At 60.1% G+C, this 57,671-nt stretch carries 41 protein-coding genes and 3 pseudogenes (1 of these 44 running past the window's edge); 21 read left to right on the forward strand and 23 right to left on the reverse strand.

Annotation, left to right across the window (positions count from 1 at the left end; translation table 11 throughout):
* Window positions 1-121 precede the first annotated feature (121 nt).
* Window positions 122-1,477 carry an NADP-specific glutamate dehydrogenase gene (gene gdhA, locus FV139_RS18910; protein WP_148070058.1) on the reverse strand — a complete coding sequence of 452 codons (1,356 nt, stop codon included), beginning with the start codon at window positions 1,475-1,477 and terminating at the stop codon, window positions 122-124.
* Window positions 1,478-1,618: 141 nt separating this feature from the next.
* Here gdhA and FV139_RS18915 point away from each other — a divergent pair, with 141 nt between their 5' ends.
* Window positions 1,619-2,614 (forward strand): calcium/sodium antiporter, encoded by a 996-nt coding sequence (locus FV139_RS18915; RefSeq protein WP_148070059.1) that lies wholly within the window; start codon window positions 1,619-1,621, stop codon window positions 2,612-2,614.
* 20 nt (window positions 2,615-2,634) lie between these two features.
* On the opposite strand, the gene FV139_RS18920 is transcribed toward FV139_RS18915, so the two are convergent.
* Together FV139_RS18920 and FV139_RS18925 are read right to left on the reverse strand one after the other, a co-directional pair.
* Window positions 2,635-3,306, reverse strand: a complete 672-nt coding sequence (locus tag FV139_RS18920) for a 2OG-Fe(II) oxygenase (protein WP_148070060.1) — start codon at window positions 3,304-3,306, stop codon at window positions 2,635-2,637.
* Between the two features lie 81 nt (window positions 3,307-3,387).
* Window positions 3,388-4,497 carry an NADH:flavin oxidoreductase gene (locus FV139_RS18925; protein WP_148070061.1) on the reverse strand — a complete coding sequence of 370 codons (1,110 nt, stop codon included), beginning with the start codon at window positions 4,495-4,497 and terminating at the stop codon, window positions 3,388-3,390.
* A 202-nt stretch (window positions 4,498-4,699) separates the two neighbouring features.
* Here FV139_RS18925 and FV139_RS18930 point away from each other — a divergent pair, with 202 nt between their 5' ends.
* The 3 genes from FV139_RS18930 to nagB are packed head-to-tail and all read left to right on the forward strand — an operon-like array spanning window position 4,700 to window position 7,720.
* Window positions 4,700-5,758 carry a LacI family DNA-binding transcriptional regulator gene (locus FV139_RS18930; RefSeq protein WP_148070062.1) on the forward strand — a complete coding sequence of 353 codons (1,059 nt, stop codon included), beginning with the start codon at window positions 4,700-4,702 and terminating at the stop codon, window positions 5,756-5,758.
* A complete protein-coding gene (nagA, locus tag FV139_RS18935; RefSeq protein WP_148070063.1) occupies window positions 5,755-6,909 on the forward strand; it encodes an N-acetylglucosamine-6-phosphate deacetylase in 1,155 nt (384 codons plus the stop codon). The genes FV139_RS18930 and nagA overlap by 4 nt, the downstream gene beginning before the upstream one ends.
* A gap of 13 nt (window positions 6,910-6,922) precedes the next feature.
* Entirely contained in the window at window positions 6,923-7,720 is a 798-nt protein-coding gene (gene nagB, locus FV139_RS18940; protein WP_148070064.1) for a glucosamine-6-phosphate deaminase, read from the forward strand.
* A gap of 15 nt (window positions 7,721-7,735) precedes the next feature.
* Here the strand turns inward: nagB and FV139_RS18945 are convergent, their stop codons facing one another.
* The 6 genes from FV139_RS18945 to FV139_RS18970 all read right to left on the reverse strand — a co-directional run bounded on the left by FV139_RS18945 (window position 7,736) and on the right by FV139_RS18970 (window position 19,831).
* A complete protein-coding gene (locus tag FV139_RS18945) occupies window positions 7,736-9,571 on the reverse strand; it encodes a sodium:solute symporter family protein (protein WP_148070065.1) in 1,836 nt (611 codons plus the stop codon).
* A 30-nt stretch (window positions 9,572-9,601) separates the two neighbouring features.
* Window positions 9,602-11,863: a beta-N-acetylhexosaminidase gene (locus FV139_RS18950; protein ID WP_148070066.1), complete on the reverse strand. Its 2,262-nt coding sequence runs from the start codon at window positions 11,861-11,863 to the stop codon at window positions 9,602-9,604.
* Between the two features lie 9 nt (window positions 11,864-11,872).
* A complete protein-coding gene (locus FV139_RS18955) occupies window positions 11,873-12,784 on the reverse strand; it encodes a BadF/BadG/BcrA/BcrD ATPase family protein (protein WP_148070067.1) in 912 nt (303 codons plus the stop codon).
* Between the two features lie 153 nt (window positions 12,785-12,937).
* The gene (locus tag FV139_RS18960; protein WP_187276645.1) at window positions 12,938-15,646 is read right to left on the reverse strand and encodes a TonB-dependent receptor; all 2,709 of its coding nucleotides are present in this window, start codon (window positions 15,644-15,646) and stop codon (window positions 12,938-12,940) included.
* Window positions 15,647-16,655: 1,009 nt separating this feature from the next.
* Window positions 16,656-18,158, reverse strand: coding sequence for an FAD-dependent oxidoreductase (locus FV139_RS18965; RefSeq protein ID WP_148070069.1), 1,503 nt, complete (start codon window positions 18,156-18,158; stop codon window positions 16,656-16,658).
* Between the two features lie 71 nt (window positions 18,159-18,229).
* On the reverse strand, window positions 18,230-19,831 hold the full coding sequence (locus FV139_RS18970) for a flavin-containing monooxygenase (protein ID WP_148070070.1): 1,602 nt from the start codon (window positions 19,829-19,831) through the stop codon (window positions 18,230-18,232).
* Window positions 19,832-19,966: 135 nt separating this feature from the next.
* Between FV139_RS18970 and FV139_RS18975 the strand changes: the two are divergent.
* Window positions 19,967-20,089, forward strand: a pseudogene (locus tag FV139_RS18975) (transposase); the annotation flags it as partial.
* Window positions 20,090-20,192: 103 nt separating this feature from the next.
* Here FV139_RS18975 and FV139_RS18980 read toward each other — a convergent pair.
* Window positions 20,193-22,565, reverse strand: coding sequence for a TonB-dependent receptor (locus FV139_RS18980; RefSeq protein ID WP_148070071.1), 2,373 nt, complete (start codon window positions 22,563-22,565; stop codon window positions 20,193-20,195).
* A gap of 429 nt (window positions 22,566-22,994) precedes the next feature.
* Entirely contained in the window at window positions 22,995-24,104 is a 1,110-nt protein-coding gene (gene araC / locus FV139_RS18985; protein WP_148070072.1) for an arabinose operon transcriptional regulator AraC, read from the reverse strand.
* A gap of 164 nt (window positions 24,105-24,268) precedes the next feature.
* Between araC and FV139_RS18990 the strand changes: the two genes are divergently transcribed.
* The 3 genes from FV139_RS18990 to FV139_RS19000 all read left to right on the forward strand — a co-directional run bounded on the left by FV139_RS18990 (window position 24,269) and on the right by FV139_RS19000 (window position 29,835).
* Window positions 24,269-26,011, forward strand: coding sequence for an N-acyl-D-amino-acid deacylase family protein (locus tag FV139_RS18990; protein ID WP_148070073.1), 1,743 nt, complete (start codon window positions 24,269-24,271; stop codon window positions 26,009-26,011).
* A gap of 96 nt (window positions 26,012-26,107) precedes the next feature.
* The gene (locus tag FV139_RS18995) at window positions 26,108-27,373 is read left to right on the forward strand and encodes an MFS transporter (RefSeq protein WP_148070074.1); all 1,266 of its coding nucleotides are present in this window, start codon (window positions 26,108-26,110) and stop codon (window positions 27,371-27,373) included.
* Between the two features lie 107 nt (window positions 27,374-27,480).
* A complete protein-coding gene (locus FV139_RS19000) occupies window positions 27,481-29,835 on the forward strand; it encodes a TonB-dependent receptor (protein WP_148070075.1) in 2,355 nt (784 codons plus the stop codon).
* A gap of 127 nt (window positions 29,836-29,962) precedes the next feature.
* Here FV139_RS19000 and FV139_RS21465 read toward each other — a convergent pair.
* The 4 genes and pseudogenes from FV139_RS21465 to FV139_RS19015 form a co-directional block, all read right to left on the reverse strand.
* A pseudogene (locus tag FV139_RS21465) lies at window positions 29,963-30,207 on the reverse strand (transposase); the annotation flags it as partial.
* A 103-nt stretch (window positions 30,208-30,310) separates the two neighbouring features.
* Window positions 30,311-30,721 (reverse strand): cupin domain-containing protein, encoded by a 411-nt coding sequence (locus FV139_RS19005; protein WP_213004180.1) that lies wholly within the window; start codon window positions 30,719-30,721, stop codon window positions 30,311-30,313.
* A gap of 238 nt (window positions 30,722-30,959) precedes the next feature.
* Window positions 30,960-31,940 carry an LLM class flavin-dependent oxidoreductase gene (locus FV139_RS19010; RefSeq protein ID WP_148070077.1) on the reverse strand — a complete coding sequence of 327 codons (981 nt, stop codon included), beginning with the start codon at window positions 31,938-31,940 and terminating at the stop codon, window positions 30,960-30,962.
* 356 nt (window positions 31,941-32,296) lie between these two features.
* Window positions 32,297-32,573 (reverse strand): annotated as a pseudogene (locus tag FV139_RS19015) (DDE-type integrase/transposase/recombinase); the annotation flags it as partial.
* Between the two features lie 280 nt (window positions 32,574-32,853).
* Here FV139_RS19015 and FV139_RS19020 point away from each other — a divergent pair.
* From FV139_RS19020 to FV139_RS19050, 7 genes are all read left to right on the forward strand, one after another.
* Window positions 32,854-33,888: a zinc-dependent alcohol dehydrogenase gene (locus FV139_RS19020; protein ID WP_148070078.1), complete on the forward strand. Its 1,035-nt coding sequence runs from the start codon at window positions 32,854-32,856 to the stop codon at window positions 33,886-33,888.
* 125 nt (window positions 33,889-34,013) lie between these two features.
* Window positions 34,014-35,420 (forward strand): aldehyde dehydrogenase family protein, encoded by a 1,407-nt coding sequence (locus FV139_RS19025; RefSeq protein ID WP_148070079.1) that lies wholly within the window; start codon window positions 34,014-34,016, stop codon window positions 35,418-35,420.
* A 57-nt stretch (window positions 35,421-35,477) separates the two neighbouring features.
* On the forward strand, window positions 35,478-37,256 hold the full coding sequence (locus FV139_RS19030; RefSeq protein ID WP_148070080.1) for a thiamine pyrophosphate-binding protein: 1,779 nt from the start codon (window positions 35,478-35,480) through the stop codon (window positions 37,254-37,256).
* A 42-nt stretch (window positions 37,257-37,298) separates the two neighbouring features.
* Complete coding sequence (locus FV139_RS19035) at window positions 37,299-38,540, forward strand: CaiB/BaiF CoA transferase family protein (protein WP_235898727.1); 1,242 nt, start codon at window positions 37,299-37,301, stop codon at window positions 38,538-38,540.
* Between the two features lie 4 nt (window positions 38,541-38,544).
* Window positions 38,545-39,693: an acyl-CoA dehydrogenase family protein gene (locus tag FV139_RS19040; RefSeq protein ID WP_148070081.1), complete on the forward strand. Its 1,149-nt coding sequence runs from the start codon at window positions 38,545-38,547 to the stop codon at window positions 39,691-39,693.
* Window positions 39,690-40,637 carry an acyl-CoA dehydrogenase family protein gene (locus FV139_RS19045; RefSeq protein ID WP_148070082.1) on the forward strand — a complete coding sequence of 316 codons (948 nt, stop codon included), beginning with the start codon at window positions 39,690-39,692 and terminating at the stop codon, window positions 40,635-40,637. The genes FV139_RS19040 and FV139_RS19045 overlap by 4 nt, the downstream gene beginning before the upstream one ends.
* Before the next feature lie 26 nt (window positions 40,638-40,663).
* Entirely contained in the window at window positions 40,664-41,449 is a 786-nt protein-coding gene (locus FV139_RS19050) for an enoyl-CoA hydratase-related protein (RefSeq protein WP_148070083.1), read from the forward strand.
* A gap of 100 nt (window positions 41,450-41,549) precedes the next feature.
* Here FV139_RS19050 and FV139_RS19055 read toward each other — a convergent pair whose 3' ends face one another.
* Window positions 41,550-41,810, reverse strand: coding sequence for a hypothetical protein (locus tag FV139_RS19055; RefSeq protein WP_148070084.1), 261 nt, complete (start codon window positions 41,808-41,810; stop codon window positions 41,550-41,552).
* Between the two features lie 277 nt (window positions 41,811-42,087).
* Here FV139_RS19055 and FV139_RS19060 point away from each other — a divergent pair, with 277 nt between their 5' ends.
* Window positions 42,088-42,879: an IclR family transcriptional regulator gene (locus FV139_RS19060; protein ID WP_148070085.1), complete on the forward strand. Its 792-nt coding sequence runs from the start codon at window positions 42,088-42,090 to the stop codon at window positions 42,877-42,879.
* A 73-nt stretch (window positions 42,880-42,952) separates the two neighbouring features.
* On the opposite strand, the gene FV139_RS19065 is transcribed toward FV139_RS19060, so the two are convergent.
* The 6 genes from FV139_RS19065 to FV139_RS19090 form a co-directional block, all read right to left on the reverse strand.
* On the reverse strand, window positions 42,953-44,359 hold the full coding sequence (locus FV139_RS19065; protein ID WP_235898728.1) for an ABC1 kinase family protein: 1,407 nt from the start codon (window positions 44,357-44,359) through the stop codon (window positions 42,953-42,955).
* Window positions 44,360-44,368: 9 nt separating this feature from the next.
* Entirely contained in the window at window positions 44,369-45,505 is a 1,137-nt protein-coding gene (locus FV139_RS19070) for an acyl-CoA dehydrogenase family protein (protein ID WP_148070086.1), read from the reverse strand.
* A gap of 9 nt (window positions 45,506-45,514) precedes the next feature.
* Window positions 45,515-46,717 carry an acyl-CoA dehydrogenase family protein gene (locus FV139_RS19075; protein ID WP_148070087.1) on the reverse strand — a complete coding sequence of 401 codons (1,203 nt, stop codon included), beginning with the start codon at window positions 46,715-46,717 and terminating at the stop codon, window positions 45,515-45,517.
* A gap of 15 nt (window positions 46,718-46,732) precedes the next feature.
* A complete protein-coding gene (locus tag FV139_RS19080; protein WP_148070088.1) occupies window positions 46,733-47,368 on the reverse strand; it encodes a glutathione S-transferase family protein in 636 nt (211 codons plus the stop codon).
* A gap of 14 nt (window positions 47,369-47,382) precedes the next feature.
* Window positions 47,383-48,555, reverse strand: a complete 1,173-nt coding sequence (locus tag FV139_RS19085; protein WP_148070089.1) for an acyl-CoA dehydrogenase family protein — start codon at window positions 48,553-48,555, stop codon at window positions 47,383-47,385.
* Between the two features lie 69 nt (window positions 48,556-48,624).
* A complete protein-coding gene (locus FV139_RS19090; RefSeq protein WP_187276646.1) occupies window positions 48,625-49,341 on the reverse strand; it encodes a TetR/AcrR family transcriptional regulator in 717 nt (238 codons plus the stop codon).
* Window positions 49,342-49,478: 137 nt separating this feature from the next.
* On the opposite strand from FV139_RS19090, the gene FV139_RS19095 reads away from it, so the two are divergent.
* From FV139_RS19095 to FV139_RS19115, 5 genes are all read left to right on the forward strand, one after another.
* Window positions 49,479-51,311 carry an acyclic terpene utilization AtuA family protein gene (locus FV139_RS19095; protein WP_148070091.1) on the forward strand — a complete coding sequence of 611 codons (1,833 nt, stop codon included), beginning with the start codon at window positions 49,479-49,481 and terminating at the stop codon, window positions 51,309-51,311.
* A 56-nt stretch (window positions 51,312-51,367) separates the two neighbouring features.
* Window positions 51,368-53,002, forward strand: a complete 1,635-nt coding sequence (locus tag FV139_RS19100) for an acyl-CoA carboxylase subunit beta (RefSeq protein ID WP_148070092.1) — start codon at window positions 51,368-51,370, stop codon at window positions 53,000-53,002.
* 14 nt (window positions 53,003-53,016) lie between these two features.
* Window positions 53,017-53,847, forward strand: a complete 831-nt coding sequence (locus FV139_RS19105; RefSeq protein ID WP_148070093.1) for an enoyl-CoA hydratase/isomerase family protein — start codon at window positions 53,017-53,019, stop codon at window positions 53,845-53,847.
* A gap of 1 nt (window position 53,848) precedes the next feature.
* Window positions 53,849-55,831, forward strand: a complete 1,983-nt coding sequence (locus FV139_RS19110; RefSeq protein ID WP_148070094.1) for an acetyl/propionyl/methylcrotonyl-CoA carboxylase subunit alpha — start codon at window positions 53,849-53,851, stop codon at window positions 55,829-55,831.
* A 225-nt stretch (window positions 55,832-56,056) separates the two neighbouring features.
* Entirely contained in the window at window positions 56,057-57,502 is a 1,446-nt protein-coding gene (locus FV139_RS19115) for a peroxidase family protein (RefSeq protein ID WP_213004181.1), read from the forward strand.
* A gap of 69 nt (window positions 57,503-57,571) precedes the next feature.
* On the opposite strand, the gene FV139_RS19120 is transcribed toward FV139_RS19115, so the two are convergent.
* A protein-coding gene (locus FV139_RS19120; RefSeq protein WP_148070095.1) for an aromatic amino acid hydroxylase crosses the window boundary here: on the reverse strand, window positions 57,572-57,671 show its end. The gene runs 1,646 nt beyond the window's last position; only the last 100 of its 1,746 coding nucleotides appear in the window; its start codon lies off the right edge, out of view — the gene reads right to left on this strand; the stop codon is at window positions 57,572-57,574.

Genomic DNA, 57,671 nt, shown 5'->3' on the forward strand with positions numbered 1-57,671 from the left:
ATCGTTATTACAGCCCCATTAAACAAAAGCCCCGGTCTTACGACCAGGGCTTTTGAAGGTACTTTGTCAGCAGTCTGAGGCGCTGCCCGTGAGGACAGCGCCTTTTTCATTCCAGAGGGTGTTACATCACGCCATAGGCCAGCATGGCCGATGCCACCTTGTTGAAGCCGGCGATGTTGGCGCCACGGAAATAATCCACGTGTCCTTCCGAGGTCGTGCCGAACTCCACACACTGGTCGTGAATACCGCGGATGATGGCGCGCAGCCGTTCGTCCACTTCCTCCCGGGTCCAGGACAGGCGGAGGCTGTTCTGGCTCATCTCCAGGCCGGACACGCCTACCCCGCCAGCGTTGGCTGCCTTGGAGGGAGCATGGAGCAGGGCCGGGAAATCCTGGATGACCTTGATGGCCTCAGGGGTGGTGGGCATGTTGGCGCCCTCGGAAATGCCCCGGCAGCCGTTGTTGATCAGCAACTTGGCCTCTTCACCGTCGATCTCGTTCTGGGTCGCACAGGGGAAGGCCAGGTCGCAGGGCACGCCCCAGGGTTCCTCGCCCTCGTGATACTTGGCGCCGAACTCGTGGGCATACTCCTCGATGCGCCCCCGCCGCTTGTTCTTCAGGTCCATGACCCATTGGAGTTTCTCGTGGGTAAAGCCTTCCTCGTCGTAAACGAAGCCTGAGGAGTCGGACAGGGTGACCACCTTGGCGCCGAGCTGGAGCAATTTCTCGGCGCAGTAGGTCGCCACGTTGCCGGAGCCGGACACCACACAGACCTTGCCGTCGATGCTCTCCCCGTGATGGGTGAGCATGTCCTGCATCATGTAGACGGCACCGTAGCCCGTCGCCTCGGTGCGGATCAGGCTGCCGCCGAATTCCAGTGCCTTGCCCGTCAACACCCCTTCGAAGCGGTTCTCCAGGCGTTTGTACTGGCCGAACATGTAACCCACTTCCCGGGCGCCCACGCCGATATCGCCAGCGGGCACGTCGGTATCAGGGCCGATATGCTTGGCCAGCTCGGTCATGAAGGCCTGGCAGAAACGCATCACTTCCAGGTCAGACTTGCCCTTGGGGTTGAAGTCGGCGCCGCCCTTGCCGCCGCCCATCGGCAGGCCGGTGAGGCTGTTCTTGAACACCTGCTCGAAGGCCAGGAACTTGAGCACCGACTGGGTCACCGTGGGGTGGAAGCGGATGCCGCCCTTGTAGGGGCCAATCGCGTTGTTCTGCTGGACCCGGTAACCGCGGTTGACGCGGATGTCGCCGCTGTCGTCCTGCCACACCACGCGGAAGGAGATGATCCGGTCCGGCTCGGTCATGCGCTCGAGGATTTTCAGGTCTTTGTAGATGGGTTTGTCTGAGATATAGGGAATGATATCCATGGCCACCTCGTGTACCGCCTGGTGGAACTCGGGCTCTCCCGGGTTCCGGCGCTGTACACCCTCCATAAAGGTAGCCAGGTCCTCTGCCTGATGTGTGCTCATGCCTTCTCCTTAGCTTTATTGATGCGGCGCTGCCGCCCCTACTTGAGCATAGTCGGCAATACCGTCAACACAAGGTGACAGCGAGATGAAAGCCGCATTTAGGTTGGCCAAATTCACTGTCGCGCCCGTATAATCCGCCGCATGATTACCGCCCTGATTGCCGTACTGGTCGGCCTCGTTCTCCTTTTATGGAGTGCAGACAAATTCATCGATGGTGCCGCCTCCATCGCCAGCCATTTCGGGATGCCCACCCTGCTGATTGGCATGGTGATCCTGGGCTTTGGCACTTCCGCTCCGGAAATGCTGGTTTCAGCCCTCGCCGCCATGCAGGGCAACCCCAGCCTGGCGCTGGGCAATGCCTATGGCTCCAATATTGCCAATATTGCCCTGGTTCTCGGCATCACTGCCCTGATCAGCCCGATCGCGGTGCAGTCACAGATTCTGCGCAAGGAATTGCCGATCCTCAGTGGCATCACTGGCCTGGCCATTCTGCAGTTGCTGGACGGCAACCTGTCCCGCGGCGATGCGCTGCTGCTGCTCGGGGTATTCTTCGTGTTAATGGCATGGACCATTATCCAGGGCATGCGGGAGAAAGACGACACGCTGGGGATCGAACTGGACCAGGAGATTCCGGGCCGGGTCCTGCCGCTGAACAAGTCCTGGCTGTGGCTGGCGGTGGGCCTGGTAATCCTGCTGGCCAGTTCACGCCTGCTGGTGTGGGGCGCCATCGACCTGGCCCGTGGCTTTGGTGTCAGCGAATTGATTATCGGCCTGACCATTGTCGCGGTGGGCACCTCATTGCCCGAACTGGTGTCTTCAGTGCTGGCCGCGCGCAAGGGTGAGCACGATATGGCACTGGGAAACGTCATCGGCTCCAACCTGTTCAACACCCTGGCGGTGGTCGGTATCGCCGGCTCTATCAGCCCCTTCGCGGTGGAGCAGGATATTATCAACCGGGACGTGAGTATCATGGCGCTGCTCACCGTGTCCCTGTTCGTGATCGGCTTCAGCTTCCGCAAGGGCAGCCGTCGCATCAACCGCTACGAGGGCGGCGCCCTGCTGGCCTGTTTCTGTGCCTACCTGGCCTACCTCGTTCACACCTACCTGGCACCCAGCGCTGGCGCCATCATCAGCTAGCACTCAACCCGGCAGAAGGCTCAGCGCGGCGGGTCCACCCGCTCAGCGGTGGAGGTGTTCACCCGGAACCAGCCGGCAATGGAGTGCCGATCCCGCTGGGCCGGCAGCACCTCGTGGGGGAACTCCTCGCTGAGGAAGACCACCAGGGTGCCCAGTGCGGGTACCACCTTGAGGGTTTGCTCGCCGCTCTCGTCCAGGTACATCAGCAACTCGCCGCCGTCATCCGGCTGCCAGCCCCGGTTCAGGTAAGCCACCAGCGACAGGACCCGGTTGGTCTCACCGCGGAAGGCGTCCAGGTGCTTGCGATAGAAGTCCCCGGGGCCGTAGTGGGCGAAGTGGGACTCGAAGGAGAACAACCCCAACAGCAATTGCCGGTTGAGGAACTGCTGCAAGCGGGCGCTCCAGTCCAGCCAGGCCTGTCCCGCGGGGGACTCCCCGGTAATCCAGCAGATTTCATCCGACCGCACAAAGCGGTTGTGGGTGTGCTCCCCCTCCCGGCCCACCCCGGCCCGGGCGAACCGGCTCCCGGGCATGGTGTCCAGATGGCCCAGCAGCGCTTCACTTAAAGAAAGGGGCAGAGCACCCGGACAAATGGCATAGCCACGCTCCCGCAGGTCACGGGCGATATGCTGGAACAGGAGTTCGTCGTCCCCGCTATCGGGACTGAAGGCAAGGATGTCGGGCGCGGTCATCGGAGGCTTCCGGGAAAGCCCGCGCCCACCGGAGTGGCGGGGTCAGGGCGGCGGGATTATAGGGCCGCCGCCCCGCTGGCGCTATACCAGCTCGAACAGATTTTCCTTCTGGAATGGCCGGGCGGAGGCGAGCTCGCCACCGCGGACCAGCGCCGCCCAGTCGGGGTTGGCGATCAGGGCACGGCCCACGGCGACCAGGTCAAACTCCCCGGCCTCCAGCCGCCGCAGCAGATCGTCCAGGCTGGCCGGTTCCGCCTCGCGGAAAGTGGATTCGCCGGGTACCGGGAGAAAGTCCTCGGTGAGGCCGACACTGCCCACGGTGATGGCCGGCTTGCCGGTGATCTTGCGGGTCCAGCCCGCCAGGTTGAGGTCTGAGCCCTCGAATTCAGGCTCCCAGAAACGGCGGGTGGAACAGTGGAAAATATCCACCCCCGCTGCGACCAGCGGTGTCAGGAACTGTTCCAGTTCCGCCGGAGACAGCGCCAGCCGCGCCGTGTAGTCTTGCTGCTTCCATTGCGACCAGCGCAGGATGATCGGAAAGTCCGGCCCCACCGCATCGCGCACGGCCTCGATAATTTCCACGGCAAAGCGACCCCGGCGCTCCATCGAGCCGCCGTAGGCATCCTCCCGCACATTGGTGCCCGCCCAGAAGAACTGGTCGATCAGGTAGCCGTGCGCGCCGTGCAGCTCCACCGCGTCAAAGCCCAGGCGTTTGGCGTCTGCCGCGCCGCGGGCAAAAGCAGCCACCACGTCGTTGATATCGTCCTGGGTCATGATGTGACGATTGACCTTGCCGGGTACGTTCATGCCCGAGGGGGTATAGCCCGGCACATCCCCTTCAGGAGGCGTACCGGCTTTGCGCATGCCGCCGCAGTGCCAGAGCTGGGGGGCAATTTTGCCACCCTCGGCATGCACTGCCTCCACCACCTTCTGCCAGCCTGTCAGGCGCTCCTCACCGTGGAAGTAGGGTACGTCCGGGTAGCCGCTGGCCGCGATGTGGTCGATGCAGGTACCCTCGGTGACGATCAGCCCAACGCCGCCAGCGGCCCGGCGGCGGTAATACTCCACCACCTTGTCGCCCGGTACATTGCCCGGCGAAAAGTTGCGGGTCATCGGGGCCATCACGATACGGTTGGCCAGGCTCAGGGGGCCGTACTGGAAGGGCTGGAACAGGGGGGCGGCATCACTCACTGGGTAACTCCACTAGCTGGTTTCAGGGCGGCCGGCAGGATAGCACTTTCTGTCCGCCAGCGTTGGTCCAACGGCACCGAATGCCTGTGCGAGACACGGACCAGACAGCGGTATGACAACGTTGTCTAAAGACCCTCTCTCCGCTACACTGGGCGCCAGTATGAAAGCGGGCAATCTGCCGCGGTAGGGGGTATCAAGGGGCATGAAAGCCACCATCAAGGACGTCGCCAAGCTGGCAGGCGTTTCCTTCAAAACGGTTTCCCGGGTCATCAACCGGGAGCCCTCGGTAGGAGAGGAACTGCAAGAACGGGTGTGGGCGGCCATCAAGGAGCTCAATTACCAGCCCAATATCTCCGCCCGGCAACTGCGCGGCGCCGCCAGTTTTATCGCCTTCATCTATGACAACCCCAACAGCCACTACGTGATCGAGATGCAGCACGGCCTGCTGGCGGAATGCCGCGCCCAGGGCTACGAACTGTTGATCCACCCGCTGGCCGCCGGCTCCGGCGACACCATGGCTGACCTCGAGCAGCTTCTCAGTACCGGACACATCGCCGGCCTGGTACTGACCCCGCCCTTTTCCGAGAATCCGGAGCTGATCGCCGCCCTGCGGGAGCGCAAGTTGCCCTTTGTACGCATCGTATCCGGCTCCTCGGACCCGGCCGAACCGGAGCCCTGCATCTACGTGGACGACTACCAGGCTGCCTTCGATATTACCGACTACCTCGCAGGCCTCGGCCATCGCCGCATCGCCTTCCTCGGCGGCGAGGACATCCACCGCTCCAGCGTGGAACGGCGGCACGGCTACCTGGCGGCGCTGGCCGAACACGGTATCGATGAGGACCCGGCGCTGATCGTACCGGGCGAGTTCAACTTCGACTCGGGCGCCGACCGCACCCGGCGCCTGCTCGCCATGCAACCGCGACCTACCGCCATCTTCGCCGCCAACGACGAAATCGCCGCGGGCGCGCTGTTCTCGGCGCGCATCAACCAGGTGGCGGTGCCCCAGGAACTGTCTATCGTCGGCTTCGAGGACAGCCCGTTCTCGCGCCAGACCTGGCCCAAGCTAACCACCGCCCACCAGCCCAACGGCGACATCGCTGGCAGCGCTGCCAGCCACCTGATCGCCAGCATACGCGCCAGCCGCAATGGCTCCGCCGCCAGCCATCAGGATTCGCCAGATAGCGATGCCTCCCTGCCCGACAACGGCTTCCGCCCGCAACTGGTGGTGCGGGATTCCACCTGCCCGGCGCCCCAATGAGCCAGACCCTGCGAGCCCGGCGCCTGTTCGACGGCGAACAGTGGCGCGAGGATTGTGCGGTACTGATCCAACAGGGCCTTATCGACGCCATCCTGCCGGCAGCCGAACTGCCGCCGGGTACGGAGACGATCGACCTTGAAGATGGCCTGCTGGCACCAGGGTTCATCGATATCCAGGTCAATGGCGGCGGCGGGGTACTGTTCAATAACCAGCCCGATGCCGCCGGCGTGGAGCGAATGGTGGCCGCCCACCGGGCCACCGGAACCACGGCCCTGTTACCGACCCTGATCAGCGACACCCCCGCCGTGCACCGCGCCGGCGTGCAGGCGGTACTGTCGGCCCAGGGTGCGGGCAATCCCGGTGTACTGGGCATTCACATTGAAGGCCCCTTTTTCGAGGTGGCCCGCCGCGGCACCCACCGGAAAGACCGTATTCGCCAGCCAGAGCAGCACGATATCGACTGGCTGGCCAGTCTCGGTACCCAGCTCAGCACCGTGCTGACGGCCGCACCGGAGCACCTGCCGCCGGGGACGATAGCCGCGCTCACTGCGGCTGGCGTGCTGGTGTGTGCCGGGCATACCAATGCCAGCTATCAGCAGATTGTAGCGGCGCGGGCGGAGGGTCTGCGGGGCTTCACCCACCTGTTCAATGCCATGAGCCCACTGACCGCCCGGGAGCCCGGGGTGGTCGGCGCCGCCCTGGACGCGCCCGACTGCTGGGTGGGTATCATCGCCGACGGCCATCACGTGCACCCGGCCAGCATTCGCATTGCCCATCGCACCCTGCCACCCGGGCGCCTCTGCCTGGTGACCGACGCCATGTCGACGGTAGGTGACGACAAGGACTGGTTTGAGATTTACGGTGAGCGAATCCAGGTGCGTGAAGGACGCCTGGTCAACGCCGAGGGCGCCCTGGCGGGCAGCGCCATTGGCATGATCGACGCCGTCCGCTACTGCCATCAGCAGGTCGGTATCGAACTCGCCGAGTGCCTGCGCATGGCCTCCCTCTACCCCGCCACTTTCCTGCGCCGCGAGCAGCAACTGGGGCGTATCGCCCCGGGCTTCCGCGCCGACTTCGTGCGCCTGGACGACAACCTGCAGGTACTGGATACCTGGGTCGCCGGCGCGCGGGAAACACACCGCAGCAACTGATACAGGCCTGCCGATGAAAGTCGTCATACTCGACACCCCCACCGATGTTGCGCGCTACGGTGCCGACCTGTTCCAGCAGCAACTGCAACGCAATCCGGCCTCGGTATTCGGCCTCGCCACCGGCTCTACGCCAGTACAGCTGTACCGGGAGTTGATCGAGCGCAACCGGCAGGGCTTGCTGAGCTTTCGCGAGGTCCGCACCTTCAATCTGGATGAGTACATGGACCTGCCGGCGACGCACCCGCAAAGCTACCGCCACTTCATGAACAGCGAGTTCTTTGATCACATCGACATCGACCCGGCCAATACCCGGGTGCCCCCCGGTGACGCCGCCGACCCCATCGCCGCCTGCACCGACTATGAACGCGCCATTGCCGATGCCGGGGGTATCGACATCCAGTTACTGGGGATCGGCCGCAATGGGCACATCGGTTTCAATGAACCCACCTCCTGCCTGACCTCCCGCACCCGGGTGAAAACCCTCACCCGGGAAACCATCGAGGACAACGCGCGTTTTTTCAGCGCAGGCGAACACCAGCCCCACCTGTCGGTGACCATGGGCATCGGGACGATCATGGAAGCGCGGCTGGTCCTGTTACTGGCCACCGGCGAGAGCAAGGCCGCAGCGGTGAAAGCGATGGTAGAGGGGCCGGTCTCGGCCTGGTGTCCGGCCTCCGCGCTACAGATGCACCCGGCTGCCGTGGTGCTGGTGGACGAGGCGGCGGCCAGCCAGCTCAGCAACCCTGGATTCTTCAAGCATATCGAGGCTGAAAACCAGGCGCTGCTGGCAAGGCTGGGACATTGCCCATAGGGGTCAGAGCCCAGCCTAATCCTCCAGCCGATCCCACCAGAACTTCTTCAGCAGCCAGCTGGTCAGCGCCAGCACGCCCAGGCTCCACAACAGGTTGTCGGTGGCCCGGATCATGGCGAACATCGGGATCACCACCAGGGTCATCTGCCAGATAATCCCCAGGATCACGTTGCCGAGATCGCGCCAGTAGTCGCGGTTGGGCCGGAAGGTTGGGTCCTCCGCCTGCACCAGCCGGGCCACCGGCCCCCACCAGCCCCAGGGGCGGGTCTGGCGGTAGAACTGTTTGAGCTGTTCCTCTTCGACCGGGGGTGTCAGCAGGCACCCCACCACGCTGCCGAGCGCGGCCACGGCCAGCAACAGGGGAAACTGCTGTATCGCCAGCCATTGCAGGCCAGCAGCTTCCAGCGCCGGGGGAATCACCGCCACCCCGAGCATGCCCGCCGCCATCCCGGCGAAGTAGCCGAAACCATTGAAACGCCACCACAGCCACTTCAGCACGTTGGAGGCCACGTAGCTGCCGTAGAGCAGGCCCACGATCCAGTCAGTACGGGCCTGGATATTGCCGCCGGCGAAACCGAAGTAGAGCCCCGTCAGTACCAGACCACCGGTCACAAGATAGCCAAGGCGCACGTAACTGCGGTCACTGGCATTCTCGTTGATGTACTTGCGGTAAATATCGTTGACCACGTAGGCGGAGCCGGCGTTGATAAAAGCGGCGAAGGTGGACATGAACGCCGCCAGCAGACCCGCCAGCAGCAGGCCGCGGAAGCCGGCGTCCACATACTCGGAGATGGCGTAGGGCAGGACCTGCTCAAAATCGAGCCGGCCCTCGCTGTCCAGCAGCGCATCCGTGTCCATGTACACCAGCGCCAGCACGGTAATACCGGCAATCATGAAATAGCGCGGGAATGACAGCACCAGCGGCGTCAGGCCGAACATTTTCGCCGCCTCTGCCGGTGAACGGGTGCCCAGTACCCGCTGCATGTCATAGCTGGGCACCGGGCCCGCCAGGCTGGCGAACACGCCCTTGAAGATCATCAGCATGAACAGGAAGCCGAAAGCACTGTAGCCGTCATCGGTAATGCGCTGGTCCGCCGCGGGCAACAGGGATGACCAGTCCAGGCCCAGCTCCCAGCCAAACCACAGGCTGTCCCAGCCAGCCGGGACCGCCGCCTGGATCTGCTCGGCACTGGTGGCGCCAAAGGCGATAAAGCCAACGATCAGGCAGGCAATGGTCATCACCACGAACTGCATGACCTCGGTACCCACCACGCTGTAAAAGCCGCCCTTGAGGGTATAGATCGTAGTGAGCCCTATAATGATCAGGGCGTAGGCGTCCTCGCTCGCAAACTGCAGCCCGGCGAACGAAAAGGCCAGGTCCCAGGGCAGGAACTGGGCGGAAAACTTGCCGATGCCCTCGACAAAATAGGCCATGAAGGCGATCACGATGATCACCGCAAACAGCACCGTGACTATGTGCGCAAGCCGCCCTCCCGGGCTGTCGCCAAAGCGAAAGCTGATCCACTCGGCCCCGGTCAGTACATTGGAACGGCGCATCCAGATGGCCAGGAAGACCATCATGATGATCTGGTTCCACACCGGCCAGAGCCAGGGAATCCACGCGCTCTTCACCCCGTAAACAAACAGCCAGGCCACCGCAATCATGGTGCCGGAGACATCGAACATCCCCGAGGCATTGGACAACCCCAACAGGTACCAGGGAATGTCGTTGCCGGCGAGGAAATAGGTCTTGAGGTTGCGGCTGGCAAGCCGCGACAACCACAGGCCGAGGCCGATGCTGCCCACCAGGAACAGGGCGATGATCAGGATATCGATGGTAGCGAGCTTCATGCGGCCTCGTTCGGGAAGTATCGGGTTTGCTCAGTCCACGACGAGTTCGTCGAGGTAGAGTGGGAAACGCTGTAGTTGACGCGTTTCCGGGCTGTAGTATTGAAGGCTGTTGTCCAGCTGCAGGCGCAGGTAGCGCGCGCTGTGCCCGGCCAGGGGTATATCCAGCGCACCGTCGGCGGCAATATCCGCCTCGTCCAGCGCTGCCAGTGGCTGCCACCGCTGCCCATCGCTCGAGCCCAGCAGGCGAACTCCGGCGGGCCGGGCCAGTTGCCGGTGTGCGCCCGCCTCCACATTGCAACGCAGGCGCTGCAGGGATGTCACCTGTTCCAGGTCAACCACGATGTCGGCACCGGTGCCTGCAAACTCCACCCACTCGTGGTACTGAAAGATGCGCTCGTTGTTGCGACAACCGTTGGTCAGTAGCGCCAGCTCCGGCGCCCGCTGCAAGCCGTCTTCGCGCCAGTGGTACACCTGCCGGTGCAGGGCGCGATGGGCCGCAAGGTGCAGGCGTTCATCGCCGTGCACGGTGCCATTGGCGTCGATGCCGACGGCCCGCAGGACCCACTCCCCGCTGACCGCAAGTTCCCCGTTATAACCAACGCTGTCCGGCCCGGGCGGGCTGCCATCGGTGGTGTAGTGGATTGCTACGTCGGGGAAGTCACAGCACAGGCCAACCCGCAGAACGCCATCCCGCACACTGCTCACCACGGCAGCAGGCTTGCAAGCGCTGTCGGCCACGGTATAGCCCCGCAGGCGCAAGCGGTCTACCAAGGTGGGGAGGCGCCTGCAGAAGTCGCCCCAATTGCGCGATTCGCCGGTCCACAGCACTTCAGCGAGGGCCGACAACCTTGGCAGCAGCGCGTACTCTACCGCGGCGGGCGTGGCCAGGTACTCTGTCCACACGTTGCCCTGGCCACCCAGAATTGGCGCCGAGGCGCCCGCTGCGAGGCCGAAGGGGTCGAACTCGTAGACCTTGCGCAGGGGCGTCAGTCCGTGGATGGCCGCCGGCTCGTCGAGGGAAGTGGACTGGTAAAAATCGAAGTACACCCGGTCCACCGGTGTCAGCACGGTCGGGTAGCCCGCCTCCAGGGCGCGCACTCCGGCGCTGGCATTCCAGCACATCACGGTGGTGTCGCGGGGCACGTCGCCGTCCATGACCTCATCCCAGCCGATCACCTTTTTGCCCAGCCCTTTGAGCATGTGGGCCACCCGGGCCACGAAATAGCCGTGCAGCCCGTCCTCGTCACCGAGTTGCTTATCCGCAATGAGTTGCTGGCAGTGCGGGCAATGGCGCCAGGCAGCCTTGACCACCTCGTCACCACCGATGTGGACGCAGTCACCAGGGAACAGGCCCGCCACCTCGGAAAACAGTTCGCCGAGGAAGGTAAAGGTTTCCTCTTTCGGGCACAGCACGTCCGGGAAAATCCCGAAGTGGGCCTCCACCTCATAGTTCCCCGGGGCGCAGGCCAGCTCCGGGTGGGCCGCCAGCAGCGCTGCGGCGTGGCCGGGAATATCGATCTCGGGTACGACCTCGATCTGCCGCTCACGGGCGTAGCTGACGATGTCGCGGATGTCCTGCTGGCTGTAAAAGCCACCGTAGGCTTGTTCCCGGTAGCGCTTCTCCCGGTTGGAGGTGTGCCCTTCCACGGTCCGGCTACGCCAGGCGCCGCGACCCGTCAGCGCCGGAAAGCGCGAGCTCTCCAGGCGCCAGCCCTGGTCGTCGGTCAGGTGCCAGTGGAAACGGTTCATCTTGTGCAGTGCCAGAAGGTCCAGGTAACGCTTGATAAAGGCCACCGGGAAGAAATGCCGCGAACAGTCGAGGTGCATGCCCCGCCACTCACAGGCGGGGCCATCCCGGAAGGTGACCGACGGCAGCGTTACGCCGGTTGCCGGCAATCCCCGGATATCGACCTCCACGGGAACCAGTTGCAGCAGGGTTTGCAGGGCGAACATCACACCGGCTTCCGCGCCCCCCGCCAGCCGCAGCCCGTCGGGGCGGATCTCCAGTTCATAGTGTTCAGGCCCGGGCAGGGACGCGTCGAGCTCCAGGGTCAGGGCCGGCGAGCCAGTCTCGTGACCTTCGTGACCTTCGTAACCTTCGTAACCTTCGTGCCCTTCGTAACCTTCGGCCGACCTCAGGCCCAGGGCGCTGCGCACCCTCTCCCCCACCCCGTCCAATACAGGTTCACCCACGATCAGTGGCGTTGCCGGCAGCAACAGGAACTGACCGCTGCCAGCACGGCTGTGTCGGGGTTGAGGAATGACGGGCTGAGGAATGACGGGAAGAAGCATCGGCGCAGTCTAGCTCACTCGTCTGTTCACTGCCGCGCTGTGGCGGGCCATGGCATAGCTGACCGCGCCTTCGTCGGGCTGGCCCTGGGCGGCGATAACCGCCGCCCGGCTCTCGGGCGACAACCAGGGCACGAGACGTTGCCCCAGCCCACCGAGCAGGGCGAAGCGCTCGGCACCGTGGGCAAACAGTTTTGCCGCGAGCGCATCCAGGTAGGCGGCCGCCTCCTCCATGATCGCCGTAGCCACCGCGTCACCGGCTTCGGCACAGGCCAGCACCACTGGCGCCAGCGCACCGTAGTCGCGCGACCGGGCACCGGCCATGGCCGCGACCAGGTTCAGGCCACGGGCGTGCAAATGCGCTTCTGTCGCTGCCAGCAGTGCCGTTTGTGGGCCGAGTCCGTCCAGGCACAACAGGGCCGCCTTCAGGCCCTCGAGGCCCAGCCAGGCGCCGCTGGCCTTGTCGCCGAAGGGAAATCCATGAGCACCGTAACTGTGACTGTCTCCGCGTTCGCACACGTAGCCCACCGAGCCGGTGCCCACCACGATCACCGCGCCATCCTCGCCGCCATGGGCGCCGAGGCAGGCAATATGGATGTCGGTGGTCAGGTACAGTGCGGCAAAGGGGTTGGACCACAGGGACATCTGTTCATACACCCGCGGGATATTCACGCCCGCCAGCCCCACCCCGGCAATCACCCCGCCCAGCGCCTGCCCGCCCAGGCCGGCCTGGGCCAGGGCCTCGGTGCTGGCACGGGTGATGGAGTCACAGGCCTGTTCCAGGTTCTGGAACGGGTTGGCCGGGCCGGAGATACCGCAGCCCAATGTACGCCCGGTTGCGTCGGTCAACAGTGCCCGGCATTTGCTGCCGCCACCGTCGATGCCGAGATACAGGCGCGAGGCATCCGGAGTGTGTGAAGTCATGCTTGGGTTCCAGGGTTTACCGGGTAAAAAAAAGCTGGCTCCCCGGGTGGGAGAACCAGCCAAATGAAGCTGGGGTACAGGGGTTCCTGGCCCGGCTTTCGGGTGGGCGCCACCGCCGCAGCGCCCGACACACAGCTTTTGAGCAACGGGCTCCTAGAATCGGTAGTTCACACCGACCACGTAGCGGGCACCGTTGTCATAGAGTCGGGCCTTGCGTCCCGTGTCGATGTGGTAGTGCTCCAGTTCCTCGCCGGTGAGGTTGATACCTTCGAGCACCAGGTCGACGTTATCCCACACGGTCATGGTGATGTTGGCATCCAGCTGGCCGTAATCGTCGATGTACATCTCGGAACCGAACTCGCTCAGGCCGTCGTACCACTCGGTGCGGTAGTTGTAGCTCAGGCGGGCGCTGATCCAGTTGTTTTCGAAGTAGCCGGACAGGTTCGCCATATGCTGGGAGGAACCGGGCACCAGGCCAGAACCGGGGCGGCTGACCGGGTCGCGGGCATCGCGGCTGTCGGCATCGGTATAGGTGTAGTTGGCGATAATGCCGAAGTCACCAAAGGTCTGCTGGTAGCTGACTTCCAGGCCAGCCACATCCACGCCGTTGCCGTTGTTGGGCTGGACGAAAGTCACGTCCACATTGCGGTCCAGTTTCGGGTCGTACATGGACTCCACAGTGGTGCTGGAAACCAGCGAGTTGCTGATGTCCTTCTGGAAGTAGGTCACCGCCAGCATGGAGTGATCGGCAAAGTACCACTCATAGGCCAGGTCAAACTGGTTGGCGAGCTCCGGGTTCAGGTAGGGATTGCCGCGTACGCCGGTGCCGGTATCGAGGTTGGCAGAGGACTGGTTGGCAATCTTGATGTAGTCCGGGCGGGCCATCACCCGTGCCGCCGAGAAGCGCACGATGCTGTCGTCGGTCAGGTCAAAGGCCACGTTCAGGTTGGGCAGTACCTCGGTGTAGTCATGGTCCTCGGTGGCCAGGCTCACGTTGTAGCTGTCGCGGTCGTCGACCAGGTCTTCCAGCAACTCATAGCCGCCCAGCATGTCCAGGGACGCTGCCAGCCAGTCCCCTTCCCAGTTGTAACCGGTGGAAGCCACATCGGTCTGTACCACACGCACACCCACGTTGCCGCGGAAGCCCTCACCCTCGAAATCACCGGAGAAATAGGCCGCGTAGATTTTCTCGTTCACATCCCAGGTGTCCGGCAGGAACAGGATGGTGGCGGCGTTGGCATAGGCCTCCCGCGGGAAGATCACCGATTCCGCCCTGCCCACGTTCAGCAGCGGGTAGGGAGCACCCGACTCGTTGTAGGCGTAGTCACCCAGGGTACCGGCGCTCAGGTTGCCGTACAGCCAGCGGTTCCAGCCGGAGGTGTCGCTGCCACCGCCGTACTCGGTGGCATCCGCCGAGTGCATGGCGTCGGTCAGCCAGTGGAATCGTGTGCCGTTCTGGAACTGGCCCTTGTCGTGGTCGCGGTAGTACACCCCGGTCTTGAAGGTGTGGAAGATGCCCGCGTCGGCATCGAACTGCAGGTCCAGGCCAGCGTAATCTTCCTCGTCGGACATGATGCGCTGGTTTTCCATCATCCAGCCGAGTCCGCGCCCGAGCAGTTGCTCGTCGGTCTCCGGGCTGCCGCCGACAAAGGCGGTGGAGTTCAGGCCGTTGAAGCTGGAGCCGGACAGGAAGGTATCGAAACCGTACTGGCGGTCGCTGGACGTGCCGCCCTCCGCCTCGGTGTGGCCGGCGCGCAAAGTCAGAGTGGCACCGTCGAAATCGTGCAGGTATTCCAGGTCCAGGGATTCAGTTTCGCTGAAGGACTCGCGGTCGATGACATAGTACTCGGCGTAGTTATCGGCCACCTGGCCTGCTACCACACCGTCGCCCGCCAGTACCGCGCTGCTGGCGTCGATGGTGCCGCCACCCGCCTGGCCGTTAAACCACTGGTAGTTGTTGTGGTTGGTGTTGTTGGCATCCAGCTCGGAGTTCAGGTAGGTCGCCGTGAACTGGCCGCGCTCCGTGGGGCGCCACTGGCCGGTGGCCAGCGCGGTCTCGCGCTGACGCTCCTGGGTGAAGTAGGCGTCGCCCAGGGCCCGCGGGTTCCACACCTCGCCGAGGCCGAAGTTCTGGCGCTCGAAGCCGAGAATTTCGGTGCCTTCACGCAGCAGGGAACGATCCTGCCGGGTCAGTGAGATGTTAAAGCCCAGCGATTCCGCCTCGTTCTTCCACGAGTACAGGCCGGACACCAGCGGATCCACTTCTTCCGAGGTTTCGGAGTACATACCCTGAACCTGCAGGCTGCCACTGTTGGCGTCCATCTCCAGCGGGCGGCGGGTGCGCAGCATCACGGTGCCACCGAGCGAGCCTTCCTGGAGGTCAGCGCGCGGTGTCTTGTACACCTCCAGGGAGGAAACGATGTTGGAGGGCAGCAGGGTGTAGTTGAAGGCGCGGGACGGGTTGTCCAGCACAAACCAGTCCGCGGAAGCGACGGCGGCGCCGTTGAGCAAGGTACGGTTCTGGTTGGGGGAGGTACCGCGAACAGCGATCTTCTCACCCTCACCGAAGCCGCGGGTTACCGAGACACCGGTGATACGACTGAGTGAATCGGCCACGTTCTTGTCCGGGAACTTGCCCAGGTCTTCCGCGTTGATGGCGTCGACAATCGCGACGGCATTGCGCTTGGTTTCCAGTGATTCCTGCAGGCTGCCGCGGATACCGGTCACCACCACCTCTTCGAGGGCGGGTGCGGCCTCCTGGGCCTGCACCGCACCGGTGACTCCACAGAGGGCCAGGACCGACAGCGAGCTGTGCAGGAAGCGCGGTGTGAAACCGGAGATCGAGCGGATTGATGATGTCATTTTTTTCACAGGTTCCCCCTTGTGATTCTGCTTATTCAAGCGACTTGACCCTGTCCGACACAGCGACCTGAAACGGTGCGACCGTTTACGAGCAAAGACAACGTTGTCGCAGAGAACCCTACGCCTGCGGGACAACGTTGTCAACAGGTGAGAAAACACTTGTTCACCGCCCCTCCCCCGCAACGCCATCCCCGAGCGCTTTTATCGGGGGACACCCTCGGGCGCCACTGCCGGAGTCATCCCCGAGCGCCACTGTCGGGGGGCATCCCCCAATGCTTTTGTCGGTGGTCCGGCACTCCGGGATCCATTGTCCGCCGGGGTAATAACAATGGATCTCCGCCTTCGCGGAGATGACGCGAGGGTGGAGACTACGCGGGGACGGAGATGACGCGAGGGCAGAGATGACGCGGGGGGTGGATTTGGCCGGTGGCGGAGATGACGTGAGTGGGGCCCAGGGGCGCCTGACCCCTTCGATATGACAACGTTGCATACGGCATTCCATCCGGGATCTATTCCCCGCCAACCATCCAAAACGCCCGACCTTAGCCTAATCGACTGAAAATCAGCCAATTCAGCGGAAAGTCAGAAAGTAAGGCACTCCTGACAGCCTTGCCAGGCGCGGGTTTCAGGGCTAAGTGTTATTTGCGGCGGGAATGTTCCTGGTGCCCCGAAAAGGCCCCGTTACCGGGGCAAATGAGCTATGGGCCCAGAATAAATCGCGATCAGTCGACGTAAAATTTAACGTCAATTAGACTGGCCTATTCTCGATTGAAAATTCCCTCGATTTTCCAGGGAGCTAGAGATACATGGTGCAGACCGCCAGACCTATCTTTGGCCGCTTCTATGGCCTCATTAACATTCCCAAGTGCAAAAGCAGTGGATTTAAATTCACCAATATTCAAGGTCAGCGACACTGGGAACCACCGGCCTTATTACCTGTGCAGCTCCAATCTGCTGCTGTCAGTCATGCAGCTATCGTTCTGCTTGATCTGACACCCGCCTGAATGCGTCAGATGCTGCGCGCCGCAACCGCCTGTCCGGCACGGCGGCCAAAGAACGTTGCATCCCCTACAGACATGCCGCTGGCGTAGCCCTTCCCCGAACGCGGCAGACCAGCCGTCGCACGACCGGCGGCGTAGAGTCCGGGAATCGGCCTATCACTCACATCGAGTACTTCACCCGTCGTCCGCGTCTTCAAGCCCCCCAGGGTGAACATGAGCGGCCCGGCGGAACCCGGCACGATCACTGCTCGCATCTCATTGGCAGAATACTCCACCAGCGCGTAGGGCGGCTTGCTCAGAGGTTTGAGCCACTCCGCCGCCTTATGGAACAGGGGGTCCTCGCCCTGCGCCGCGTACTGGTTGAAGTAAGACACGGTTTGTTCCAGTTTGCCGGCGGGGAAAGGCGCCTCGGCGGCAACTTCCGCAATGGTGTCGCCAGTAGCCACCACCGGCGCTCGTTCCAGGTAGTCGGAGGCGGCATAGTCCTCCTCCTGTACCAGCAGGTAGAACTTCTGGCCCGGCTGCTGGCAGGAATACCAGGCCAGGCGCGCCAGGTAGGCATCTTCATTGATGTAACGCTCGCCGCGCGCATTGAGCAACACACCGTAAGTCAGTTTTGCTGGCGGATACAGAGGAAAGGACAGAAAGGCTTGGTCCATGTTGATCACCTGGCCACCGGCCGCCAGGCCCAGCACAATGCCATCGCCGATGTCATTACTGCTACCGTAGGGAACCGCATACTGGTTAATTTCCGGCAGGTACTGGCGGGTCATTTCCTGGTTCATTACAAAGCCGCCGGTCGTCAGCACCACTCCCCGATGCGCGCGGATACAAATTTCCCGGTTTTCACGCTTGGCTACCGCGCCGCAGATTGCCCCCTGCTCGTCCCGCAACAGCGCCAGCAGGCGGGTATCGGCCAGCACCTCGGCACCGGCCTCACTGACGCGCGCCATAATCGCATTCATGAACAGCTGGCCACCCTCATCGCCTTCCCTGGAGGGCACATGGCCCCGCGGCACGGGCGCAGCAACCCGGTTGAAGGGGTGCGACTTCTCATTGCCGGTGAACAGTAGCGACTCGTCGGTGAGCGGCACCACGGTACGCTCCAGGAAAGCCGCGCGCTTGTATGGCACGCCCAGTGATTCGGCCCAGTCGAAGTGTGCCGCCGCCCCTTCCGCATAGCAGCGGATTCGCTCGTCGTCGCCAAGTGGCCCCAGCGCCTCGCGCAGGTAGGCCGCCATGTTCTCGGTGGAGTCCTCAAAGCCGGTGGCTTTCTGGAGCGCGGTTCCGCCACTGCCACCAAGGTACATCTCGCAGCTGGACATCGCCGTCGCGCCACCCCCGGCACTGGCGCGTTCCAGTACCAACACCTGAGCTCCCGCCAGCGCCGCCTCGAGGGCCGCAGCTGCTCCGGCGCCGCCGTAGCCGCAAACAAGGACATCGGTTTCATAATCAAACCGTGCAACGGACTGTAGTGGGCGTATCTTGTCTACGGGCAGATTGGCGTTCATCAGCGAATACTCCTGTTTTATTTTTTAAATATCAGGCCCTGCTCCAAATCCTCAACAATCAGGACAGGAGCTCAGGCAAAGACAAAACCTTTGTAGCCGCTCTGCACTGCCTCTTCACAGAGCAGCCGGAAACGCGGAAAACCACCAACATAGACCATGAAGCCGCCCTTTTTACCTTCGATATTTTTGCCGTTGTACCAGGAGTCCGCGAACTTGTGCAGCGACAAGCCAGATACCATATCCACTTCGTCAGCCCACTCCTGTTCGGCACTTTCAGTCACATCGATTCGCGCGTGACCTTTATGCATCATTTCGTCAATGATGTCCGCGGTCCAGTTCACCTGCCACTCACCTGTAGTGATCATCTGTGCCTGCGCGGCGGGCGTGGAAGGTCCGTGAATCATAAAGAGATTAGGGAACCCTGCGACCATTGCCCCCAGGTAGGTAGATGGTCCTTCCGCCCATTTATCGACCAGTTTTCGCTGACCGCAACCCTCAATATCAATTCGAGTCATGGCGCCCGTGACGGCATCAAAGCCGGTCGCGGTAACGATGACGTCAAGTTCGTATTGATCTCTCTCGGTTAGCAACCCAGTTTCGGTGAACTCCTTGATGGGAGAATCCCTGACATCCACCAACGTGACGTTTTCCTGGTTGAACATCTCGAAATATCCATTACCGATGCACAGTCGCTTGCCTCCGATCGGGTAGGTTTTCGGACATAGCAAGTCGGCAGTCTTGGGATTCTTCACAATCGATCGAATCTTTCGGCGGACAAATTCACACACCATTTCATTGGCTTCGGCATCGGTCATGACGTCGCTAAAGGCAAACAGCAACTGGAACGCGCTTTTTGAGTTCCACGCCTTCTCGAGGATTTTCTCGCGATCTTCCGGCGTACAGTCATGAGCAGAATATTCAGGATACTCGACCAGCGACGCTCCATAAGTATCGAGCATCTGTTCGCGCCGCGTCGCGTAGTTCGCCTTCCAGTCCCGTTCGTGCTCCTTGTCGAGCGGCCGGTTTCCCGAGGGCATGCAATAGGCCGGTGTACGCTGGAATACGTATAGTTCCTTCGCTTGCCTAGCGATAATTGGCATCGCCTGTATTCCAGTCGACCCGGTCCCGATAAATCCCACACGTTTGCCGGAGAAGTCCACTCCTTCGGCAGGCCACCGAGCAGTGTGGTAGATGTCTCCACAGAACTTTTCACGACCTGGCCACGGCGGAGAATTCGGCGCTGTAAGGCTGCCAGTCGCAGCTATCACAAACCGGCAAACTACGTGATCGCCAGCTTCTGTATAAACATTCCATCGCTCTCTGGCTTCGTCGAAAGCCAGCCTTGTGACGGGATTGGAAAATCGGATATGTTGGCGAAGGTTGAAGCGATCTGCGACATGATTTGCATAGCGTTCCAGATCTGGCTGAGCGGAGAAGTATTCTGGCCAGCTCCACTCCTGCTGTAGAGATTCGTCAAATCCGTAGGAGTATTCGACACTCTCAATGTCGACCCGGGCTCCCGGGTAACGGTTCCAGTACCACGTTCCCCCAACACCATCGCCAGCCTCAAAACACACAACCTTGTAGTCGCGGAGGCGGTGAATCGCATACATGCCGGAGAATCCGGCGCCGACAACAACGACGTCTACTGTTTCAATTTCTGCACTATTCATCTTATAACTGCTCGTTCAAATGGAACTCGCTAATCCGTTAAGACTTACGGGATCCCGTCACGTTTCCTCGCGAATTAATCCATGCCTGTCTACCTGTTAGGGTCCTACTTCTGCAACGTCACCTTACAAAACCCTGAACCGCAGGTGGTCAAGAAGCACCAACGCCGCTTCACCTCGATGGATGACAAAATACAGTTTCTATGCACCCAGGGTATGACCACCCGGGAGATGGTCACCACGTTCAAGGAAATGTACGACGAACTCTCAATCACCAGCGGACTCGGAAAAGGCGGCCTGGAGTTGGAGTTCTCTCACTGGCTGCGGGAAGCCCCTGGGTCATACTCAGTGGCAAAGCTATAGTTTAGAATTCCACAGTAAAATCCACACCATAGCTGACGGGATTTTCGAATACAGCGGTATACGTAGTCCCCAGGTCCCCAGATGCGCTTATCCGCTGCTCGTCAGTCAAGTTACGACCCCAAATAGACAGCCTTCCGGTGGCTCCACCCAGCGGTATATCGCTGAGCGTCGCTCGTGCGTGCAACAGCCAGCGAGGATCCTGAAATAGAATATCGTTCGCACGTACATTCTCAGGTAGAGCGGGCGATGTGCTCAGACGTTGGTAGGCGCTTGCAATGCTGGACATATACTCAGCATCGGCGCGAAAACTGAGCGACATTCCTGCACCGACTGCGAATGAGTACTCCGCACCCAGATTGGCGGTAAACTCTGGCCGGATAATGCCATAATCAATACCTGGTGGGCTCTCTATCATCTTGAAATCATTATACGCACCCAGCGCGCTGAGCATTAGGCCTTCAACCGGTATCGCGTTGATCTCATACTCAATTCCATAGTTACGCACTTTTCCTGCATTGGTGGTTGCAAAGCTGCTGAACGGGACAATCGCGCCACTGGGAACGACTACCGAAAGCTGGATCGGCTGCGACTGCTGAAGATTGTCATATTCCACGTGATAGAGTGCGAAATTAGTGCGCAGTATGCTGCCGAAAAAGTCGGCCTTAACACCTACTTCTGTAGATTCAGCTTCCTCCTTTTTGTACTCGGATGAGACAGATGCGAGAATCGACTCGCCCGTTGCTGGATCAACAACGGACGCCTGTAGCGCAGAGAGCCCACCTGCTACGAAACCGGTTGTGTACTTGGCGTATACCATCGTGCTTTCATCATGGTTATATGAAATGCTGGCGAGCCAGGTAGCATTACCTTCATCATAGTCGAACGTATTGCCAGGTTCGTTAGTACCATCGAATATAGTTTTGGCGTCCTGCGTATAGCGAACACCGCCGGTGACGTCGATCCGGTCAGTCAAATGATAGGTCGCCTGTCCGTAACCAGCGGCCTGGCGCGAACGATAAAAGGTATCGCGTTGACTCCCGGTGAAACTTAGGGGAATGACATTGTTCGCAAGACTTGTGAATGGAAAAACGCTGGATACATAGGTACCCGGATCGGTTTCGCGACTATAGTAAAAAAGACCGGCGGTAAGGCTTAGAGCATTGGTGTCAACGATAAACTGGGTCTCATTACTGAACTGTTCCTCTTGAGACGCAGCATTGAATGACAGAATCGAGAACGGCTGCAGCGATCCGGTCGCGTCCGGCAGAACCACGCCACCCGCACCATCCAGTTGGTTGAGCCGATAACCACGGTCAACAGAACGCCAGCCCGCGATATTCTTGATTGTTAGATAATCGTTTGCTTGATATTCGGCAGACAGAAAATGTGACACGATTTTGTTATCATGGACCGAGGTCATGTCGTTGTAGACGGTGCTCGAGCGTTCCTGCTGGACATAATCACTGAGGGTGGGGCCACCAAAAAATGTCTGCGCGGCGATAATATCGCGAGCTGCAACCCCGCCCGGCCCGCCTGAAAAACCAATTATTTGGCTAGCAGGCCCGGGACTACGCCACTCCATATAGTTAAATTTGTAATCCATACCCAACCCATCGAAGGGCTCGTAATGTATGGCACCGCTGAACGCCTCAGTTTTTGTCCAACCAAGTTCGCGGGCGGACGTGACCGTACGCTCTTTGTTAAGACTCGCTCCATTGACTTCCCACGTCTGCCTATTGGCGTTACGGACATCGCTACCCCGATCATTGTAGAGATAGGTGGCTGATATACTTAGTCCCTTCCATTCCGGTAGATCAATTCGGGTTTTGCTGCGGAGAGAATCGAATCGCGCATAGCTTAATTCCTGCCGTGCAGAAAATTCTCCACTGGGGGTTGCGGTAATGTAATTCACCGCGCCTGCCGTCGAGTTAGTACCAAACAATGTACCCGCCGGTCCACGAATTACCTCGATCCGCTCGATATCGCTAACGTCGAACATGAGTGTGTTCATGTTTCCCAGGTAAACCCCGTCCATGTAGAAGGACACGCTCTTGTCGGCAATGGGATTCGATGGGTTAGCCGCCAGTGACCCCCTCATGGTAATAAGTGGAACATTACCGCTCAGGTCCTCTCTTACGACTAGACTCGGAATCTTCGAGCCCAGATCGGTGACTCCCTGAATCCTCTGCTCCTGAATCTGCTTCGATGTAAGTGCTGTTACGGCGACCGGAATATCCTGCAGGTTCTCCTCACGTTTTTGTGCGGTGACGATCACCTCTTCAATCTGCGCAAATGCTGTTGAAGTGTAATGCGTACAAAGCGATGCACTTACCGCAGCTGCGATTGCCGATTTTCGATACGAAAAAATGCTCATATAACCCTCTATTTTTATAATCCAGATCGCTTACATTGAATTGGAACCCGACTCTTCGATCACACCATCCCTACTACTTCGAGCATTGGGACTTGATTCAACAAAAAACTGCTCCCTTCGCGCTCCAATTGAGACACGTGACCTACACCTGTCGATTACATTTCGCACACAGCGCTTAAAAGCTGATTTGGTTTCCCAGGCTTCGATCGTCAAAACTCGTATCCGTGGATACCGGGACAATGCCAGCTATCAGGCCGATCGTTTGTTTCGAAACACAAAAGACTGAGAATCAAGGCGTTTGGAAATCGATGCTATGCCATACAACACTGGTAACGCATATGTGGTCTGCGTACCTTTATGCGCTCAATATAAGGTGGGGAATTCGGCCGGTCAAGATAAATCTGATACAGTACGACTGCTGGTATCGCACTAACTGGAATTTTCTTTCCCGCCCTGGCGATAAGCTCGTGGGCTGCTGCCAACATAGCGCCGAAAAAGCCGCGAGAAGTACGCGGCATCCTGGATTCCGATTTGTCTGCCGACTTCTGCAACGCTCAGCTTGCCTGAGCGCAGCAGTTTTGCCGCGCGTGTCAGCCGTTTCTCATCGCGCCATCCGAAAATGCTCAAGCCTGTCTGCTTTTTGAAGAGACTTGTGAGCCGGGAGCTGGACATGTGCACGTGATCCGCTACCTCCCTGACAGTAAACTCCTTATCGAAGTTCTCGGAAATGTACCGTTGCGCCTCTTGTACACGGGCATCCAGAACCGCGGAGCGATCAGTGTCCGAGAACTCGGCCAAGCGTAACAACAAATGTTCCATCAAGTTGTTTTCGAGCTCTACTTTGTATCTTGACTTGCTCGACGATGTTTTATTCAGTGCGTCGAACGCTGAACGTATGACAGACTGCCCCTCGCGCGGGATGCTCAGAATATAGGCATCAGGCCCGAAGGGCTGCCATTCAAGGTACTGGCGCCAGTGCGTCTTGGGCTGAAAGCTGATCCAGTAGTGACTCCATGATGCACATTGCGTCGACCGTTGAAGGGTAAAAAGTGCATTCGGGGAGACCAGTAAAGCATCGCCAGGTCCTGTCTGCGTGTCCCGGATACCGCAACGAAAACACGCTTCCCCGGCGACGGTGTACATCAATCCCCATCCGGCTAGCCGGTTGTTGTGTGAGATTTCATAGTCGAAAGGCCCGTTTGCCCTGCGTTCTGCCAACCCACAGACAATGGCCTGAGAAGTCAACTTACCCTTTTGTAGCGCGGCGAAAAACTCGCGATGGAGCTCTTCCGCTTCCGCGATGCTGAACTCCTTTCGTCCACTCATCCTGTCTTGCCAGTATTCGCCAATTCGGAGCAGCTCGGGTTGTTGGCGAATCGTCTGATGCACCTGAGTGAACCAGTAGCGAAACAGTGTGGGGGCTACCGGTGATTCTGTATTCGCAAAGTAACTGGCAGCTCCCTCGAGCAGTTCCTCATCTATCGGCTGCAGGGTAGTCAGGCGAAATATCAGTTGGGCAGCGGTGCAGATACTGGTCATTTTGCGCGTTTAGTCCAAGTTAAAGGCTAAATCGTTATACATAGAGTAGTGAAACAGGCTTATTGTCCTCTATTGGAAGTTGCCTGCAAGCAATTTGTTAGTGACGGCAGTATACGAATAAGAGCTGTCGTCAGTGTTCACCGAGCTTAATTGAGGATGTCCCTATGTCTGCACAAAAAGCGCAGTCCTGGCTAATACAAGGCGGCACCGTCGTCGATGGAAGCGGTAGCCCGGCCTACCCGGCTGATGTACGAATTTGTGATGGCCTGATTGTCGAAATCGGGACTGACCTGAACGCAGCGATCGATGAAAAAGTCCTCGACGCAGCTGACTGTATCGTCTCACCGGGATTTATCGAGACGCATACGCACTTCGACGCCGCTATCTGGTGGGATCCTTCTATGGACCCCCTGCCGGGATTTGGCGTAACTACTTCGGTAATGGGAAATTGTGGCTTTGGTATAGCCCCGATCAGTGACGACGCTGCAGCACGGAAGGACCTGGTTGGCATCTTCTCATTTTTTGAGGACATCCCCTCAGGGCCGTTTTTCTCTGAACTGCCATGGGACTGGCATAGCTGGTCGGAGTACAAGGCTTCGATGGAAAAAAACGTCACAGTCCCGACCAACTACAGCGCATTCGTTGGGCATATTGCCCTGCGTCTGGCCGTGATGGGGCTGGACGCATGGGAAAGAGCGGCGACTGCGGAAGAAGTAGAACGCATGGCGTCAATGCTGGATGAGGCCATGGCGGCTGGCGCTCTCGGCATGTCTTCAAATTTGTTCGATCATGACGGGGAAAACCGTCCGGTACCCAGTCTCAAGGCTGACGATGCAGAACTGCGCGCCCTGTTTGAAGTGGCAGCGAAGTACCCGGACGGATGCTGCCAGGTAATTGTCGACACTTTCCGCTCGATGACTGCGCCACAGATGTTGCAGCGTGTTGCCGATTTAACGGAAGATCTCGATCTTCGGGTGCAGTGGGCCGGCTTACCTACCCTGGTTTTCCAGCGTGATCTCATGGGGGTACAGGCGCCTCTTGTCGAACTGCACGAGAAGCTGAAAAGCGAAGGCCGTGATTTCTGGACTGGCTTCTCCCATGTCTCCATCACCAACACCATTGGTATCCAGAATTCATTGATATTCGCCCAGTCCAATGAATACGTGTGGAACGAAGTTGTCGATGCCGAAACCGATGAAGCGAAGGAGTTACTGCTGCGGGATCCTGCATGGCGTGCTCGCGCACAGACGTCATGGGATAACGAGTCCTTTGAGTTTTCCCCGTTCCGGCCAGCCAGTGCCCGACAACTTATGCTGATGAATTCGGATAACGGTGTTGGCCCTACCAATCTGACCTTGGGCGAGTATATGGAACAGGTTGGTGCCGAGCATCCGTCGGATGCGATGGCGGAATGGCTACTCGCCAACGGCCTGGAATCGACAGTCACCATGCCCCCGTTCGAGAAGGATGATGACATGGTCATTCGACTGCTACGGGATCCGTTTGCTGTCGGCAATATCAGCGACGCCGGTGCGCACGGACAAATGCTGTGTGGCGGCGGTGAGAATATCAAACTCATAACCAATTATGTGCGCGATACCGGTCGCATCACATTGGAAGAGGCTATCCACAACCTCTCCGGAAAAGTCGCAAAGCACTTCAATTTCAAGGATAGAGGTGTACTGGAAGTCGGAAAGCGAGCCGATGTTACCGTGTTCAACATGGACGAAATTCAGGAGCGGGACATGAAACGCGTGTATGACGTGCCGAAGGGTGATGGCACTAACACGTGGCGCTGGACCAGAGATGCCGCTCCCGTGCGGGCCACGCTGGTGAATGGAGTGGCGACATTCCTGGACGGTGCGCCGACCGGAGAACGCCCCGGGCTGATGCTGCGACCAGGCTAGGTTGTCGCTCTATTCAAACTCGGCAGGTAACTGGAACCTGCCGATCACCCGGTTTTTTTAACAGCGTTTATTCAATAATTCTAACAGCGATTTGTTATGTCCGAGATAAGTCCGGCTGCTGCCGTAACCCCGGTAGACACGGTAGATCGCCGTGCTCCGTTCATGGCGTTCACCGCCTTTATGGCGCAGAACACTGCTACCGGATTGTGTTATGGCTCATTTGGTGTGCTGGTGTTGGAGTTCGAGCAACGCACCGCCGTTGGCAGGGCACAAATCTCAATAGCCTTTTCTCTTGTTGTGCTCACCACGGGATTGCTGGCACCTATCATCGGCAGCCTGTTGGGCCGTGTAAGTATTCGGGCGGTAATGGTGGCCGGGGCCCTGTTGAGTGCTTGCGGCTTTGCCGGACTCGCGCATTCCAGCAGTTTCCTGGCGATGCTGGGGTGCTTTGGCCTGTTGATAGGGCCGGGAGTCAGTTTATTGGGCAATATACCGGCTATTACACTGGTCAATAACTGGTACACACGTCGCCAGGGCCTGGTCCTCGGACTGGTGATGATGCCGGTAGCTATTACTCTTGTGCCTTTGGTGGTTGTAAACCTGCTTCCGACGCTGGGCCTGGAACGTATTTTGTGGCTCATTGCCACCGGGTATCTCGTCATACTTCCCCTGCTGCTATTCGTTTCGGATGGCCCGGAAGATCTCGATTCTGCAACGAGCGGCCCACGGGCTGATGCACTTGCCAGCGCGACAACACGCAAAGTAACGCCGATGCTGTATGAGATAATCGGAAACCCGGCGTTTCTTCCGTTGATCCTGGCTACGGGGCTTGTGGTGGGGGCAGGTATTTCGAAAAACACCCATCTGGTTCCCCTGATCGTCGAAAACCACTGGTCCCTCAAGCAGGCGACTCTGTTACTGGCAATTTCGGGCGGCTCTGCAATGGTCGGTTCACTGTTGCACGGCGTTCTTGCAGACCGCTTCAACGCGTCGCGGGTCCTGATGGGCAATGCCCTGCTTCAGGCCGTTGTGTGGTTTATCCTGGTTGCTCCCGTCTCGTATCCGCTGCTGGTGGTGGACGCCGTTCTGATAGGTATCTGCCTGGGTGGATTCCTCACCGCCAAGGCTGTCGTGGTAGTGCGTATATATGGCCGGCAGCGGTTTGCCGCCGTCAGTGGTTTGACCAGCCTGACCACACTGCCTTTCCTATTTGGACTCTCGCCGCTCGTCGGAGTGTTGCGAGAGCATACTGGAAGCTATCGCGTGCCGATCTCATTTTTGATCGGCGGTCTCATCATTGCTGCCATCTGTATGGCTTTCGTGAGCCGACGAGAGCGCCACCAAGCGTTGGCTCCAGGCTGAGACCATTGGACTCTGGACTTTTGGTAGCCACCCAGGGATTGCGCTAACTAGCGGCTGCATCGACTGAACATATTCATAAATCTCAAGTGAAATAATAAGGAGACTCCATGAAAATTAACCGACTGCCAGTTTTTACCCTGGTATCAAGTGCGACGCTGATTCTAGCGCAGGGCTCTGTGGCACAGGATATAGCCAGGAGCAATGGTGCCCTGGAGGAAGTTATCGTCACGGCACAAAAGCGTGAGCAAAACCTGCAGGCGGTGCCCATTGCAGTGACCGCACTTACAGCCGATACCCTCAGGGCGTTCCGGGTCACCAATGTTGAGGGCTTGAGTAATCTCGCCCCCAATCTCAACGTGCAGCAACAGGGGCGCGGTACGCTCCCTCATATTAACATACGCGGGGTCTCTTCCGCAGTCGCCGACGCGGCGGTGGATCCAAAAATTGCCACCTATCTGGACGGAGTCTACATCGGTCGTACCGTTGGTTCGATTTTTGATCTGGCAGACATCGAGCGGGTCGAGGTGCTGCGGGGTCCCCAGGGTACGCTGTTCGGCCGCAATGCCACTGGCGGTGCCATTAGTATTATTACCGCCGCGCCCACCGGCCAATTGGGATTCAAGCAGGATTTCACCTTTGGTAACTACGACATGCTGCGCAGCCGTTCGACACTTGATCTGCCTGCGTTCGGACCGTTGCGCTTGAAAGTAAGTTATCTGCACGACGAGCAGGAAGGCTATTCCGATAACCTGATTGGTGGCCAAACAATCGATCTTCGCTTACGAGATCGGGCGATGGGCGTCCTGAAGTATGCCGACAAACTGGGTGGCAAGGAATCTGACGCCGTCATGGTTGGCGCACAACTGGACGTAAGCGATAGTGTGATGTTTGACTACCGCTTTGACTACACGGATAGCACTACTGTAGGCACACCGACACAGCAACTTGGTATTGTTGGAGCAACCGCGCCATTGATGTCTGCGATCAACGCATTCCAGCCACTGTATGGCGGTATCACCAACCTGAGTAGCAAACCCCTCGGCAATGTAGCTGCCGCCACCAGTGAGGAACAACTCGACATCTCTGGTCACAACCTGACCCTGACCTGGGACATAAACGAACAACTCAACCTGAAGAGCATCACGGCCTATCGCGAGATGGAACAGGACCCGGCCATCTATGATCTGGGTGGCACAGGTGGATGGAAATTCACCACTACACAGATGGCAGCGCTTTTTGCCGGGGATATTCCGGGTATCCTCGCCAACCCACCGGGGCCCAATGATTCGTTCTTCAGTATCCTGACTGCTCGCGCACTGGAACAGGATCAGGTGAGCCAGGAACTGCAACTTACCTGGACCGCTGATCGCTTTGATATTGTTGCAGGAGGGTTCTATTTTCGGGAGGAATCAAGTTCACACAATGTACTCGGCGTACTGCAACCCGTCGAAAACGGCGTAGTCCGTCCTTCCTTTTTGGACCCGATATTCGGCAACGGCGTGAATAACTCGGACAACAAAAATGAATCATTTGCTGCATTTGTCCAGGGTACCTGGCGTGTTTCCGATCAACTCGACTTTACCCTTGGCCTGCGCCGTACCGAGGACAAGAGGGAGTTCAATCTGATTGAGGCCGGGGCCGCGGCAGGCGCGGGCGATTTGGACGAAGGTATCTATGATCTCGACTACGGCAAGACCAACTACACCGTGATCCTGAACTACCGCTGGGCGGAAGACGTTATGAGCTATGCCAAGGTAGGCACTGGTTTTGCCGCCGGCGGGATTATGAACGGCATTCCCTACGACCCCGAGGAGATGACAAACTACGAGATCGGCCTCAAGTCCCAGTTTCTCGACAATCGCCTGCGGTTGAATGCAGCGGCCTTTTTCATGGACTACGAGGATCTTCAGGTACAAACCTTCAACGACGGCAAGCAACGTTTCGAGAATGCGGGACAGGTGGAAGTTTCCGGCCTGGAACTGGAACTGGATACAGTCATCGTGGACGGTCTTACCGCTAGCGCTTCTCTTGGCTGGTTCGACTTTAAATACAAGGAATATCTGCGCAACGGCGTGGACATTTCAGACGACGTACGCCACATCCGGGCCCCTGATCTGAACGGTAGAATCTCACTGCAGTACGACCTGCCAGAAACACTGTTCGGGGGAACACCATTCATGCGACTGGATTCGCGCTATTCATCCGAGGCTGAGAACCTCAGTATCGCGAGCGGTTATCCCGAAATCGACCGGCTATCTATGCGGGATGCCTACTGGCTGGTCGACCTCCGAGCTGGACTGGCATCGGTCCCCGCAGGCTCCGGTAAGATAGATGTGTCTCTCTGGGCGAGGAACCTGCTTGATGAGGACGACGTCAACGTCTATGGGAACGAAGTGTTAAACATAACCGGAATCTATTCCAGGCCACGGACCTACGGAGTTGATTTCAGTTTCATCTATTAGCGATAGCGTGTAATACATCTTGGGGAACCCGCGGAGTACACGATGAGGCCGTGGGCGCCCCTAACATGCTGGCTACGCTGTCTGGCGCAGTGGCGGGATCTACGATGAGGCCGGTCGAATCGTGAGTGAATCTGCCGGCCCGATCGCGGGGTGTGTCGATCACGAACTGCCTCTCCTCGCTCCGGTCTGCAGGGTCTTGCTGATGTAGCCATTGCGGCTGTTCTTGGCAGCGGAGTGCCCGCCCTAGGCATAGCACAGATGCTCATCGAACTCGGCATTCAAGGCAGTTTCGACGGTGTTTTTGCTCAGCATCTGCGGAAACTCGTTGAGATCGGCTTCCGTCTTGATGTTCCTGGCGGCTGCATGGGCAATCGTTTCGAGTTATTGCTTCAATCATATTGCCTATCCTCACCCAGTGACTGGGCGAATGACAGGCAGTTACACAGATTTAGTTAGAGTCTCGAGGCCCTCGATTTTAGCGCTCTGTGTTCAGCCCATTTACAGGCGAGCATATTACTGAGAAACAACGCGCCGGCTTATCGCCCGTATTGCGCCAGGCATGGTTAGTGTTCCTCTGGACTACGACGTCGCCAGGCTTCATCGAAGTGAGGCCATCGTCAAGTTCCAAGCTGAGCTCACCTTCCAGCAAAATGAGGATATCCAGTGTCGGCGTGCGATGAAAGCCATGTTCATCATGCCCCGGTATCCCATCCTTCAAATACTCCACCATATCGGCATCAGTCGGAAGATTAAGACTCATCACCTTTACCCCACCGGACAGGAAATCCAGGCTCCCAAGAGAATCAGGGCGAGGAAGAAAGCCCAGAGGATTGTCGCTATCGCTCTCCCAGATGTCGCTGTGCGCAGGCAGTTCGTCGATTCGCATGATGCGAGATTTTCCGTCCGGACCGTTCTCCGTGACTATCCTTCTCATTTTTCCATCCTCACTTTAAGCCTACATTAAAGCTGTGAACTGCAATCTTTCCCTCAGGACGACTATCGTATTCACCTGCACAGAGAATAATATATCGTCAGGTTTTGTATCGGTTGTGCCGTCGCCAGGTCCTGGACGCTAGTATCCAACCGTGATCACGGTTGCCGATGAATACCGGGACAGGGAGTTCTCATCGCTGAAGAGACTTCACGGCATTATAGAAGGCCTCGGCCTCACGGAGGTAGTCGCCTGCCGGGGTGAACAACAGATCCGACACCCCATTGGCCTGGGCCTCCTGAGCTTTTTCCAGAATTTGATCGGCCTCACCTACCCAAACGCTCCATTCGGGTTTTCCATCGATAGAGGCATAAGCACAACGATCTGCTTCGTTGAGATGGGTCATGTGGTTCTGGTGTACAGAGAAATACTTTGGCTCCACCGGATTCTGCTCGATGCTTTTCAGAAAAGCAGCTCCTCCTGGAATGGAGGGCAGAGTATCCCGATCCCATTCCCACGTAGAATGCCAGACACCGCTGTGCCAGACTCCGGCTGAATTGAAGACCCGTTCCGAATAGGGCGATTCCCCTGGGTCAAGCACAGTGCCAGGCAGCATCCTCACCGCCCAGTCAAATGGCTCGGGCGGGTCCATCGATCCAATCCAGCCGTCACCGATCTCACGGGCTATCGCGACTCCCTTTGGACCAAAGGCAGAAATAATGTGGGGTACCTCTATCGGCCTTTCCTTGCCCATGGCGGGATGGTGCATCATCTTGCAGGGCTGCCCTTCTATCTCGACAGTTTCCCCAAGCAGCAACGCGCGAATCTGCTCGATGTAGGTCCGTGTATACTTCCAGGTGAGTGCCTTCTGTCCCAGCGTGTGACGCGCGGTCATGCCGGTACCCCATCCACAAGCGAGCCGCCCCGGCGCCAGTCGTTCTATTGTTGCTATAGCGGACGCCGTGGACATTACGTGGCGCAGACTGGGAACCAAAACGGATGTGCCCAGGCCAATCCTGTTGGTTGCTTCGGCAATCTGCGCCAGATGAATCCAGATGTCCTCATAAATCGCAGCAGAATCAAACAGCCAAATACGATCATAGCCGAGATTTTCCGCATGCTGGGCCAGCGGCCGAGCGTGAGGGCCGGGCGGAACACCAAGAGAAATCTTCATAAAAACTTGTCCTTAAAAAATATGCAGTCACACGGGAGCTAGCGGAACGCTGGCTGCCAATGCGGTTCAGATAAGCCCGCCGCGTCGAGTTATCGGTCCAGCCAGCTCGCAGGTGGATCGTCAAATTGTATGACACGCGATCTTTCGTCCAGTCTGTTCTCGGCGACTGGAGTTTTGATGGAATTCCCTCGCAATCAATCTTCGACTGGCTTTAGGCAAGAGTACCGCGCCAGCAGTACCAAAAACCACATATGGGGTTTATAGCGGCATATGTGGAACGATAGGGTCCTTTTGCGGGCATGTCAATCGTCCGCTTCGTTGTGGGTAGTGAAGCACGCTTATGAAGCATGTAGAGTTCAATAGACCGAATCGCCTCCAACTCCTTGGACACTTTCCAGCCGTTTTTGGTGACGCCGCTCATACTCTACCGGCGATAGCTGTTCATTAGAACTGTGACGCCGCCGTTCGTTGTAGAACAGCTCGATCAAGCGCATCCAGTACCAATTCGCTGGTGATTCGAGACTGCATCGACCAGCCGATCACCCGGCGTGAGAAGAGATCCAGCACTACCACGAGGCACGGCCACCCATCGTGCGATCTGATGTGGTTAATGTCTGCGGCCCAGCACTCATTGGCAGACCTACCGAGATTTTGGAGGGTTGGCTATGAATAATTCATGTTCTGTATACATTTCCAGGCAATCCGCATTCTATTGCCTAATCTCACCTTGCACCAAATACGCATATCCGTATATAGTTCGCATTAAGGTACTTCAGACAGCGGCGTGTTTAGGCTGTTTTGTATTCCAAAGAAATCAAATAGTCGCCCTAAGTCTGCATGGGCAATGTTCAGGCGGATACCGCGATCTGCCAGATCATTGGTTTTGCTTCGAGGAAAAAGTAAGGAGAATTGAATGCAAGTTGGGAACTACATATCTCCTGGCCACATCGACTTCAGGACCGATGCGACCAGGCCAAAGCCGGGTCCCGGTGAATTGCTCATCCACGTGAAGCGGTGTGGAATTTGTGGTTCAGACCTTCACATGTTCAGAGATGGCTCTCTGCGGGAACGGATCGTAAGGCAAACTCCTGAAGGATATGAAGTACCGGGTCACGAACTGGCCGGCGTGGTTGCAGAGGTTGGCCAGGACGTGGAAGGCTGGAGTGTTGGAGATCGGGTGGTGGCCATACCAGGTTACGGTGGCGGAATGGCTGAATTTATGACAGTGCCGGTCAATCCGTATCAGGTTGTAGCAATACCGGATTCAGTCGACTTTGATGCAGCGGCGACAACGGAGCCGATGGCTGACGCACTTCAGATGGTGCGATTGGCTGATGTTCAGCCTAATGAACATATCGTTATCTTTGGCGTTGGTATCATTGGCCTTGGTGTAATACAGGCTCTGAAAGCAAAGGGAATTCAGGCGGGTAGCATCATCGCAATCGACGTCCAGGAAGCCAGGCTCGACAAGGCGCTGGAGCTAGGAGCCACATCCGTTATAGACGGACGTCAAAAAGATCTGCTGGAGCGAGTGGCGGAGGCTACGGGCGAGGGAGTCAAAACCGATTTTGATCCCAGCCACGCCAATATCGGTGTTGTGTTTGACTGTGCCGGTTACAGCTCGCACTTTGGCCGTCCTGTCCCCCTTGAAACAGCGCTGGAGATTATCGCTCCCGGCAGGGGGCGGATAATTTGTTTCGGGTCTTTCTCGGGGGAGGCCACCCTCAATCTTCACAACATCGTTCGGAAGCAAGCCACGGTAAAAGGCTCCTTTGGTTACCAGCCACAAGAGCTCTTGGATGCGCTCGAGATGATGCGTTCCGGCGCGGTTGATAGGAACACCCTCATTTCACACCACTTCCCCCTTGAAAAAATCGACTCAGCATTTTCGGCACAAATGGGCGCCGATGCCATAAAGGTGATCATTGATATACCCGAGACTGGCTAACTTTGATGTTTCCAAGGGAAGTAACAGAGAGTTGTACCTCGAATAGCAGGTATAGCGTTCTCAGTGTGAATTTCGCTACGCCCTAGCGTCCGGCTTAGCGTGTATTTGGGGATTTAGGATATTTTATGTCGAGTTCGCGATTTACCATCACCAGTAGATCTCCCCAGGATCCGAAGTCCGTCGTCTGTGAGGTGGATGCCACCTCACCTGAGACGGTTTCAAAATTCGCTACCACTGCGGCCCATGTCGGTCTGTCGTGGGGCGCAGATTCAGCAGCCCAGTTGCGTGCAGATGCCCTGGTAGCTAGCAGCATCGCATTGGAGAGCGCTAGCGAGTATTTGGCAAATCTCATGGTCGAGGAGGTGGGCAAGCCCATAAATGAAGCGCGTGCCGAATTGGCTCGAGCAGTGTCCTTCGCCAGATATTTTGCGCAACAACCACTTGCTGATGCTGGTACAGTCTATCGGGCCCTGAGTGTGGCGTCAGCAACAAGCTTTTCCGTGCGACGTCCGGCTGGTGTGGCGGGTTTGATCACCCCGTGGAACTTTCCTGTACTAATTCCCATTTGGAAGATATTTCCAGCGCTTGCGTATGGCAACGGTGTTCTGTGGAAGCCCTCAGAGGAAGCCACGTGCATCGCGCTTGCTTTGTCGAAGTTGCTTTCCGACCACCTGCCTGAAGGACTCTTATCTGTACTGCCAGGTGGCGCGGACACCGGCCGAGCGGTGCTTGAACAGGCGGACGTTTTGTCGTTTACAGGCTCGGTTGAGGTGGGTCATCTTATCATTGGTTCTGCGAAGGGACGCCACATTCCGGTCCAGGCGGAGCTCGGTGGCCTAAGCGCGACCATCGTCATGCCTGATGCTGATCCTGCTTCTGCCGCCAGAATGCTTGCCGGCGGTGCGTTTGGATATGCGGGGCAGCGGTGTACTTCGACTCGGCGCATTATTACGGTCGGGCACAGCAAGGCGTTCATCGAGGCCCTTGTTGCTGAAACCAGAGCACTAAATATCGGAGATCCTGCTGATGAATCGGTAGCGATCGGCCCCGTGATCAATCGCATGGCAAAGGACCGAGTTCACGATGCCGTTCGCCGGGCTAAGGCTGAGGGCGGGCGTGTATTAAATCAGACGAATCCGATCCCGGACGGTGAAGGTTGGTTTACTCCTTGTTTTTTGGTCGATGGAGTAGATCCAGGCCATTTTCTTGCGCAGGAAGAGGTGTTCGGTCCCGTCTGCGCAGTGATGTCAGCCAAGGACTTTCCCGAAGCCGTCGATATCGCAAATTCCACTAGATACGGTTTGGCTGCAGCTGTGATTACGAGCGACCAAGGTGTCGTGGCGCAGGCTATAGAAAAGCTGGATGCCGGGATGATTCGGATCAATGCACCAACCAGTGGGGCTGATCCTCACGTACCATTTACCGGTGTCCGCTGTTCGGCTTACGGTCCACCCGAACTTGGCAGCGGTGTGCAGGACTTCTACACAAAGCTGCGGACCATTACCACTCACCCTCCGCTTGCTTGCGCTTAGCGTAGCTGGATATTCGACGCAGCCGTAAGCATAACCATCATTTTCAGGAAAATAGATATGCCATTACAAACAGTCGCCAATAGAATTGCAGATCTGATGCAGGCAGAAGGGATTACTCACCTTTTTTCGTTGCCCGATGTATTGCACGGTCGGATCCAGCATGCACTTGTCCAGCGAGGGATTCCCCTAATCGCAAATCATCACGAGTGCGCAGGTGGACACATGGCAGAAGCATACAGCCTGCTGACTGGTCAGACGACAGCTGTCGGCGCGGCTCGCGGCCCGGGTGTCTACAACTACTATCCTGCGGTAGCCAATGCCTGGTCAGAAGGACGCCCGGTTCTCTTTATTGGTCCAGAGAAGTCGCGCGAAGTGCGAAGCATCGCCGGACGCAAGAGCTTTCAGTACGTTAATGCAGCCGAGGTCCTCCGATCGATAACCAAATACTCCAACGTAGTAGAACACCCCGAGCTTGTAGACGCTGTATTCCACGAGGCGTTCAGACAGATGTACATTGGCGATATGGGGCCTGCCTATATCGGCATTCCGTTCGATCTTTTGCGTAGAAACGAGGAATACGAATTCGGCCCTATCCTCACCCCGGAGCAGTATCGTCCGGCGACTTTTCTGGGTCCGGGAACTAAAGAGCAGCTTGATTTGGCCAAGGCAGCGATCATGTCGGCCCGTAGACCCGTGTTACTGGCAGGTTCGGGAGTCTATCAGAGCGGCATGCAAGACCAGTTCCGTGAATTTGCCGAAGAGCTTGCAGCTCCGGTTCTACTAACGCACGGGGGCCAGGGGCTATTGCCAGACACGCACCCCTTGGTATTTGAGTACAATATCGGTGAAGGTCTCGAATTCTCCAGGAATGCGGATCTTGTAATAGCTATCGGTACATCAATCGGTGACAAAATCGACAATGGCGGAGCGACCCCGATTGCAGCCAGGCCTGCTCTGGAGCACGCATGGGGTAATGCCGGTCAGCAGAGGTGGATTCATATCGAGCGAGACCCGGAAAATCTGGGACGGAACAAAATCGTCGAGTTCCCGATCTTCGGAGATGCACGGCAGACGCTTCAGGAACTCTATGGCGTAAGGCCAAATTCAACGGAATGGAATGCCGAGTATATTTCAGTCCGCAAATCAAAGATGTCGGCGGCCTACGCAAAGCTGTGGGAAGAGGCCCCTGACGTAGTCCCTATGCATCCGGGACGCGTGATGGCAGAAATCCAGAAGTCCATCCCTGCCGATTCGATCCTGAGCTGCGGCGGTGGCTCGTTCGGGCTTTGGGCGATGAGGTATCGACATCACTCGATCGCGGGTCACATGAAGTCCCAGAAAGCTGGCAGCACTTCGGCAGGTATGGCTTATGCACTGGCGGCAGGCTTGAAGTTGCGCGGAACGGGCAAATTCTCCATCAACATCGGCGGCGACGGATCGTTCCAGTTCTATCTGGCCGAGATTGAAACTGCTGTTCGCTACAAACTGCCAACAATTTTTGTAGTCGGCTACGACCAGGGTTGGGGCGATGAAGTCGCGGCCAATCTCGCGCAGTACGGTGATACTCATGAGGTTGATCATGAATATGTGCGTCTGGACAAAGTTGCCGAAGCGATGGGGGCGCATGGGGAGTATGTCGCTACCCTCGCGGATATTGCACCAGCGATGCAACGGGCACTCGCCTCGAACAAGCCTGCCGTGATTCAAGTCGTGATAGACCGGGACCTCAACGCCTTCGGCCTACCGGACAGGTCGGTTTTGTCGGGAGGACGTGATTGGGACCACGTTATCGGTGGTCTGGGTGCTCCCGGTCTAGATCCTTTTTCAGCTCATTGAGCTACGGAGGATATTCCTGACAAGCTGTTAGTGAGTAGTTCAATGAGTACATCAAAGATCCATAGCATACAAGATATGCCCGGCGCCCTCGACGGGGTACGGGTGCTGGACCTGAGCCGCGTACTGGCCGGGCCCTGGTCAACCCAGATTCTCGCCGATCTCGGGGCCGAGGTAATCAAAGTCGAACGTCCCGGTGCCGGTGACGACACCCGAAGCTGGGGCCCGCCCTTCGTCGAACGGGAGGACGGTCATCGCGACGCCGCCTACTACTTTGTCGCCAACCGCAACAAACGCTCGGTTGCGCTGGATATTAGCCAGCCCGAAGGACAGGCAGCGGTACGCCAACTCGCCAGCACCTGCCATATTCTGGTGGAGAATTTCAAGGTGGGTGGCCTTGCCGCCTACGGCCTCGACTACGACAGTCTGAAAAGCGTCAATCCAGCGCTTGTCTATTGTTCGGTCACCGGCTTTGGCCAGAGCGGCCCCTACGCGCCACGAGCCGGCTATGACTTTCTCATTCAGGGTATGAGCGGCCTGATGAGTATCACCGGCCAACCCGACGGCAGTCCCGGCGCGGAGGCGATCAAGGTCGGCGTCGCCACCGTCGACCTCTCGGCTGGCCTCTACGCAACGATCGGTATACTGGCCGCCCTGCGTCATGCCGAGCGTACCGGCGAGGGGCAGCATGTCGATATTTCCCTGCTCGACTGCCAGGTCAGCCTGCTCGCTAACCAGTCCCAGAACTATCTGGTAACCGGGCAACCGCCCCAACGCCTTGGTAATGCCCACCCCAACGTCGTGCCCTACCAGGTGTTTGCGGTGGCCGATGGGCACCTGATTCTGGCAGTTGGGAACGATGGCCAGTTCCGCCGTTTTTGCCAGGTCGCCGACATCGCAGCGCTGGCCGACGACCCCCGCTATACCAGCAATGCTGCCCGGGTTGAGAACCGCGACACTCTGATTGCTGCACTCAAGCCCGTGATGGCAAAACGTCCAGCCGCCCAGTGGACAGCGCAGCTGGAAGCGGCCGGCGTACCCTGCGGCCCCATCAATACCCTGGATCAGGTGTTTGATGATGCCCACATTCAGGCGCGCAAGATGCGGGTGGAGATGCCGCTCGGGGACGGTGACAGCCATATCCCCCTCGTCGCCAACCCGCTGCGCCTGTCCCGTACCCCACCGAGTTATCGCCAGGCCCCGCCGCGTCTCGGTGAGCACACCCTGGCAGTGCTGGCTGAAATCGAGCGCCATCCAGACCACACTCTGAGCAAGGACAACGAGTAATACGATGATCCCCTGGCCCCAACGACAAACCCTGCCGGCAAGCGCCGAAGCCCTGCGCGACGAAGTGCGGGACTTCCTGGCTGCTCATCCGCCGGCGCCAGCAGCCGATATCCGCGCTCGTTCCTGGATGGGCTTTGACGCCGATTTCTCTCGCGCCCTGGGACAACGGGGCTGGGTCGGTCTCAGCCTGCCGCGCGAGTACGGGGGGGCAGGCGGCAGTGCCTTCGAACGCTTCGTCGTTCTCGAGGAATTGCTCGCAGCAGGTGCCCCGGTTTCCGCCCACTGGATTGCAGACCGTCAGAGCGCTCCGCTGCTGCTGCGCTACGGCAGCGAATCCCTGCGGCAGGAACTCCTGCCCCGGATTTGTGCCGGTGAAGTGTACTTCTGCATCGGCATGAGCGAGCCGGGCGCCGGTTCAGACCTGGCCAGTGTCAGCACCCGGGCCACCCGTAATGATCAGGGCTGGCTACTCAACGGAAGCAAGCTGTGGACCACCAACGCTGACCGCTGTCACTACATGATCGCCCTGGTGCGCACTTCCGGACAGCACGGCGACCGACAGCAGGGCCTGTCGCAGATGCTCGTAGACCTCTCGTTGCCCGGTATCACCGTGCGCCCCATTCGTGACCTGGCCGGTGATGCGCATTTCAACGAGGTGTTTTTCGACAATGTGCAACTGACCGAAGAGGCACTCATTGGCGCCGAGGGCGATGGCTGGCAACAAGTTACCGCCGAACTCGCGTTTGAGCGCAGCGGGCCGGAACGTATCATGTCGTCGATTGCACTCTTGGAGTGCTGGTGCGCCTGGTTGCGACGGTCTGGCGGCGGTAGTGCCGACCGCCGCGCACTGGGGGAACTCGCCAGTCGACTGGCGGTACTGCGCTCCATGTCGCTGGCGATTACCGCCCAACTGGAGCAAGGCGAAAGCCCGGTCATACCCGCGGCCCTGGTAAAAGATCTGGGAACGGGTTTCGAACAGGACATTCCAGACACCCTGGCCGATGTCATTGGCCGTCATGATGACGCCTTCGCCGACGAGGAACTAATGCGTACGCTGGCCTATACCGCAATGGTCTGCCCCATCTACTCACTGCGCGGCGGCACTCGGGAAATTCTGCGCGGGCTCATTGCCCGGGGGATGGGTTTGCGATGAGTGATTCGCTCTTTCTTGACAGTATCAAACCGCTCTTTGCCGATATCAGCGAGCGTTTTAGCGGAGAGTCCCAATTTGATGCCGCCGGTGCCTGGAGCGAACTGGTCGCTACCGGGTTCCTTCGACTGATGTTACCTGAACAGGATGAAGGTGCGGGCCTTGACGTCACCGAGGGATTGCCGGTGTTGATGGCCGCAGGCTATTGCGCCCTGCCCCTGCCCTACGCGGAAACCGCTCTGCTCTATGCCGCACAGCCCACCCTCGCGGCTGATGATCAGGCGTTGGCCGTCGGCCTATCGACCACGGCTGGTCGCGCAAAAGCCCTGCGGCAGGATCTGCCGTACCTACAGGCCCTCCTGCTGGATACCGCGGGCGGCGCGGAGCGAGCGGCAGTCAGCGACAGCGATTCAGGCAACTGGACACTACAGGGCATACCGTCCCCCTGTGAAACCACGATCAATCTCCAGCTACTGGGGACCGCCGCGGAATGCCTGCAACTGGCTGGCGCCCTGCAACGTGTCCTGGAGTTGACAGTAGACTATGCCAATACCCGCCAACAGTTCGGTCGCCCCATTGGCAAATACCAAGCCCTGCAGCAACAGATCAGTGTGATGACCGGACATTGCCACAGTGCCGTGATGGCGGCCCAGCTGGCAGCGAGCGGGATGCAACGCAGCGACACCGGGCTCAGTCTTGATCACCACCGCGTTGCCGCCGCCTGCGGTATGATCAAGGCGGCCTGTCAGCCAGTGGTAAGCACCGCCCACGCCGTTCACGGTGCCATTGGCGTCACCGAAGAGTATGAACTGCACCACTACACCCGACGCCTGCTAGCCGGTCGTGTCGCCGGCGGTTCCGAGTCCCGCTGGTTCGAACAGGTTGGCCAGGCCTGTCTGGACAGCGATGCCAGCGTATTTGATTTCACACTGGCATCACTAAGCTAAATCACCGATATCCCCCAGGAAAGCCCATGACCTTGATACTCAAGCAATTACATGACCACGTCGCAGTACTCACCCTGAACGATCCCGAGCGGCACAATCCAATTTCCGACGGCCCCATGGTCGACGCGTTATGTGAGGCCCTGGAAGCGGTGGACAACGACGACGACATACGTGTTATCGTACTGACCGCCGCCGGCAAGTCATTTTCCAGCGGCGGCAATCTAAAAACCATGCAAGTCGGCGCGACGGGGGGCCTAATCGCCAAACAGCCGGCGCAAACCCCGTCCAAATACCGCCGCGGTATCCAGCGTATTCCGCTGCTATTCCAGCGCTTACAAAAGCCGGTTATCGCAGCCGTCAACGGCGCAGCTATTGGCGCGGGCTGTGACCTGGCCTGTATGTGTGATCTGCGCATCGCCTCCGAAAAGGCTCGCTTTGCAGAGAGTTTCGTCAAGTTGGGGCTCATCCCCGGCGATGGTGGCGCCTGGCTGCTCCAACGCATTATCGGCTACTCCAAAGCGGCGGAACTGTCTCTGAGCGGGGATATGATCGATGCCAACACTGCTCGGGATATTGGCCTGGTTTCGAGCGTAGTCCCTCACGAGGAATTGATGTCCAGCGCCCTTGCCCTGGCGGCACGGATCGCCGCCAACTCGCCGATTGCCGTGCAGCAAACCAAGCGCCTGCTCCAGCAGGCCAGGGACAATAATCTGGCGGACCACCTTGAAAATGCCGGCGCTGTACAGGCGCTGATGCACACAACTGTCGAGCACACCAACGCCGTAGAAAAGTTCCTGAACAAAAACAAATAGCGGGTGAGGTTTGGGGGGCGTCAGTCCAGCCGCGAACTGACGCAGCGCTGGGTCAGGCGGGTTTAATCTGCGCCACTTCGCGCTCCAGGTTAGTGATCATCTACTGGAAGGCGAGCTCAAGTACCTCATCGATTGTGAGCGTCATGTTGTGCTTGCGCAGCATCAACAGGAATCCTTGCTCATCAGGCTCCAGCTGATCGATGTGCGAGAGCGAGATGCCACTGCGAAATACACTGCCCTGCAGTTCGTTGAACACCACCGCAGCCGCATAGCTGCAGAATAGCCAGGTATGCAAGGCAAGGTCGTGACCACGGAAACCAAGGCCGTAAAGCGTGCGGGACACCGTCAGGATGATGCGCAACCATCCCGTAAACTGTTGCCATTGACCCTCATTACTTTCAGTACAATGGGATACCTTAGAGTGTAATCCAGTGTGCAACATCGGCTGCAAGGTCTGTATTACTTGCCAAATGGGAAGTCGGCTCAGTATGAGATGTGGAATTCGCAAGGTGGAATGATCGAAAGAGTGCTTCAGCCAATGTGTGAATTGACATCATCTTCGCAAGGGACCTAGAATACGCATATGCGAACACAGCAGTGCCATTTAGCGCTCTATTTTTGTTTGGAAGCCCACATTTATGCCACTTGCAAAGAACACCACAACCCAGCGCGACGCACCTCTCTCTGTACTTCGGGTGATTCGAATACTGGAGCATCTAGCGTCCAACCCAGACGGATATACGCTTACAGATCTCAGTGAGAAGCTTGAAACACCAAAAAGCAGCTTGGTTAATCTGCTCCGCGGATTGGCCGCTGCACGATATGTAGAGAATTCTGATCATGTCTACACTCTTGGCTCGGAGAGCTTTCGATTGGGAACGGCAATTGCAGGGCAACGCAGCTTCCTTCCTATCGCAAGACCTATTATGCAACGCTTGACCGAGCAAACAGGTGAAACTGCGCTTCTGGCTACACTTACGCCTGACAATCAATCCGTTGTATACATCCACAAGTCCGAAACTAAAGATCTCATCCGCTTTTCTGTTAATGTTGGTGAACCACGTCCACTGCATAGCACTGGATCAGGAAGGGTTCTTATGGCGTATCAGACAGAACCAATGATCAAGTCGATGCTACGCAATCTAGTTATGACCCCATTAACAAGAAATACCATCACTAGCAAAGCTGCTCTTCGAAAGAATCTAAAGGAAGTCAAACGGCAAGGGTATTCTGTAACACTGGGAGAGACCAGTGCATCCGTCGGCGCGGTCGCCGCCCCGGTTTTTGGTGACTCGAGTGTGTTGATCGCTTCACTCACAATCGTCTGCCCGGTAGAACGCGCAGCGAACTATCGCGATGAACTGGTTCCACTTGTCGTACAAGCAGCTCGAGAGATTTCCGGTGCGATGGGTTATCGAGAGGAGGAGTAGGCACACTTTCGCGCTCTGATCTTGTGTTCGCCGTCTGCCCTGCCTGCGCCAGCAAGACGGGTTTACCAGACGCTTACACCCAGTCCTCGATATAGCGCTGCGCCATGTCATGGGCGTTAAACTCGGCCCCCAGCACCGCGATAAAGGTGAACACGCCGGTGAGCTTGCGGGCGATCAGGGCAAACTCGCCGCTGGGCGTGGTGAAATGACGGGTCGCCGCGGAACCGGCAGCCTGGCGACCGACCCGCCGCAGCAGGGCCGAATGCGCCCAGCGGTACTCGCCGTAGCGATTCAGGTACTCGGGGGGTAATTCTTCCGGGGCCGCCAGAGGCTCGAGCAACTGGCAGCAAAAAGCGGCAAAACTATCCCGCGCCTGGGCGCTGCTATCCGGCCTCAGGCAACCGAGCCCCACCAGGCTTTCCACCACGCCCGCTTCATCGCCGGCCATTCCGGCGGAGATGGTGTTGCCCAGGTGCAGGAGAAAGTCCTCGTCCGGCGCCAGCACCGAACCAAAATCCAGCATTACCAGCTCGTCACCGGTCGCCGAGGGGGCAATCAGGTAATTGCCGAAGTTGGGATCCGTCTGCAACAGCCCCCAGCGGTAGAGCTCCATGAAAAACAGTTCCAGCATCGCCTCGCCAAGGGCGTTGCGGCGCTGCTGGCCCAGACGGGCGACTTCCGAGCGGCTGACGCGATAGCCACTGACGTACTCCAGGCCGAGCACCGAGCCGCCGGAATATTCCGGGTATAGTCGCGGTACGCGGTAGGTCACGGTGCGTTCGCCGCGGGCATTGGCGGCCCGGGCGAGACGGCCCATCTCCTCGATCATCTGCCCTTCCCGGGCGTAGTCGATTTCGTGGTGCAACTGCTCGCGCATGCTGCCCAGCCAGTCGTCCAGTTCGGAGCCCGACTGCACCCAGCGCGCCAGCAGCAGCATCCGGACCACTGCGTCGAAGTCGTCATCGATCACCTCCGCCAGCCCCGGGTACTGCACTTTCAGCACAATCTTCTCGCCGGTAGCGCGGACCGTGGCCCGGTGGACCTGGGCGATGGAGGCTGCCGCCAGCGCGGTGTGTTCGATGTCCAGCTCGGCATAGCGCTCCCCCAGCTCGGCCTGCAGTACCGGCGCAATCGAGGCCCAGGGCAGCGGTTCGGTATTCGCCTCCAGGGTGTGCAGCGCTTCGGTCAGCACCGGGGGCAGGAAATGCTCGCCCAGCAGGGCCATCATCTGGCCGATCTTGACGTAACTGCCCTTGAGTCGCCCGAGTTCGGCGACAAAGCGTTTGGCCTCGCGCCGGGCAAAGGCGGAGTCTCCCTCGCCATCTTTGTCCCCGCCCCGCAGGCGCTGCAGGGCGCCATCCAGGGCCAGCGCGCCGCCCATTCGCAGACCGGCAAGGGAGACGGTGAGGCCACGACCGAAGCCACCGCGTTTCAGGGCGCGGCTGCGATCCGGGTTATCAGGCTTGTCACGATCCTCCACAACGACCCTTCAGTCCTCCGCATCCAGCAGCAGGGTGGCCAGTCGCTTACGGTGGTGCATGGCATCACCGAACTGCTGGTTGCTCCACTGGGCGCGACGAATGTAAAGCTGAGCATCGCACTCGTAGGTGAAACCCATGCCGCCGTGGAACTGCACCGCCCGGTCGCCGGCCTGTAACAGGGTATCGGAGGCCTGGGCCTTGGCCATACGACAGGCGATTTCCGCGTCACGACTGAGGGGGCCATCCTCCAGCAGGCTGGCGGCGTGGTAGATGAAAGAGCGGGCGGAATCGATTGCCATCAGGATATCCACGCAGGGGTGCTTCAAGGCCTGGTAGGAACCGATCAGCTTGCCGAACTGCTTGCGGGTCTTGAGGTATTCCACGGTGGTGTCGAGGCAGGCGGCGGCACTGCCGGTGGCTTCGGCGGCCGTCAACAGGGCACCGAGCAGGTAGTAGTCGCACAACGCCACGGTCACCTGGTCGCCGGCGATGATGACATCCGGGGTCAACTGGACCCCGCTGAAGTCCACCGTCGCGGCGCGTTTGGTTTCATCGATCAGGGTGTGGGGGCGAATGGCCCCCACAGGCAACTGCTCGGCCTGGACCAGCGCGAGTGCGGGCATGTCCCGGTGACGGGTGACCACCACAAACCAGCCGGCTGCCTCGGCGTCCTGCACATACTGCTTCGCCCCCTGCAATACGCCGCTGTCATTGAAGCGGCAGTCGCAGGCATCCGACCCCCAGTCTGGCCCTTCCTGCAGGGCCACCGTCGCCGGCACCCCCGCGGCCACATCGGCCAGAAAGACGTCCACGCGGGCTTCCGCGGTCGCTCTCGCCACCAGTTGCCCGGCCAGCGTCGTACTGAGCAACGGCGTACCCAGCAGGGCCCGGCCCATGGACTCGGCAATAGCCACTGCGTGAGCAATGCCCAGACCACTGCCGCCCACGTGTTCCGGAAGCGCCAGGCCGGGCCAGCCCAGGCCGACAATTTCCTGCCACAGGGCTTCGTCGTAGCCCTGTGGCGTATCCAGCTGGGCGCGCACGGCCTCGATGGGCGAGCGCTCACGACAGAAGTTGCGCGCCACTTCCATGATCATCGCCTGGTCTTCGTCGAAAGCCAGGGCGGTGTTGTGTGCAACAGACATAGTGTCCCCTTACTTCGGCAGGCCAAGCACATGCTCGGCAATGATATTGGCCTGCACCTGGCTGGTGCCGCCGCCAATGGTGGTGGAGAAGTTATTGAAGTAGGCCCGCTGCCAGAATCCGCCCTGGCGAGCCTGGTCGTCGCCGACGTACAGGCTGCCCGCCGCGCCCTGCAGGCCCACCGCAAACTGGCGCATACGGCGACCGTATTCGGAGAAACGCAGCTTGTGCGACAGCTGCACCGAGAAGGGGTAGTCCGTGCCCAGGGCCTGGATGGCACCGCGCTTTTCGCACAGGGCGTTGGCTTTTTCTTCCATGATCAACTGCACCAACTGGTCGCGCACCACCGGATCGCTGAGCAGGGGCTCACCGTCGCGGGTCATGTCCCGCAATTCCTCGATCATGTCGTTGATCACCACCCGCACAAACTGCAGGCCACCGGCGGCACCCGCCTCGGCGCCGCGCTCGTACTGCAGGGTCTGCATGGCAATCTTCCAGCCCTGCCCCTCTTCGCCCATCAGGCAGTCGGCGGGAATCCGGGCATCGGTAAAAAAGGTTTCGGTAAAGCCGTATTCACCGGTGATCTTGCGAATGGGACGGGCCTCAATACCCGGCACATCCATCGGCGCAAGAAAGAACGACAGGCCGTCGTACTTACGCTCCGTATTCGGGTTGGTACGCGCCAGCAGAATCATGTACCTGGCGAAGTTACCGAGGGTGGTCCAGATCTTGGTGCCGTTGACCACGTACTCATCGCCGTCGCGCACCGCCCGGGTCTGGGCATTGCCCAGGTCGGAGCCATGATCCGGCTCGGAAAAGCCCTGGCACCAGATATCCTCGCCGGTGAGAATGCCCTTGAGGTAGCGGGCCTTCTCTTCCCCGGTACCGATGTGATTGATCAGCGGGCCGGCCCAGCCGAGGCCGATCACGTTGAAACATATCGGCACTGCATGGCGGCGCATCTCCTGGTCGACGATACTCTGGAACACCGGCTCGACACCGCCACCTCCGTACTCTTTCGGCCAGGCCATGCCGAGGTAGCCGGCGGCCCACACCTTGTGCTGCCACTCCCGGAGGAAATCGAGCTGCTGCTCGGTGCCCACTTCCATGAAGGACTGGGGCAGTAGAAAGCCGGGATCAGCCGGCTTGTTGTCGGCCAGCCAGGCCGACGCCTGTTGGCGGAACTCGCCGAGCTCCTGTTCTGTTGCGCTCATCGCGCCTCTCCTTTGTCAGTTGATTTCGGGCAGGACCAGGGGGCCGGCGCGCTCGTCGGCGCGGATAAAGGCCTCGCGCTGGCGCAAGCGGTCAAGGTAATCCCGGGTTTGCGGTTGGTATTCGCTGTCCAGCTGCAACAGGCTACCGAGGTGGAGGGCATAGCCCACGGCAATATCGGCAATGGTAAAGCGCTCATCGACCAGGTAGCTGTGCCGGGCAAGATGGGCGTCAAGGCGCCGCAGCCGCGCCAGGTACCAGCGGGCGTAGTCCTCGGCCACGGGCTTTTTCGCCGGGTCGGGCTCGAGAAAGGTATAGCGCATGACGATGGTCTGGGGAAAGGTCAGGGTCGCATCGGCATGGTGAAGCCAGTTGAGGTAGGCGCCGTACTCACTGTGTCCGGCTTCCACACTGATTCGCCGGCGGCTATCGTAGCGATCCGCCAGGTACTGGCAGATACCGACCGACTCCGTCATTTCCACCGTGCCATCAGAGAAAAATGGCACCGTTCCCAGGCTATTGGTGTCCAGGTACTCCCGCTGGAACAGCCGGGGCGGAAAAGGCAGTACCTCCAGTTCGTATTCCAGCTCCAGTTCTTCCAGCGCCCACAGCGGGCGCAGGGAACGCGCGCCGGCGCAATGCCAAAGTTTCATCCCGCATCTCCTCCCTACAGGCCGTACTGGCGCGCGGCGAGATCGCGCATGATTTCTTCCGACCCACCGCCGATGGCGTTGACCCGCACTTCGCGATAGATCCGCTCGACCCGATTGCCGCGCATATAGCCGATACCACCGAGGATCTGCATGGCCTCCCGGGCACAGAATTCCAGGGTCTCGCTGGCCTGTACCTTGAGCATGGCGATGTCACCGGGGTTGGGCTGGCCGGCGGCGATACTCTCGTAACACAGGCGCAGGTAAGCCTGGGTGGCGTTGATCTTCTGCTTCATCTGGGCAATCTTGTGGCGAATCACCTGGTGGTCAGCCAGTCGCTTGCCAAAGGTCCGGCGTTCGCCTGCCCAGGCCACCGCCTCTTCCAGGCAGACCCGGGCCTGGGCCTCCATGCTCGCCGCCATCCCCATGCGCTCGCCGTTGAAATTGGTCATGATCACACGGAAGCCCTGGTTTTCCTCGCCTATGAGCTGATCCACTGGCACCCTTACGTTATCGAAGTACAGGGTGGCGGTATCCGAAGCCCACCAGCCCTGCTTGCGCGTGAGCGGTGTGCGTGAAAACCCTTCCGCATCGGTCGGGATCAACAGCATGGAGACACCGCCCGCGCCCTCGCCACCGGTGCGCACCGCAGTGGAAACCCAGTTGGCCCGCATCCCGCCGGTAATGTAGGTCTTGCTGCCGTTGACAACGAAGTGGTCGCCGTCCCGTACCGCCGTGGTGGCAATATTGGCCACATCCGAACCGGCACCGGGCTCGGTAATCCCCAGGGAGATATGCTTCTGTCCCGCCAGCACCGGGCTCGCCACTGCCTGTTTCATGGCCTCACTGCCCCAGTTGATCACGGGCGGCAGGCCGATGCCGTGGATCATCAGGCTGGCGTTGATACCGCCCACGCCAAAGCGGGCCATCTCCTCCGCGGCGATCCAGCCGAACCACAGGTCAGTACCCTCCGTGATACCCCCATAGGCCTCAGGATAGCCCAGGCCCAGTAGGCCAACCGCCGCCGCCTTGGGCCACAGTTCGATGGGTATGTGCCCCGCCTCGTCCCACTCCTCGGCATAAGGAATGATTTCGGTATCGATGAAGCGCCGCAGTTGCTCCCGCCAGGCGTCGTGCTCCGGCGTCAGGTGGGGGTTGGGCAGGCGGGCGGAATCAAAGTCCAGCGACATGGTTTCTCCTTATGTTTATGTTGGGTGGACCTGTGCGTTAGTGGCCACGGGCGCCCTACCTGGAATGGGTCATGACTTTGCCAGCTGTTCCAGGCGTTCGGCGGCCGCCTCCAGCCGTTCACAGGCCCGGGTCATCGCGTCCGCGGGGGGGCTGGAAGCCGGGTCAGCGCACATGCTCTGCCACAGGGGCTCGACAATGCTGTGCACGCGCCCTGGCATCTCGGCGAAGGCGTCGTGCAGGAACAGGCTGCGGTTACAGTACTCCAGACCGCCAAAGAACAGGTCCCGCAGGGCCGGCAGGTTGGCGTCGGCCCGCACCTCGCCCCGCTCCATTCCCTCTCGCACCGCAAAATCGAACACCCAGGCGTAGCTGAGGTTCAACTCGTGCAACACCGAACCCGCGATCTCGGTATAGCCACGGATATCCACATTCATGTAGGACTGGATCAGGCGCATGAACAGGGCGTTATCCCGGGACATCACCTGGATGTGGTTTTCCGCCAGTAACTGCAGGCGCTCGCGGGTGGCAAAGTGGCTGCGCAGGATGCCATTGGCCTTCTCTGTCAGTTCCTCGTAGATCCGCGCCAGGATCGCACTGATCAGTTCGTTCTTGGAGCTGAAGTAGTTGAACAGTGTGCCCTCGGACACCCCCGCCGCCGCTGCGATCTTGCGCGTGGAAACGGCGTGAAAGCCCTCCTCCCCGAACAGCTCGGTGGCAGCTCGCAGGATATTCTCAGCCCGCTCCTCGTTGCGCCCGCGCAATCGCTCGACTATTGATTCAGTCACCGTTGCACGCCCCGTGTCTGTCATGCCTGACCTGCCTGGAGAAAATCATTCATCAAATCCCGATTGAGCGTTGCCGCTAAATAATATAGCATCACTCAAAATTTAAAAAGCAACACTTTAACGGAGTGTAGCGACCCATGAAGCAAATCACCATTGGCGGCGCCTCGGGGTACTGGGGCGACGCCTCCCTGGCCACCCGCCAACTACTGGACAGCGGCGAGCCCGATTTCCTGGTCTACGACTACCTGGCTGAGATCACCATGTCGATCCTGGCCCGCGCCCGGGCCGCGGATGACAGCAAGGGCTTCGCCACCGACTTTGTCAGCGCGGCCATGGCGCCAAACCTTGGGCAGATCGCCGAGCAGGGGGTCAAGGTGATCGCCAACGCCGGCGGCGTAAACCCGGCTGCCTGTGCCGCGGCACTGCGGGCGCTGATCCGGCAGCAGGGCCTGCACCTGCGGGTCGCGGTGGTGGCAGGGGATGACCTGCACGCCCGGGCCGGCGAATTCAGTACGACCCGGGAAATGTTCTCGGGCGATGACTTCCCGCCGCGGGAACAGATCGCCAGTCTCAACGCCTACCTGGGCGCCTTCCCGATCGCCGCCGCGCTGGACCGGGGCGCCGATATCGTCGTCACCGGACGCTGTGTCGACAGCGCGGTGACACTGGGCGCCTGTATCCACAGCTTCGGCTGGTCGCGGGGGGATCTCGACCAGCTGGCTGCGGGCAGCCTGGCCGGGCACATCCTCGAGTGCGGCACCCAGGCGACCGGCGGCAACTTTACCGACTGGGAGCAGGTCGAACGCATGGAAGAGGCGGGCTACCCCCTCGCTACTATCTGTGCGGATGGCAGCTTCGAAGTGCACAAGCCCGCCGCCAGCGGCGGCCTGGTCAGCGTGGGCACCGTGGCCGAACAGATGCTCTACGAGATCGGCGACCCCGGCGCCTACCCGTTGCCCGATGTCACCTGTGACTTTACCGGTGTCGTGCTGGAGGCGGCCGGCGAGGACCGCGTGCGGGTGACGGGCGCCCGCGGGCGCGCGGCCCCCACCAGCTACAAAGCCAGCGCCACCTGGGCCGATGGCTTTCGGGCCGGTCAGATCTGGACCTATTACGGTCGCAGCGCCGGCAAACGCGCGCGGCAGTTTGCCGACAGTGTCTTTCGCCGGGCTGGTGCGGCCCTTGCCGAAGCCGGCCTGCCCCCCTTCCTGGAGACCTGCTGTGAAGTGATCGGCGAAGAGTCCCACTTTGGCGCCGCAAAGGCCGTCGAGGATGTGCGCGAGGTCGACGTCAAACTCGCCGTGCGCCACGCCAGCCCGAAGGGAATCGGCATCTTCCTCAAGGAAATGACCGGCCTGGGCCTGACCGCACCGCCGGGGTTGACCGGCTTCGCCGGCGCCCGCGCCAAACCCTCCCCCGTGGTGCGTTTGTTTTCGCTCCTGGTACCCAAAGACCGGGTGAGCATCACCGTGGATGTCGAGGGCGAGGCCTTCGACTGCAGCGACTCTCTGCCCGGGAACGACACGTCAACTGCCCCCCGCCACGCTCCTGCACCCTCAGCTACACCCTCAGCTACACCCTCAGCTGCACCCTCAGCAGTCGCTGGCGACATGGTAGAGACACCACTGGAGAGCCTCGCGTGGGCCCGCAGCGGCGACAAGGGCAACAAGGCCAATGTCGGTGTCATCGCCCGCCATCCGGGCTTCGTACCCTGGATCGCCCAGGCGCTGACCGAGGAAAAGGTTGCCAGCTGCTTTGCCCACTTTCTGGCGCCGGGCCAGTCGCGCCCGGTAGAGCGCTTCTACCTGCCGGGAAGCCACGCCTTCAATTTCCTGCTGCACGAGGTGCTGGGCGGAGGCGGTGTTGCCAGCCTCCGTAGTGACCCCCAGGGCAAGGGCTATTCGCAACTGCTGCTGGCACAGAGCATCCCGTTACCGGCGGCGCTGGCGCGCAGCCACGGAATCCACTGATTTACCAACGTCTTCCACGGGTGCTTACCCGTGAAGCCATTGCCGGGAACCAAGCCATGACCACAAATGCCCCCCCGTTCCAGAGCCGGATCAATGCCGGGAGCGACAGCTTCGAACGCAACCGCACTGACATGCAGGCCCTGGTCGATCAGCTCGATGCCCTGTGTGCACGCTCCGCGACCCTGTCCGACAAGGCCCGGCCCCGCTTTGAAAAACGCGGCCAGCTACTGCCGCGAGAGCGTCTCGAGCGCCTGCTCGACCCGGGCGCCCCCTTCCTCGAGCTGTGCAACCTCACCGGCTACCTGGTGGATAGCGACGATCCCGAGGCATCCATCCCCGGCAGCAGTGCCATCTGCGGCATCGGCTTTGTCAGCGGTATACGCTGCATGGTGGTGGTGGATGACTCGGGCATCAACGCCGGCGCCATGACCGCCTTCTCCAGCAAGAAGGTCATGCGCTGCATGGACATCGCACTCGAGAAAAAGCTGCCCTTCCTGCACCTGGTGGAGAGCGCCGGGGCAGACCTGCTGCAATACCAGGTCGAAATGTGGATGGATGGCGGCGGCGTTTTCGCCCGCCTGGCCCGGCTGAGCGCAGCGGGTATTCCGGTGGTGACCGTGCTGCACGGATTGTCGGTCGCCGGCGGCGCCTACATGCCCGGACTCAGCGATTACGTGATCGGCGTGCGCGACAACGGTATGGCCGCCCTGGCCGGCCCCGCCCTGCTGAAAGCCGCGACCGGCGAAATCGCCGATAACGGCCCTCTCGGGGGCGCCGCCATGCATGCCTCCACCTCCGGGCTGGTGGAGTACCTGGCGGAGAACGACGGCCATGCACTGGCTATCTGTCGCGACGTGGTCGCCAGCCTCGGCTGGAACCGGCACTGCAGCGCGGCACCCACGCCCGGTTTCGAGGAACCGGCCTACAGCCCGGAGGAACTGCTGGGCGTGGTGCCGGTGGACTATCGCCAGCCCTACGACGCCCGGGAAGTGGTGGCGCGGCTGGTGGACGGCTCCCGCTTCCTGGACTTCAAGCCCGGCTACGGTGTTTCCCTGGTGTGCCTGCAAGCCAGCATTTTCGGGGAGCCCGTCGGCATTCTGTGCAACAACGGCCCCATCGATCCCGACGGCGCCACCAAGGCCGCGCAGTTTATCCAGCTCTGTGACCAGGCCGGTACGCCACTGCTGTTTCTGCAGAACATCACCGGCTACATGGTCGGCACGGCCTACGAGCAGGCGGGGATGATCAAGCACGGCTCGAAAATGATCCAGGCGGTCACCAATGCCCGGGTTCCCCGCATCACGCTGATGATCGGCGCCAGCTTCGGCGCCGGCAACTACGGCATGTGCGGCCAGGGCTACGACCCCGACTTCGTGCTCAGCTGGCCCAATACCCAGATCGGCGTGATGGGTGGCGAACAGGCCGCCGGCACCATGTCGGAAGTCTTGCGCGCCGGCGCCGCCCGCAAGGGCATCGAAGTGGATGAAGCCCAACTCAAGGCACGCGAGCAGGCGGTCATAGAACACTACGACCGCCAGTCCAGCGCCTTTTACACCTCCGGTCGCATGCTCGACGACGGACTGATAGACCCCCGCGACTCGCGCAAGGTGCTCGGCATCCTGCTGCAAACCTGCCGGGAGGCCCGCCATCGCACCACCCACCCCAACACCTTCGGTGTGGGGCGCATGTAAAAGGAGACCAGACCATGCTGCCCAACGTTAGCCAACTGGAACTGGAGCACGCCCACGGCGACACCCTGACTATCTGGTTTAACCGCCCCGAGACCCGCAACGCCCTGTCACAGGACATGGCGGACGAACTGGCCGCCGTGCTCGAAGCACTGCCCCGGCAGCAGTACATCCGCTTTGTCGTGCTCCGCGGCCGCGGCGGCACCTTCTGCGCAGGGGGTGACCTGAAGCAGTTCAAGCAGGTTTTCCAGGCCGGAGACCAGGCGGAACGGGGAGACATCGTCAGTTTCAACGCGAAATTCGGTCGCCTGCTGGCTGCCGTCGAAGCGCTGCCACAGCTGTTCGTCGTGGCCATCGAAGGCGCCGCCATGGCGGGGGGCCTCGGCCTGTCATGCGTCGCCGATGTGGTACTGACCACGGCCGACGCCAAATTCGCCCTGACCGAGGTCACCCTCGGCATTCCCCCGGCACAGATCGCGCCGGTGGTGGTTCGCCGCATCGGTGCCTCCGAAGCCCGCCGGCTGCTGCTCACCGCCCAGCGTTTCGACGGTGTGGAAGCGGGCCGGCTTGGTTTTGCCCACTACGTCGAGAACAGCGCCGCTGCCCTGGACGAGCGCTTGCACGCGCTGCTGCTGCAGGCGCGCCGCGGCGCACCGGGCGCCATCGCGCTCACCAAGCAGATCATCGCTACCAGCGACAGGCTGTCACCCCGGGAGCAGGTGCAGTTTGCCGCCGAGCGCTTTGCCGATGCCCTGCTCGGTGAGGAAGCCCGGGAGGGCCTCGCCGCTTTCAGTGAAAAACGGTCGCCCCGGTGGGCCGCCATGCCCACCTCGACAGGAGAGCAGTGAGATGAATCGTTTCAGTAGCGTACTGGTGGCCAACCGCGGGGAGATCGCCGTCCGCGTCATCCGCACCGCCCGCGAATTGGGCTATCGCACCATCGCCGTGTATTCCGAGGCGGACGCCCTGGCCCCCCATGTGCAACTGGCGGACGAGGCGGTCCTGATCGGGCCGGCGCCCGTGAAGGACTCTTACCTGGATCCGCAACGTATTCTGGCGGCGGCACAGCAAACCCACGCCGAGGCGGTCCATCCGGGTTACGGCTTCCTGTCGGAGAACGCCGACTTCGCCAGGGCCTGTGCGGAAGCCGGCCTGGTGTTCATCGGCCCATCCGCTGAGGCCATCGACGCCATGGGCAACAAGGGCGCCGCCAAGCGCCTGATGCTCGAGGCGGGCGTCCCCTGCATCCCCGGTTACCAGTCGCCGGAGCAGGGCGACGCCACCTTGCAGGCAGCCGCAGCCGATATCGGTGTTCCACTGATGGTAAAGGCGGCCGCGGGTGGCGGTGGCCGGGGTATGCGCCTGGTAGAGAACCTCGACGACCTGGCCACAGCCCTGGCGTCTGCCCGCTCGGAAGCGGAGAACGCCTTCGGCTCCGGGGAACTCATCCTGGAGAAGGCCGTGCAGCAACCCCGCCACGTGGAGGTACAGGTATTCGGCGACGAGCATGGCAACGTCATTCACCTCGGCGAACGCGACTGCTCGGTGCAGCGGCGCCACCAGAAAGTCGTGGAGGAAGCGCCCTGCCCCGTATTGAGTAGCGATCAGCGCGCCGCCATGGGACGGGCCGCCGTGGAGGCCGCCCGCAGCATCGACTATATCGGTGCCGGCACGGTGGAATTCCTGCTCGGCGGTGACGGCAGCTTCTACTTCCTGGAAATGAACACCCGGCTGCAGGTGGAACACCCGGTCACCGAGCTGATTACCGGCCTCGACCTGGTGGCCCTGCAGCTGCGGATCGCCCAGGGTGAAGCACTGCCGCTGTCCCAGGATGACGTCAGCCTGAGCGGGCACGCCATCGAGGTACGGCTCTACGCCGAGGACAGCGAAAATGACTTCCTGCCCGCAGCCGGCACCGCCCAGCGCTGGCACCCGCCCTCAGGGGCTGGTGTACGCGTAGATCACGGCCTGGTGCCGGGCCAGGTCGTGTCCCCCTTCTACGACCCGCTGGTCGCCAAACTGATCGCCAGCGGTCCGGACCGGGAAACCGCTCGTCGCCGGCTCGCCCGGGCCCTGCGCAGCACCGCACTGCTGGGGCTGCCCAACAACCGTGAATTCCTGCTGGACGTTATCGAGCACCCGGTATTCGCGGCCGGGGAAGCGACGACAGCCTTTATCGCCGAGCAGTTCCCCCAGGGCTACCGACCACCCCGACCCACGGCCACCCATCTGTTGCTGGGCGCCTGTCTGCAATACCGGGAGCAGGCCCGGCAGGCAGGCACAGCGCGCCACAGGACCGGCATCGGTGGCTGGAGCGGCAACCGCCGCCTCAGTACCCCCTTCGCCTATGCAGACGCTGACAAGGATGGGGGAACCTCCGTTGCGGTCGAAGAGCGCTGCGCCGACCACTACTGCCTGACACTCGCGGATACAGAGCACCGCTTGCAATGGCTGGCGGAGACCGAGCCAGGTTGCGCCAGGGTTGACCTCGACGGCCACCAGTTCGATCTCGTTTACAGCTTCCCCGGCCCCGGGGAAGTGGCCGTGCAGTGGCGGGGTCGTGCCGCGCTACTGTGCAACACCCTGTCCGCCGCACTGGCGCTGGCAGGCGACAGCGGCAGCGGCACGGTGACCGCGCCCATGCACGGTTCGGTGTTGGCCCTGAATGTCTCCGAGGGAGAACAGGTAGAGGTGGGCGCTGAACTGGCCGTCATCGAGGCCATGAAAATGGAACACCGGCTTTGCGCCGAGATCGCCGGAACAGTGTCCCGGGTCATGGTCGGCGCGGGTGAGCAGGTGGCAGCGGGCGCGGTCCTGCTGGAAATCACCTAGCGATCACTCCCCTTAGTAGCGCACAGAGCCAAACATTGTGAATTCGGCCACAGTTCTCCCGCTTTTTCCGGCAGCTTTTCGCCATCGACCTAGCTTTCCCTGAGCCGCCAGACACCTCGTCCGGTCCGGGGGCACCCAACACAAGGCAATGGACGGAAAAAAGTGTCGCTGTCGCCTTTTCACCTCTACGCGACGGTGCACAGTCAACTGTGAAAGGAGATCAGCATGCCAGCACATCACGGAATGAACGAACTACCCGGTATGGCCCGCTACTGCCACCCCGGCCACCAACAACAAAGGGAAGAGCGCTTTGGCCGCATGCTTCCACACCTACCACCCAACTACGTCGCCGCCGACCTGTTACGGGCTATTGGCAGCGCGGGAGGTCCGATGGATGGCGGCAGCGGCAGTAGCAGTACTCGCACCCAGACCGTGCCGGTGGGGCAGGTTATTTTCGGGCAGTTTATCGACCATGACATTACCCTCGATGTCACCTCTAGCCTGGTGAGCAACCAGGTAGCCGACGACATTCCCAATGCCCGCACGCCGCGCCTCGACCTGGACTGCATCTACGGCGCCGGTCCGGAAGCCCAGCCATACCTGTATGCCGGCGACGGCGCGCGCATGTTGACCGGCGCCGACGTCAGCGGCGCCACGCCGGAGGTCGCCAACGACCTGCTGCGCTCCGCCAACAACCGCGCCATGATCGGCGACCCCCGCAATGATGAAAACCGCATCGTCAGCCAGCTGCAGCTCGCCATGATCAAGTTCCACAACGCCGTATGCGACGACATGCAGGCGGCAGACCCCACGCTTACCGGTGCCCACCTGTTCGAGGAAGCAAGGCGCTACGTCACTTGGCACTACCAGTGGTGTGTGGTGTTCGACTTCCTCGTCGCCATGTGCGGCCGCCCGGTGGTGGACAGCATCCTCTGCCACGGCCGCGAGCTGTACTGCCATGTCGAGCAACCCTATATTCCGGTGGAATTTGCCGTCGCCGCCTACCGTTTCGGCCACTCCATGGTGCCGATGAAGCTGCAGGTGCAGCAGGGCGGCAGCAGCTACGAGTTTTTCGGCGCCACCCTCGGCCTGGGGTTCACCCCCGTGGGCAGCCTCCAGGCCCTGGTGGACTGGCACGAACTGTTCGACACCCCCGAGGGCAGGGTGGTGCAGCGGGCGGAGAAACTCGACACCAAAATGGCGTCAGACCTCCTCAATCTGCCCTTCGTCACCAGTGGTGAAGCCTCACTGGCCAGTCGCAACCTGCTGCGCGGCAATGTCTTTCTGCTGCCTGCGGGCGAAGCGGTAGCCAGTGTCTGCGATCGGCCGGAAAGCGAAATCGAGCTGGTGCTGGACAAAGTCGAGGACCTCTCCGCCGCGGCCATCAGCCACGCCGGACTGAACTATCCCCCATTACACAGCGGCGCCCCCCTATGGCTCTATGTGCTGGCGGAGGCGGAGGTCATCGGCCGTGAAACCAGTGCCGGAACCTTCGACAAGGGAGAGGGTCTTGGCCCGACTGGCGCACGCATCGTGGCCGAAGTACTGATCGGTTTACTGGAGTTGGACGAACACAGCTTCCTGGGAAGCAATCGCAACTGGGTTCCTGACCCCGCCTACGACAGCATCGGCAAGCTATTGGCAAGCACAAACTCCAGCGCGCTCCCCTGACAATAAAAGAAATTTCAGGTGCGCGAGCCGTGGTGAGAGTGGCGCTCACCACGGACCTTTACCCTGCGGTCAGGACGCCCGGGCGTGTGCCTGCTCCGGGAGCTCTGCCGCCGCCATTTCAATCAACTCTGCCCGGTCGGGGTGTCGCACCGCATTCGCAGACATCGCC

It is taken from the genome of Parahaliea maris (assembly GCF_008064665.1).
Classification (GTDB): domain Bacteria; phylum Pseudomonadota; class Gammaproteobacteria; order Pseudomonadales; family Halieaceae; genus Parahaliea; species Parahaliea maris.

Excerpts from the sequence above, each read along its gene's own strand:
- nagB (WP_148070064.1), top strand. The coding sequence starts at position 6,923 with ATGAAAGTCGTCATACTCGACACCCCCACCGATGTTGCGCGCTACGGT.
- gdhA (WP_148070058.1), bottom strand. The coding sequence starts at position 1,477 with ATGAGCACACATCAGGCAGAGGACCTGGCTACCTTTATGGAGGGTGTA.
- FV139_RS19020 (WP_148070078.1), top strand. The coding sequence starts at position 32,854 with ATGCAAGTTGGGAACTACATATCTCCTGGCCACATCGACTTCAGGACC.
- FV139_RS19030 (WP_148070080.1), top strand. The coding sequence starts at position 35,478 with ATGCCATTACAAACAGTCGCCAATAGAATTGCAGATCTGATGCAGGCA.
- FV139_RS19085 (WP_148070089.1), bottom strand. The coding sequence starts at position 48,555 with ATGTCGCTGGACTTTGATTCCGCCCGCCTGCCCAACCCCCACCTGACG.
- FV139_RS18920 (WP_148070060.1), bottom strand. The coding sequence starts at position 3,306 with ATGACCGCGCCCGACATCCTTGCCTTCAGTCCCGATAGCGGGGACGAC.
- FV139_RS19075 (WP_148070087.1), bottom strand. The coding sequence starts at position 46,717 with ATGAGCGCAACAGAACAGGAGCTCGGCGAGTTCCGCCAACAGGCGTCG.
- FV139_RS18955 (WP_148070067.1), bottom strand. The coding sequence starts at position 12,784 with ATGACTTCACACACTCCGGATGCCTCGCGCCTGTATCTCGGCATCGAC.
- FV139_RS19070 (WP_148070086.1), bottom strand. The coding sequence starts at position 45,505 with ATGTCTGTTGCACACAACACCGCCCTGGCTTTCGACGAAGACCAGGCG.
- FV139_RS18965 (WP_148070069.1), bottom strand. The coding sequence starts at position 18,158 with ATGAACGCCAATCTGCCCGTAGACAAGATACGCCCACTACAGTCCGTT.
- FV139_RS19010 (WP_148070077.1), bottom strand. The coding sequence starts at position 31,940 with ATGAAGATTTCTCTTGGTGTTCCGCCCGGCCCTCACGCTCGGCCGCTG.
- FV139_RS18980 (WP_148070071.1), bottom strand. The coding sequence starts at position 22,565 with ATGAGCATTTTTTCGTATCGAAAATCGGCAATCGCAGCTGCGGTAAGT.
- FV139_RS19050 (WP_148070083.1), top strand. The coding sequence starts at position 40,664 with ATGACCTTGATACTCAAGCAATTACATGACCACGTCGCAGTACTCACC.
- FV139_RS18950 (WP_148070066.1), bottom strand. The coding sequence starts at position 11,863 with ATGCTTCTTCCCGTCATTCCTCAGCCCGTCATTCCTCAACCCCGACAC.
- araC (WP_148070072.1), bottom strand. The coding sequence starts at position 24,104 with ATGACCAGTATCTGCACCGCTGCCCAACTGATATTTCGCCTGACTACC.
- FV139_RS19080 (WP_148070088.1), bottom strand. The coding sequence starts at position 47,368 with ATGAAACTTTGGCATTGCGCCGGCGCGCGTTCCCTGCGCCCGCTGTGG.
- FV139_RS19000 (WP_148070075.1), top strand. The coding sequence starts at position 27,481 with ATGAAAATTAACCGACTGCCAGTTTTTACCCTGGTATCAAGTGCGACG.
- FV139_RS19045 (WP_148070082.1), top strand. The coding sequence starts at position 39,690 with ATGAGTGATTCGCTCTTTCTTGACAGTATCAAACCGCTCTTTGCCGAT.
- FV139_RS19035 (WP_235898727.1), top strand. The coding sequence starts at position 37,299 with ATGAGTACATCAAAGATCCATAGCATACAAGATATGCCCGGCGCCCTC.
- FV139_RS19115 (WP_213004181.1), top strand. The coding sequence starts at position 56,057 with ATGCCAGCACATCACGGAATGAACGAACTACCCGGTATGGCCCGCTAC.
- FV139_RS19105 (WP_148070093.1), top strand. The coding sequence starts at position 53,017 with ATGCTGCCCAACGTTAGCCAACTGGAACTGGAGCACGCCCACGGCGAC.
- FV139_RS18930 (WP_148070062.1), top strand. The coding sequence starts at position 4,700 with ATGAAAGCCACCATCAAGGACGTCGCCAAGCTGGCAGGCGTTTCCTTC.
- FV139_RS19040 (WP_148070081.1), top strand. The coding sequence starts at position 38,545 with ATGATCCCCTGGCCCCAACGACAAACCCTGCCGGCAAGCGCCGAAGCC.
- FV139_RS19110 (WP_148070094.1), top strand. The coding sequence starts at position 53,849 with ATGAATCGTTTCAGTAGCGTACTGGTGGCCAACCGCGGGGAGATCGCC.
- nagA (WP_148070063.1), top strand. The coding sequence starts at position 5,755 with ATGAGCCAGACCCTGCGAGCCCGGCGCCTGTTCGACGGCGAACAGTGG.
- FV139_RS18995 (WP_148070074.1), top strand. The coding sequence starts at position 26,108 with ATGTCCGAGATAAGTCCGGCTGCTGCCGTAACCCCGGTAGACACGGTA.
- FV139_RS19005 (WP_213004180.1), bottom strand. The coding sequence starts at position 30,721 with ATGCGAATCGACGAACTGCCTGCGCACAGCGACATCTGGGAGAGCGAT.
- FV139_RS19100 (WP_148070092.1), top strand. The coding sequence starts at position 51,368 with ATGACCACAAATGCCCCCCCGTTCCAGAGCCGGATCAATGCCGGGAGC.
- FV139_RS19060 (WP_148070085.1), top strand. The coding sequence starts at position 42,088 with ATGCCACTTGCAAAGAACACCACAACCCAGCGCGACGCACCTCTCTCT.
- FV139_RS19095 (WP_148070091.1), top strand. The coding sequence starts at position 49,479 with ATGAAGCAAATCACCATTGGCGGCGCCTCGGGGTACTGGGGCGACGCC.
- FV139_RS19025 (WP_148070079.1), top strand. The coding sequence starts at position 34,014 with ATGTCGAGTTCGCGATTTACCATCACCAGTAGATCTCCCCAGGATCCG.
- FV139_RS18915 (WP_148070059.1), top strand. The coding sequence starts at position 1,619 with ATGATTACCGCCCTGATTGCCGTACTGGTCGGCCTCGTTCTCCTTTTA.
- FV139_RS18960 (WP_187276645.1), bottom strand. The coding sequence starts at position 15,646 with ATGACATCATCAATCCGCTCGATCTCCGGTTTCACACCGCGCTTCCTG.
- FV139_RS18970 (WP_148070070.1), bottom strand. The coding sequence starts at position 19,831 with ATGAATAGTGCAGAAATTGAAACAGTAGACGTCGTTGTTGTCGGCGCC.
- FV139_RS18945 (WP_148070065.1), bottom strand. The coding sequence starts at position 9,571 with ATGAAGCTCGCTACCATCGATATCCTGATCATCGCCCTGTTCCTGGTG.
- FV139_RS18990 (WP_148070073.1), top strand. The coding sequence starts at position 24,269 with ATGTCTGCACAAAAAGCGCAGTCCTGGCTAATACAAGGCGGCACCGTC.